The following is a 40,862-nucleotide window of genomic DNA, read 5'->3' as shown; positions in this document are numbered from 1 at the left end:
CAGAATGCTATCGCTGCATAGTTGAACAGTGATGTTCAGCAGTGTTCAGCGTAAATGTATCAGCACGACACGTGGGATCCTCGTGGCGCGGGTTGTTCACATGGGTGCTGACGGGGTAGGCGGCCATGGCCTCTGCCGGGTAGGGGCGGAGCAGGGGCAACAGCAGCTTGGGATCCCGCACCCGTGGATCCAGCGAGAGGTCGTAGTCGTTTTCCGTCAAAATGGCCGGCATCCGCTCGTGGAAAGGCTCCATCATGGCCGGCGTGTTGAGGATGGCGCAAGTTTCTATCTCCACCCCTTGTGGGCTGCGCCAGCGCTCCCAAATACCGGCAAAGGCAAACACAAGAGGATAGCTTGCTAGCCCCGCACTTGAGTGCGCGCCGGAAAAGCGCGCTAGCCACTTTAGTCGCTTACCCATGATGGGGGTCGTTGATATAGTTTCATAGCTCAAACAACCTCTTCCTGACTTCTCCTACCAACACCTTTTTCCTTCTCTTTGGCCAAAAAATAAGATAAACAACCGCTAGCCCCACACCATGGTTGTAGTGATTGTACCGTTGACTTCCCTCTCGCGCTATCGCTTACTTAGGTTGGAACAAAGAACAAAAACAAGAATGCGGTTTTAACCAAAACTTTGTTTTCATTCCAACAGGTCGGTTCAAGGAGCGTATTGCGCAATTATGTCGGCATTATGGCATGGAGTTTATTGAGGTAGAGGAGGCGTACAGCTCGCAGGCAAGCTTCCTAGATGGGGATGAGCTACCTAATTATGGCGAAAAACCCGACGGGTGGAGACCCTCTAGGCTGAGGCGAATGCTGCCGCCAACCTGCTTAAGAAAGTCAGCAGAACCTTGGGGCTTTGCCTTCAGGAACTGTCTAGAGGCGCTTTGACAACGCCGTTGCGGGTTCTTTTGTGGACTGCGTAAGCATCCCCCGCCTTTAGGCGGTGGGAGTGTCAATACTCAGGCGATACTGGAAAAGCTCTTCTCCAGGGATCCCATCATGCCTCACGCCAGTGCCTTTCTCGAGGTGATCCCCGCCATCGACCTTTTACAAGGCCGCGCCGTGCGTCTTTACCAAGGCGATTACGCCCAAGCCGAGCAGGTGGCCGCCGACCCCGTCCAGCAGGCAGAAATCTGGGCCACCCAAGGGGCGCCTCGCCTGCATGTGGTGGATCTGGACGGGGCCAAAAGCGGGGATCCGGTTAACCTGCCCATCATTGCAGACATTGTCCGCAAACTGGCCATCCCGGTACAGGTGGGGGGTGGGATCCGATCCCTGGAGCGGGCGCGGCAGTTGCTGGACTTGGGGGTGGAGCGGGTGATCGTCGGCACGGTGGCTGTAGAGGATCCCGCCCTGCTGGAGGCCATGACCCAGGCTTTGCCGGGACGCATCTGGGTGGGGATCGACGCCCGCCAAGGTCAGGTAGCCACCCGCGGCTGGCTGAGCACCACTCCCCTAGCCGCCACCGAGCTGGTGCAACGGGTCCAAGCCCAAGGGGCTGCCGGGATCATCTACACCGACATTGGCCGGGACGGCACCCTGGCCGGCCCCAACCTAGAGCAGTTGCGCCAGATCCTGGCTGTCTCCCGCCTGCCGGTTATCGCTTCCGGGGGGATTGGCTCGCTCACCGATTTGCTTGCCCTGCTGAGCTTGCCGGGTTTGGCCGGAGCCATTCTGGGCAAGGCCCTCTACTCAGGAGCTATCTCCCTGCCAGAGGCGTTGCGCGCCGTGGGGCCGGGCCGCTGGCAAGATCTGCCGCCAGAAACTGGATCCCGGTGGGCCTAGGGAGAAACAGCCCTGGCAAAACTTTTGCCATACTGGACGGAATCGACATGTAACTGATACATTTACGCTGAACACTGCTGAACATTACTGTTCAACTATGCAGCGATAGCATTCTGTTTGTTTCCAAACAGAATGGCGGTATCCCGCAAAGCTTTGAGTAGAATACCCAAAGCGCAGTTTCCGTGTCGTCTTACTACCAATTTTCTGCTTTGCTTTGGCTACCATGTTGGCAGACTCGAAAGTAAACAGAAAGATCAACTGGTAGTAATCCGTACTGAACATATTATACATTATTTTCAGTATAGTTGAGCTTATTATTGACTAGAGTCATGCTCTAAACAGCTTCTAGGAAACCAACCGGGAAGGAAGATCTTCCCCAGGCTGACTCTTGTCTAAGCGTTTTTTAGGATAGCCATGGAAGTTCCCGCCCTTCGCCCTGCCGTTCAAGCCTTACAGCCGGAGTTGGTGACCTGGCGCCGCCACCTGCACAAGTATCCAGAGCTGGGTTTCCAGGAGAAGCAAACCGCCGCCTACATCAGCCACCGCCTGAGAAGTTGGGGGATCCCGCACCAGACCGGCATCGCCCACACCGGCATTGTGGCCACCATCGCGGGAGAAGAGCCAGGGCCGGTTTTGGCGCTGCGGGCCGACATGGATGCCCTACCCATTCACGAGGCCAACGAGGTCGAATACCGTTCCGCCATCCCCAACGTTATGCACGCCTGCGGCCATGATGGCCACACGGCCATTGCCCTGGGCACCGCCAAGCTGCTGCAGCAGCACCGCCAAAGCCTCAGAGGCACCGTCAAAGTTATTTTCCAGCCTGCTGAAGAAGGCCCCGGCGGAGCCAAGCCAATGGTGGAAGCGGGGGTGCTGAAGAACCCAGATGTAGAAGCCATCCTCGGCTTACACCTGTGGAACAACCGACCTCTGGGCACCATTGGCGTCAAAAGCGGCCCCTCGATGGCCTTTGCCGATCGCTTTCAAATCGAGGTCATTGGGCGCGGTGGCCATGCCGCTCTTCCTCAGCAGACGGTGGACGCCATTGTGGTGGGATCCCACATTGTGAGCGCTTTGCAGACCATCGTCTCCCGCAACGTGGATCCGCTGCAGCCGGCGGTGGTGACGGTGGGCCGCTTCCGGGCCGGCGACACCTTCAATGTCATTGCTCCCCGGGCAGAAATTTGGGGCACCGTGCGCAGCTTTCAGCCGGAAGTGCGGGATTTGCTTGCAAGACGTATAGAAGAAATCGTGGCCGGCATTTGCCAAGCCTATGGGGCCACCTACGAGTTCCAGTACGAGCGGGGCTATCCGGCGGTTCACAATGACCCGGCCATGGCAGCCCTGGTAGAACAAGCCGCCCGCCAGCTGTTCGGTTCAGAAGCGGCGATTATTCCAGAGATGACCATGGGCGGCGAGGACGTCTCGTTTTTCCTCAACGAGGTGCCCGGCTGCTACTTTTTCCTGGGATCCGCCAACCCTGCCAAAGGGCTAGATTATCCCCATCACCATCCCCGCTTTGACTTTGACGAAGCTGCCCTCGGCATTGGGGTAGAGCTGTTCTTGCGCTGCATTGAAAACTACACTGGAAAGACTTTGGATTAAAGGGGGCACTTCCCAAAAAAGCTGTGACCATTTGAATAAGCCGTTCGCTACGTCAAATCCTAGCTCCCCTCTCCCTCAGGGAGAGGGGCTGGGGGTGAGGGATACCCTCTGGGAGAGGGGCCGGGGGTGAGGGGAGACTCCCTCTAGGGCCGAAGTAGGTCGGCGGATCCAGCGCCGGGAATCGGCAAGCGTTCCAGCGGTTTTGGGGTGGCAGGAGCGGGGACAGGATTCAAGTCGGCGGGAATGTACAGGGGCTTGGGATCGGGATCCCCGCCGAAGGCGAGCACAAGCTCCCGCAGCAGGGCCTGTCGCTGTTGCCGGCTCAGGGCTTGCACGGCTGCCTTGTCTTGGGCATAGGGGTTGACCGTCAGCCGCTCGGCACCGGGGTAGCGCTGGGCAACTATCGGCTCGTTGGCGTCCAGATAGTCTGCTAGCGTCAGTTGCCAGTCAAAGCGGTCGGTAGGAGAGCGACCGACCACCTGCAAGTGATAGACCATCATCCGCCGCACCAAGGTATCTTCCTCAGGCGCGGGGCCGCCGTCATTGGGGTTCACGGGGGTATAGGTGTTTTCCAGAGGCAGATCTGGCAAGGCCTCGTAGACCTGCCGCGCCGCCTCAGGGATCAGCCGCAACTGGGCATAGGCAGGGCCGGATCCCAGCAGGGCCACAGCGGCAATGCCCACCCAGCCTCGCCAAAGAGCTTGCTTTTTCACCACGACTTTCTTCTCCACCGGTAGCAAACCATCGCTCAAATTTTTGAGCGGCAACTCTTAGCTCTCCTGATTGGAAAGAGCTTGGGATCCCAGAGCAGTTGGGAAGCGTTGCAATCTAGACATGGACATGAACCATTCTAAGCTGCATAGATTTTTTTGGCTCAGCGTTTATAGACAGGATAGCCGGCTGCCAATTGACCCCAGCTTTTAACGATCTCTAGTCAATGCTCAATCCCTCGACCACCTGAGGCTGAGAACGTGGCCTGAGAGGGGCAGATTGGGCTACGCGATCCTGTCGTCGGTGGGGCTGAAAGTGATTTTGCCACAAGCCGAGGATATCAAGTGTTTCGCCACCATGCTGGGTGTAGCGCTGCCGTACTTTACACAGAACAGGGGTATTGACACACACGCCGGAGACAATCACCTGACCCTTGCTCAAAGCCGGCAATTCCTGTAACAAATCCCGTCCGGCAGCCTCAACACTGTGGCGCAGATTTTCTTGATCGGAAGGGTTGACAATTCGCATCAAAAATTGGCTCATGCATTGCGATAGAATGTCCGAGTCCAGCTTGCCGGGGCGTTGCGTGATTAGACCTACTCCTAAGCCAAACTTCCGCCCTTCGCTGAGAATGGTGCGCAACACCTGCTTGCAGCGGGAGGGCTCGTGGGCAGGGGCAAAGCGATGGGCCTCTTCCAACAAGATAAAAACAGGATAGGGCAGGTAATTTTCATCCCCCGGTTGGATCTTGCCTTTATGGGTGTTAATGCGGGCGTAATTGGCCTGGCGCAGGATGGCGGCGGCAATGACTTGCTGCTCTTCCTGGCTAATCTCGTGCATCTGCAAAATGGTTACCTGCCCTGGCTCAAACAAATCCTTGGGGGCCAGGTGTTCCACATTGCTAAAGTAGGGAGAGCGATCGATCTGCTCTAGCTTCCACTCCAAAGCAGCGGCTGAGGATCCCCGGGATCCGTCCTCTGCCGAATCTTCTTCGTTGACGGTGTCAATCAGATCCCGAATTGTCCAACGTAGTGGATTGAACTGGGTAACCTTGCGGAAAGCTTTCTCTAGGAAAGATTTCTGCCGGTCGGTGGTCTCTGGCAAGAGGGTAAGGATATCGAAAAAGTTGAGAGAAGACACGCGGATCTTGATTTCCTGTGGGGAGAGAACCTTAACCTTAGGGCGGTAGCCGTCTTCGCCCAAAAACTTGGGGTGGGACTGCATCTCTGCCAGTGTATGGTATTCCCCATGGGGATCAAAAATGAGAACAGCAGCCCGGTTTTTGGGCAACATCAGCTCTTCAATCAAGACCCCCGCCGTGTAGGATTTTCCGGATCCCGTCCCCGCCAAAATAGCCAGATGGGTGCTAACCATTTCCTTGACATCCAGCACCACGGGCACCGCTCCCTCGTCGCGCAACAACAGGCTGCCCAAGTGAGCGCCCCCAACGGCTGTTTCATCTCGTTTGTTCAAAATCGATTTCAGCAGACGATTGGAGGCCAAAAAGACTTTGGCACCGGGATCCGGAGGGCGACGGGGGTTAATAAAGCCCATGGCGCGGTGAAAATAGCCGATGACCTCGACGGTAACTGCGTAGATTTCCGGGTTGGGGTGGGTAAAGCCCACCAAAGCCACAATGGTGCTGGGATCGATCTCGGTGTCGGCAAAGATGCGATCGGGAATGTGATCCAAGAGCTGGACTTGCCTGATCTTGCCGAGAATTTTCAGGGTTTGGGACTGGGTATCCTGAACCTCATAGTAGACAAAATCGCCTACTCTTACAGCTTGGGTATTGGAGGTGATAAAAACATACTGGTTGGAGGTTTCACCGGGGCCCTTGACAGTGCCGATTACTTCTGGGGCCTCTTCATCGGAGGAGAAGACAGCTTTTGGATAGTGTCCATTGTCAAGAGACTGGGCGATCCCTACAGTTTTTTTGGTCATCAGCGCATCGCTCCTACGGTCATTTTCCAGGCCAGTTCTTTGCTTAGAATTTGCAGGGCCCGCCGTTGAGCCGGATCGGAAAACATGGGTATGATATCATTCAAGACTTGATAAACAAGGTGGTCGGCAAAGTTGCCGCCGCTGCTCAAGAGCAATCCATAATACGAAAATTGGGTTTGACCTTGGGGATCTTGGTGAAAACGTAGGATTTCTTCTTGGCTCATGCGAAAAACGGGCGTGTTCACAGGCACCACCACGCGCGGGATCCCTTGCCGGCCACAGCCCCGCTCTTCGTCCAAAGCTCCGATGAGAACCACCGAAAGCAGCGTGCGCACCTCGTTTTGTAAATCGGGGGAAAAATAGGGATCCGGCTGGCTGGAGAGGCGCGGGCCGGAGTTGGGAAAGAGCGGGTTTACAATTTGGGTGTTATAGACCAGACCTACAGCCCAGTGCCGTTGATCATTCTCCAGCTTAACAAAGCTGCCAAAGCCAAAGTCATCAGGAGAGGGAGGATTTTTGACTTCTAGGGCGTCATCCACCTGCACTACGTAGTCGCAGTGATTGTTGGAGCGAACCACCTTGCCCAATCTCATCGGACTCGCCTCCGCTGCAGTTTACTCACCGTTTTCCGAGATAACCTGAGGTTGAGCTTCTCGCGGCTTGCCCAATCTTGCATCAGGCGCAGGAAAAGGTTGCGATCCTCATTGCGAATAACGGCTATTTGATCGGCTGTCTCTAACACATAGGGATAGCCTCTACCAATGATGACCTCGCAGCGCACCAGATCCACGACCCAGTCCAAAAGTCCTGCCTCGTAAACCCAAACCGGTATCTCCAGCCGGGCCGGAAAGTTGTCGTTGGTGCGCAAATAAACAAATCCCACTCGCTCTCGCATTTCTTGGTAAGAGTTGAGGATCCCATCTTGAGGGTTAAGGCTGCCGCCGCGAGCACAGATAAAAAAAGGGGTGCGCTCCCCCCACTCCAGCCACGGGCTGAGGAGTTGGGCATCGTGAAGCTGAGGAGCTTCAGGAAGATCGAAGCAATGCCGCAGCAATGTCACCAGATCTGAGGTATAGGTAGTGTCGATGTAGGCCACAACAGGGATCTGGTTTTGCTCGCTGGCCCGCAGCACCTGGAGTAAACATTGTACGTAGAAATCTCGGCTTTCTGGCTCAAGGGCTTCCGCAAAGGTAGCCACCAGAGCCCCATCTAAAAAGGCCAACTTTCGGGATCCAGGCTGAGCTCCCCGGATATATTCCACCAGCTTTTCTGTTTCCATTTGGAAGCGACGCATGTTGACGACGCGCTCTTTGGGCTCGCCGCTGCTATCGGATCCCAAATCCTTTGGAGTCAGTACATCGACTTGAATATCTTTTTCGTACAGGCCTTGGGCACAGTGATGATTCTCATACCAGCCGATCTGCACCAAGGCCACCGGAATTGACAGATCCTTGCTGGGATAGATTTGGGATCCATCTACTGCAAAGGTGGAAATATTTTTAATAATCGACCTTGCCCATTCATCGCTTTCCTCATGGCTAGTCCATGCCTGTTCAAAAGGAACTGACCAACTGGAGTAAAGATCCCACTCTTGAGTAGGTAGAGCACCCGGAAAGTCCAAGGGCGCTATTTTTTCGGCAATCTCTGCGCTCGACCACTGGCACAATCTTTCCATGGCCTGCCGATATCCCTCTCTGCGCTCCGATAGCCCTTGATCAAAAGTGACGAAAGCCTCCCGCTTTTGCTGCAATACTGCCAGAACCCGGTCAGCTCTAAATACCATAGGTGGGATCCCTCCTCATCTGGCCAGAGCCAGCGTGCCTCTCCACCCGAATGATGTTCTCCGTTACTTGCTCAAAGGTATCGTCGTGGCTGATCACAAATAGCTGCTCAAAAGAGCGCAAATTGGTAATGGACTCGGCCAATCGCTGTCGGCGCTGGGCGTCCATGTTGGTGGTGGGCTCGTCGAAGAAGGCAATATCCAACTGTCCTAACACCTTGAGCAAGGCTAGGCGAACTGCCAGAGCTGCCGACATCTGCTCTCCTCCAGAAAGGCTGGCAAAACGTCGTTTGGGGCCGCCTCCCTCTTGAACGCGGATCTCGTAGTCGGCCTCCCAGGTGAGGGCAACATTGGGGCGGTTGAGGATTTCCCGGAAGAGGTGATCGGCAATGTTGTTGATCTGCTGTAGATAGTATTGGGTAATTTGAGGACCAGCCTTTTTGTAGGTATCTCGGCTAAACTTAATGAAGCGATGCAGACGCTCTTTCTCGATTCGTTGCGTCTCGACTTGTTTTAAGGTTTCTCTCACCCGCTCCAGTTGCTGTAACCTTTCCTGGATTTTCTGTAGTTGAGGGGCAAGGCTTTCCAGGCGAGCTTGAGCCTCGGCCTTTTGAATTTCGGTGGCCTGCAAAAGGGAGCGCAGACGTTGGTGCTCCTGAGGCTGATAGAGGGAAGCCAAAGGATCCCGCTGTGCCCGCAATTGGGACAGTTGGGTTTGCAATGCTTGCTGTTGCGCCTTCAGTTCACTGAGCTTCCGTTCTCGTTGGGGGAGCAGTTTGGCAATAGGCTCCAGACGTAGATATTGCTCGTGATCCGCTCGGTAGTGTTCGCGCTGTTCTTGCAGGGATCCCAGCTCTCGATCCAGGTGTTCGGTTTGCAGCAGCGCTTCCTCGAGGGGGCGGAGTGCTGCCTCCAAATCCTGGATTTGCTGTAGGCAACCTGCCTGCGTTTGCAGGTACTGTCTTTCCAGCTTGAGCTCCGCTTTCAGCCACTCAGCCCGGCTTCTCGGATCCCCCAGGGACTTCAAGGTTTCGGCGGCTTTTACAATTTGGGCTTGCAGGTAATCTTTGGATCCCTCTATTTTCTCCCAGCGATCAATTTGGGCTTGTTTTTCCTGCTTAGCTTGCTGGATCTGTTCTAGAGCCAACTGAGCTGTTTGCAGTTCATCTTTTCGTTGTGGCAAACTTTGGACAAGTGGTTGCATACGGATAACGGTTTCATAGCTGTTGCGATGGCAACTCTGCTCCTCCCGTAAAGCGGCAATTCTCTCGTCTAGATCGGCAAGGGGCTGAAGCTGCTGCTCTAGGGCTTGTATCTGTTGTTGAAGTTGCTGGATGCTGGCTACAACTTGCTGGTACTCTTGCTCAACTCTCGGCTTATTGTTGAGCTCCTTTTCCAGGCGCTGGATTTGCCCCCTGGGATCCCCCAGTGCCTGCAGCGCTTGGCCGATTTCCTGTTGTTGCCGAAGAAAGTCTGGCTCTGCCTCGAGGCTCCACTGAAGATCCTCAATTTTGCTCTGGCGTTCGTTTTGCCATTGCAGCAACTGTTGAATTTGAGCTTCTAACTCGGGAATCTGCGCCGTTAAGCCCAGCAGGGGCTGCAAAGTCTTGAGTTGCTCCTGGATATCAGCCAGTTGCTGGCGTAGCTGAGGCTCGCAAGTTTGGGGGGAAAGATCCTGTAGGATTTGTTGGATGGATTGCAGTAACTGTTGGCTGAGGGCTGAAGACTGGGCCAGAACTTGCGGGATCCGCTGCCATAGAGGTTGGAGTTGCGGATAACTCTGTTGGCAAGCGGCCAGCTCCTCCACAAGAGTTTGAATGCTGCGGTTGTGCTGGGCCAGTTGGTGAGAGCCCTGCTCGAAAAGGGCTTGGAGTTCCCGCTGAAATTGCCGCGCCGCGGCTAGGCGGCTGAGCTGAGTTTGCAGTCGCTCTTGTTGAGCCTCCAGGAGGGGAATCTTGGCTACGTGCTCTCGATCGGCCTGTCGCTGTCGAAGCTGCAGCCGCAACTGTTCCAACTGGGCCCGGCCCTGTTCCTGTTCTGTTTCTCTCTGTCTTAGCTCTAGGCGCAGGGCCTGAAAAGAGGCCAACTTCTGGCCAATTTGAGAGTACCGTTGTTCCAGGACGGTTTGCTTTTCGCAGAGCGTTTGCAGGTGTAGCTTTTCCTCCTCGATTTTCTGGAAGAGTTGGAGCTGCTGTCGATATTCAGATTCTCGCAGTTGGAGTTGGTGGAGCTGCTGCCGTAAAGTTTCCCGCTGAGCTGTCAAGGTCTGCCGTGTTCGTCGCAACGCCTCTTGCTCTGCCACCCAAGCCTCCAACTCCAGATAACGCCTGTAGGCCGATTCGTGCTGTTGACAGATGGCCTGCGCCTGTTCAGCCTCTTGGACGCGGCTTTGCAGCAGTTGACAGCGCCCGGCGTGGGCTGACCATTCTCCCTGAAGCTGCTCCCATTCGCGGTGCAGTTGGAGCAAGGTGTCGAGCTGCTGAGCCCAATGGCTTTGCCGGCGCTCTAGCTCCTCTTGGGCTTGAATTTGGGGAGCCAGCTCCTCTAGCTCCTGCTTGCAGCGCTGTTGTTGGCTGAGTTTTTCCTGCAGCCTCGCCAGTTGGTTTTCGAGGTTCTGCTTTTGCGAGAGCAGGGCCTCCCGCCGCTTCAGCCACTCCAGGCGCTGCTGCCGTTGCTTTTCCAGCTCCCGCAACCGATCTTCTATGGCCAAAAAGCGCTGAGATCCCTCTTGGTGGTGCTGTTGTTGTGCCTGCGCTCGCTGGGCCTCTGCCCACAGCTTTTCGGCTTGCTCAAGGGCTACTGCCAGCAGGGATCCCTCTTGCTCCAGTTGAGCAATTTGCCGGTCGAGCGTTTGGATTTGCTCAAGCAGCTTCTCCAGCCGCTCCAGCTCCAGCTTCACCTCGGCCAAGGTATGGGTATGGTGGCTTAAGCGCTCCTGCCAGTGGCTCAGTTCTTGCTCGATTCTCTGCTGCTCTACTTGCAGCGGATCCCAGTCTTGCATCTGTTGATGGAGCAGCTCAATTTGATGCTTGACGGCCAGAACTTGCGCCTCGCTGTATTTTTCAACTGCCAGCAGATCCTTTGCAACTTGCTGGTACTCTTCTACCTTCAAGATGCGGTCGAAAACTTCTTTCCGCTCCCGACTGGTTTTGAGAAAATCTGCTGTGAAAGTGCCCTGGGGCACCCCAATCGTTGTAGCAAAGAGCCGCGCCAAATCAGTACCGGCGGGCACACCCAAATGTTGCCTCAGCCACGCTAGCACATCTGCCTTGCGCTCGTAATCTAGGCGCTGCTTCAATTGCGGATCGAAGAGGCGATATCCCTGCCTGACACTGCGGCGAACGTCGTAGGTGCGCTGATCCCACTGGGAGATAAACTGGACAGTAGCCACCGCATCGCTGGCCCCTGTGCGGATGAGTTCTTCTTGGTTGTAGGGGCAGTAGTCAAACAAAACCCAGGCGATGGCCTCTAGAATGCTGGTTTTGCCTGCTCCATTTTCTCCACAAATGGCGTTGATACCGGGCTCAAACTCGAAGAAGGCGTCCTCATGAGACTTGAAGTTCTGCAGAGCCAAAGAGAGGATCCGCATGGTCAGTCTTCTTCCCCCAGAAAGGCGCCGCTCAGGTGAGCGTACACTTCCGCTTCGCCTTGCTCCTCTAAGATTTTCTCTTTGAGATCTAAGAGTAACCGTGCCAGCTCTTCGCTGCGCTTGCGGTAGTGGGCATGGCTGCTCAGCAGATCCCTGTAGATTTTCTCTTCAATTTGCAGCCTGCGCCCTTCTTCTTCGAGGGAAAGAGCAGCCGACCCGATCTCCAAAGTAGTGGCTTCGAAGCGGAAGAGAACCAGCAGGGCACCGGTAAGCTGCTGAATCTGCTGCTGCAGGGCGCGGCTATCCAACTCGTGCTTGGCAAAGCCCACCTGCCCCGCCAGCCGAAACTCCACCATTGGCGCTGGCCCACCTTCGGGAAGGTCGGATCCCTTGGCCAAGGCAATTGCGGCTGCAGCAATCTCTTCGGGCGTTTCCCGGCCCTTGGCCTCAAGAGAGATCCGTCGGTGAGGCCGCCGGTAGTAGTCCTGCACCAGCTCAGCCTGAGGCGGGCCCTCTCCCCAGCGGACGCGGTAGGCTCCCCGCGGAAAGTCCCACTCGGCAGTACTGTTAGCCTCCAGGGATCCCGGATTGAAGATCCAGCCTTCTTCTGTATAGCTTTTGTGGATATGTCCCAAGGCTAAATAGCCCACCCCTGCCTCCCGCAAAGGCAGCAGATCCCGGTAGCGCAAGGCGCCCTGGTAGCGAGCAATTTGGCCTTCCAGGCCGTGGTGGAACATGAGCACCACCCGCTCAGGGCCAGGGGGCAACCGGCGAATGGCCGCCGCCAACTGCTCAATCGACTTGGGGGCCGCCGACCCATACCACTGGGATCCGATCACCCGCACCCCACAGGGCAGATCCAGATAGCCCCCCCGCCCACCTGACCAGGGGCGCAGCTCTAAACCCTCCTCGCCTGCTTCCGGCTCCAGCAGGATCAGGTCGCCGTGATCGGCCAGGTAGCGCAGCCAACTGGTCTTGACACCGTAGGGGCGGCTGTCGTGGTTGCCCTCAATGGCCAAGACGGGGATCCCGGCCTGCTTCAGCTCCCGCAAGACAATCTGGGCTTGGTTGAGGACACCGGGCTGAATTTGCCGGTGCTCAAACAGATCCCCGGCAATGAGGACAAAATCCACCGGGTTCTGGATGGCATGGCGGCGCACCACATCCCGAAAGGCCAAAAAGAAATCTTTGCTCCGCTCCGGGCTGTTGTAGCGGTCGTAGCCCAGATGCACATCGGCCAGGTGCAAAAAGGTGCAGGTGGAAGTGGCCATCGCCCGAACCTGCCAGCAAATTGCCCACAGTTTAGCAGACAAACCTCAGTGCTCAACTAGATATAGGGATCCCTTCCCGGCCATTTGCGGCTTTGCTCGGGTTGCCACCCCTAGAGCTAGGCGCCGCCCCGCCGCGCTGCCTGTTGCCCAGTTCCAACCTTTCATGGGCACAGCTTGGGTTGGTGAAAGTTCGTTACATATATTTACATCTTTATTGGAGAAACGATTGCCAAGCAACCCTAACTCCGATAGGGCAAGGGATCCCTGGTTTAATTATTGTGAAGCGACGGGGGGGTTACAAAGGCTGACCTATAATGCCAGGTAAATCCCGCCTTGGGAGAGATCCCCGAGCTTCACGGCTGCAGACAGGCGGGAGCGCTTCGTTCCTTGTCGCAAGAGAGGAGTTCTTGATGACAACTACGCCAAAGGAGCGAGAGCCAAAGGTCAAGGTTTCGGTGGATATCGATCCGGTCCCCACCTCATTTGAGAAGTGGGCCAAGCCGGGGCACTTCGATCGCAGCCTGGCGCGTGGGCCCAAGACCACGACCTGGATCTGGAACCTCCATGCTCTTGCTCATGACTTCGACAGTCACACCAGCGACTTAGAAGACGTCTCTCGGAAGATCTTCTCCGCTCACTTCGGCCACCTGGCGGTGGTCTTTGTCTGGCTGAGCGGCATGTACTACCACGGAGCTCAGTTCTCCAACTATTCTGCTTGGCTGGCGGATCCGATTAACATCAAGCCCAGCGCCCAAGTGGTCTGGCCCATCTTCGGCCAGGAGATCCTCAACGGCGATGTGGGCGGCGGCTTTGAAGGGATCCGCATCACGTCGGGTCTATTCCACCTCTGGCGAGCTGCCGGCATCACCAATGAGTTTCAACTCCTCTGCACCGCTATCGGCGGTCTGGTGATGGCTGGCCTCTGCCTGTTCGCCGGCTGGTTCCACTACCACAAGCGGGCTCCCAAGCTGGAGTGGTTCCAAAACGTGGAGTCGATGCTTAACCACCACCTGGCGGGCCTGCTGGGGCTGGGCTCGCTGGCCTGGGCCGGTCACCAAATCCACGTGGCCATCCCCATCAACAAGATGTTGGATGCGGGCGTGCCGGCGGCTCAGATCCCTCTGCCCCACGAGTTCATCCTCAAGCCGGCCCTGATGAAGGAGATGTTCCCCAGCGTGGATTGGGGCCTCTTCAGCGGGGTGGTGCCTTTCTTTACGTTGGACTGGGGCAAGTACGCGGAGTTCCTCACCTTCAAGGGTGGCCTGGATCCGCAAACGGGCGCCCTCTGGCTGACGGATCAGGCCCACCACCACCTGGCCATTGCCGTGCTCTTTATCGTGGCCGGCCACATGTACCGCACCAACTGGAGCATCGGCCACTCCATCAAAGAGATCCTGGAAGCCCACAAGGGCCCCTTCACCGGCGAGGGCCACAAGGGTCTCTACGAAGTGCTGACCAGCTCCTGGCACGCCCAACTGGCCATTAACTTGGCCATGGTGGGATCCCTGAGCATCATCGTGGCGCAGCACATGTACGCCATGAACCCCTACCCCTACATGGGCATCGACTACGCCACCCAGATCTCCCTCTTTACCCACCACATGTGGATAGGCGGCATCTTCATCGTTGGCGGCGCTGCCCACGGGGCCATCTACATGGTTCGCGACTATGACCCGGCGGTGAACCGCAACAACGTCTTGGATCGGGTGATCCGCCACCGCGACGCCATCATCAGCCACCTGAACTGGGTGTGCCTGTTCCTGGGCTTCCACGCCTTCGGCTTCTACGTCCACAACGACACGATGCAGGCGCTGGGCCGTCCGCAGGACATGTTCTCGGACACCGGCATCCAACTGCAGCCCATCTTTGCCCAGTGGATTCAATCCCTGCACACTAAGGCCATCGCCAGCACCGCTCCCTATGTGGGCGCTTCGGTCAGCCCCATCTTCGGCGGCGACGTGGTGGCTGTGGGCGGCAAGGTGTCGATGATGCCGATGGTGTTGGGCACGGCGGACTTCATGGTGCACCACATCCACGCCATGACCATCCACATCACCGTGCTGATCCTGCTCAAGGGGGTGCTGTTTGCCCGCTCTTCCCGCCTGATCCCCGATAAGGCCAAGCTGGGCTTCCGCTTCCCCTGCGATGGCCCGGGCCGCGGCGGCACCTGCCAGGTCTCCGGCTGGGATCACGTGTTCCTGGGGCTGTTCTGGATGTACAACGCCATCTCGATTGTGATCTTCCACTTCAGCTGGAAGATGCAGAGCGACATCTGGGGCACCGTCAACCCCGATGGCACGATCGAGCACATCACGGGCGGCAACTTCGCAACCAGCGCCATCAACATCAACGGCTGGCTGCGGGACTTCCTGTGGGCGCAATCGGTGCAGGTGATCAACTCCTACGGCTCGGAGCTGTCGGCCTATGGGTTGCTCTTCCTGGGTGCCCACTTCGTCTGGGCCTTCAGCTTGATGTTCCTGTTCAGCGGCCGTGGCTACTGGCAGGAGCTCATTGAGTCCATCGTCTGGGCCCATAACAAACTGAAAGTCGCTCCGGCCATCCAACCCCGCGCCCTGAGCATCATCCAGGGTCGGGCGGTCGGTGTGGCCCACTACCTGCTGGGCGGGATCGTCACCACGTGGGCGTTCTTCCTGGCACGGTTTGCCGCACTCGGCTAAGGCAAGGAGGAAGAGAAAACCATGGCAACTACTGCAACTCGTTTTCCCCAATTCAGCCAAGACCTGGCCAGCGATCCCACCACTCGGCGTCTGTGGTACGGCATTGCCACCGCCCACGACTTCGAGACCCACGATGGCATGACGGAGGAGCGGCTTTACCAAAAGCTGTTTGCCACCCACTTTGGCCATCTGGCGATCATCTTCCTGTGGGCTTCTGGCAACGTCTTTCACATCGCCTGGCAAGGCAACTATGAACAATGGGTGGCCAACCCCACGGGGGTTACCCCCATCGCCCACGCCATCTGGGATCCCCAGTTCGGCAAGGCGGCGGTGGAGGCCTTTACCCAACCTGGAGGCGGCGGCCCTGTCAACGCGGCTTACTCCGGCCTCTACTACTGGTTCAACACCATCGGCCTGCGCACCAACGGCGATCTCTACGCCGGCGCCATCGGCCTGTTGTTGTTGGCGGCGGTGTTCTTGTTTGCCGGCTGGCTGCACCTGCAGCCCCGCTTCCGCCCCAGCCTGAGCTGGTTTAAGAACGCCGAGGCCCGCCTCAACCACCACCTGGCCGGCCTGTTTGGTGTCAGCTCCTTGGCCTGGGCAGGCCACCTGGTGCACGTGGCCATCCCCGAGTCGCGCGGACAGCACGTGGGCTGGGACAACTTCCTCACCACGCTGCCCCATCCGGCGGGCCTAAAGCCCTTCTTTACCCTAAACTGGGGGGCCTATGCCCAGAACCCGGATACGGCCAACCACGTCTGGGGCACGGCAGAAGGGGCGGGCACGGCCATCCTCACCTTCTTGGGCGGCTTCAACCCCAACACCCAGTCCCTGTGGCTGACGGACATGGCCCACCACCACCTGGCCATTGCCGTGATCTTCATCGTGGCTGGGCACATGTACCGCACCAACTGGGGCATCGGCCACAGCATCCGCGAGATCCTGGGCGCCCACAACCCGCCGAAGGGCACCCCCTTCGGGGGCCTGCTGGGCGAAGGGCACAGGGGCCTCTACGACACGGTCAACAACTCCCTGCACTTCCAGTTGGCGTTGGCGCTGGCCTGCTTGGGAGTGGTGACCTCGCTGGTGGCGCAGCACATGTACGCCCTCAACCCCTACGTGTTCATGTCGATGGATCACACCACGGAGGCGGCTCTCTACACCCATCACCAGTACATTGCTGGCTTCTTGATGGTGGGGGCGTTTGCCCACGGGGCCATCTTCCTGGTGCGGGACTACGATCCGGAGGCCAACAAGAACAACGTGCTGGCGCGGGTGCTGGATCACAAGGAGGCGATCATCTCCCACCTGAGCTGGGTATCGCTGTTCTTGGGCTTCCACACGCTGGGGCTGTACGTCCACAACGACGTCATGCAGGCCTTCGGCACGCCGGAGAAGCAGATCCTGATTGAGCCGGTGTTTGCCCAGTTCATACAAGCCTCCCACGGCAAGATGATCTACGGCATGGACGTGTTGTTGTCCAACCCGGATAGCATCGCCTCTACGGCTTGGCCCAACTACGGCAACGTGTGGCTGCCTGGCTGGCTGCAAGCCATCAACGATCCCAATGGGTTCCTCTTCCTGCCCATTGGCCCCGGCGACTTCCTGGTGCACCACGCCATTGCCCTGGGCCTGCACACCACCACGTTGATCCTGGTCAAAGGGGCGTTGGATGCCCGTGGCTCCAAGCTGATGCCGGACAAAAAAGACTTCGGCTACAGCTTCCCCTGCGACGGGCCGGGGCGGGGCGGCACCTGCGACATCTCCGCCTGGGATGCCTTCTACCTGGCCATGTTCTGGATGCTGAACACCATCGGCTGGGTGACCTTCTACTGGCACTGGAAGCACCTGGGGATCTGGAGCGGCAACACCGCCCAGTTCAACGAGAACTCCACCTACCTGATGGGCTGGCTGCGGGACTACCTCTGGGCCAACTCTGCCCAGTTGATCAACGGCTACAACCCTTACGGGATGAATAACCTGGCGGTTTGGGCCTGGATGTTCCTGTTTGGCCACCTGGTCTGGGCGACAGGGTTCATGTTCCTCATCTCCTGGCGCGGCTACTGGCAAGAGCTGATCGAGACGCTGGTGTGGGCGCACGAGCGCACCCCCTTGGCCAACTTGATCCGCTGGAAGGACAAGCCGGTAGCTCTGTCGATTGTTCAAGGTCGTCTGGTCGGCCTGGCTCACTTCACGGTGGGGTATGTGCTGACCTATGCGGCCTTTGTGATCGCCTCGACAGCCTCTCAGTCGGGGTAGCCAGCCCATAACCTGCTGAATAGGGATCCCTTGGCTTGTCCAGGGATCCCTTTTTTGTGAGTTGGTAGAGTGGTGATATGAAGTTTAGGGTCTGATGAGTTTGGTCGATGACTCTAGCTGCCCGATTGGATCCCTATATCAGGCGATATACCTTTGAGGAGTTTCATCGACTGATTGAGTCTGGACAGATTGAAGAGCCCAATCAGTTGGAGCTGATTGACGGGCTCCTGGTTCAAAAGATGACGAAAGGGGAGAGGCACGCCGCCTACTGTAGCCGCCTGTACCGACTGTTGGTGGGCCTTGTGCAGGAGCAAGCTATTGTGCGCACCCAGGATCCGGTGCAACTGCCCCCCAATCACGAGCCGGAGCCCGACTTTGCCATTGTGCGCTTTCAGCAGGATGAGTACCGCTCTCGGCATCCTCAGCCCGAAGACATCTATCTCATCATCGAAGTGGCTGATTCTTCCCTTACCTATGATCGGGAAGTCAAACTCGGACTCTACGCCAAAGCCGGGATCCCCAACTACTGGATCTTGAACTTGCAGGAGAACTGCCTAGAGACGTACAGCTTGCCAACAGGGTCGGGAGTTTACCAGAAAAGAGAGGCTTACACCCCCGAGGAGAAAGTTGGGATCCCAGGGATCCGGGCTGGAGAGTTGAGTCTGGATCAGGTTTTTTCCATCGGTTAAGGCAGGGATCCCTTGCCGGCAGATCGAGTCTTGGCTGGCAGGAGTATTGTGGGTGGAGAAGCGTTTGCAGAAGGATTGTTGATGAGCTACGACGCGGTGGTGATTGGGGCCGGGCACAACGGGCTGGTGAGCGCTTGCTATTTGGCCAAGGCCGGGCAAAAAGTGCTGGTGCTGGAGCGCTATCACACCGTTGGTGGTGCTGCCATTACGGAAGAAATTCACCCAGGCTTTCGCGTGTCGGTGGCTTCCTATTCCTGTAGTTTGCTGCGCCCGGAGATCATCCGCGATCTGCGCCTGCCGGACTATGGCTTTGAGGTCTACGCCAAGCAACCTTCCTACTTCATGCCCTTCCCGGATGGGCAGCACCTCTTTCTGTATGCCGATAACCGTGCCAAGAGCAAGGCGGAAATTGCCAAGTTTTCTCGCAAAGATGCGGAAGCCTACGACCGCTGGGAGGAGTTTTGGGATCGGGTGAACGAGGTGGTGGAGCCAACCTTAATGCAGCCGCCGATTTCACTGGGGCAACTGGCGGATCGCTTTGCAGCTGCTGGCTATGAAGACGATTTCCGCCGCATCATGCTCCTCTCGACCACTGATCTCCTGGATGAGTTCTTCGAGTCGGAGCAAGTCAAGGCGGCGATGGCTCCCCAATCTTTGATTGGCACCTCTGCCGGGCCGATGACTCCGGGTACGCCCTACATTTGGCTAGTCCATGCGGTAGGTCGCGCCATTGGCTCGCGTGGGGTCTGGGGCTATGTGCGCGGTGGGATGGGATCCATTACCCAAGCGATGGCCAAGGCAGCTCTGGACTTAGGGGTGGAGATCCGCACTTCTGCTCCAGTGGCGGAGATCTTGATGGAGAGTGGGCAGGCCGCTGGGGTTATCCTCGAATCGGGGGAAACCGTGCGGGCGCGGGCGGTTCTCTCCAATGCCCATCCCCAGATCACCTTTTTGCGGCTCTGCTCCTCTTTGCCCCCAGACTTGCGTGACCGGCTAGAACGGCACTACCGCACCTCAGGCCCGGTGTACAAGCTCAACTTGGCCCTGGAGGAACTGCCCCGCTACACGGCGGCCCCTGCTGAAGTACCCCCAGAAGTGGTCAGTTCCGCCACGGTAGACATTGCTCCCTCGGTGGCCTATCTGGAGCGGGCTTGGGATGATTGCAAATACGGGATCCCTTCCCGGGATCCGTTTATCGAGATCTACAGCCAATCCCCCACCGACCCGACAATGGCTCCCCCAGGCAAGCACATCCTCTCCTGTTTCTGTCAGTTTGTGCCTTACCAACCCAAAGGGCGAGACTGGAACGATGGCCTGCGGGAAGAATTTGCCGATCGGGTAATCGACAAAATTGCCCAATTTGCCCCCAACATTAAAAACGCCGTGATCGCGCGGCAGATGTTGTCGCCTGTGGATCTGGAAGCCCGCTTTGGCCTTGTGGGGGGCAGCATTTTTCACGGGGAAATGACGCCGGATCAAAGCTACAACCTGCGGCCCATCTCCGGCCTGGCCGACTATCGATCCCCCATTCCCGGCCTTTACCTCTGCGGCTCAGGGGCCCACCCAGGAGGCGGAGTGACCGGGATCCCTGGCCACAACTGCGCACAGGTGGTGCTCAGCGATCTACCCAAGCTCTGACCGACGAAAAGGCCAAGCCAGAGCGGATCCCTGCTCTGGGATCAAACGGGTTGCCTGGGTTACAGCCGCACCTGCGTGCCCTCAAAGAATCCACGAATAATGAGAATAACTCCCCCTGCATCAGGAGTACCCGTATTTCCGTCGCCAGTTGGTGGGTTCGGGCCTATAACTTGGTTGTCAGTGGGGAACTCTTGCTCAATAAAGAATTGCCCAGAGATATTCGAGCCAGAGGTGGTTGGATCGAAAACCAAATTCAAGTTGCCTCGCAGCAGAGAACCGCCAATATCTGCCCTATTAAACGGCCCGGCCAGTTGTGCCCCAGCTAAGGTGCGGAAGACAAAATCTCCCGTGGTGGGGACAATGCCCTGAAGGATAACAGGACTGAGATTAGTTCCCTCCACAGGGGATCCAGGCAACGTACCTGTGGAGCGCTCGGTGCGCAAGGAGAAGAAGTAGTCAAACGCGGTAGGGGCACCGGGACGCTCAGGGACGGGCAACTGCGGGATCGGGGTGGGGAAAGGTCGCGGTGGAGGGCTGACCTGCACAAAGTTGAGAACTGTGCTGACGTTGGCCGGATCAAACTCCGCTTGAACACGACCGTTCAGTAAGCGGCGGATGCGAACCAACTGATTGGGCAAGATGTTTGGACGAGTGGGATCCGGAGCGAACAGTACCGACTGCGTACCCACCTGGGCAGGGCGATAGACAATCTCCGCCTGGTTGGGCCGGAAGTTCAGGCGGGCAAAGAGAGCCAAGGCATCCTCAGGAGTGCCATCGCCCGCAACCCCCCGCTGCCGCACCACAAAGCTGGCGGAGAAACTACCTGTCTGGAGAATGGCAGATACTCCTTCTGTTGGGTTCACGAAGCTTCCTGCTGGCGGGTTGCCACCTGGGCCAGGATCTTCATAGAGTACCCCCGTGGTGCGGACAATGAGAGAAGAATCTCCCTCTAGGACAACTTGGTTGCCATTCCTATTCACCAAGATTCGGCGCACGGTGAGAGTCAAGACAGTACCTTCCCTGGCGGCTCTAAAGGTTGTGTTCACTCGAATGCGCTGATCATTGGGGTTTGTCGAAATTGCAACCAGCCCGGCGATATTAAATTGCGTAGATAGCCTGCCGTCATTAGGGCCGAAGGCAATAAGATTCACCAGCGGTGTGGTTTGCCCAATTTGGATGGCCAGGGTGCTGGAGCGAAGAGTTGAGTCAATCGTCAAGTCACTGGCTGGGATCTCGTTCACAGGCAAGATGCGGGCTTCAACATTGGCGATGCGAGCTTCACCGCTGCCTTGGAGGGGGTTGGTGCGCACAGGGATCCCATTGTCAAACCTCGGATTGACGTAGTCCAACCGGAGGCTGGTGGTCTCCAGCACCGAGCCGGGGGTAAAGCGGTACTCCTGCGCCGAGACAAACGCCGTGGGATCCACCTGGACGGGCCCAGGCAAGGTCGGGGACTCATTAACCTCGCCGCAGCCGCCTAGCAGCAAGACTCCACACAAAACCGCTAATGAGCGACCTTTGAAGTTCATAAGGCACTTCCTCACACACCCTAATCTGGGGAAATCCACACACAAAATGGAGGGAAAGGCACCCAACCCCAACGCTACAGGTAAGCTGGCCGCCCCTGCTCGAGGCTATGATACCCCATATCTAGGGGATGGGCCATTTCCGGAAAAATTTCTTGGATTTGCTCTGCCGGTCGCTTGACAACGCCCTGGAATGCAGTAGAACTAACAGCAGTCATCCCCCTTTCAAACGGGATACCTCGTAATCTTGCTTGTCAATGTACAGGGGTAAATTCAGTGGATCCCGGCTGGACGCTGTCGGAAAGATTTGCTGTGGTGTGAGTGAGTGGAGACTTCCCCAATGAAACGACGTTCTGGCTCAGCCCTTGGCGGCGGTGGCCTTTCCCTTCTGGTAACTTGGGCTTCGCTGGCCCTGGTCACTGGTTGTAGCAGCGAGACTACTGGTGGGCTGCCGCCCCTCTTGACTGCCGACGGAGCTACACCCCCTCCGGTGGCGGTTGCCCCTACCATTTCACCCAACCTCACGCCCATCACCTTTCGCCCCGGGCCGGACTTTGCCCCCATCACGCCGCCGCCCATTCAGCCCGACTTACCGGATCCGCCTAGCTTGCGGCCAGCTCCAGATGGGGAGTTTAATCTTTTGCTGTTCGAGCCGCCAAACCTTCCTAACATTCCGCCAGTGGGATCCGCTTTCGTAACCATCACTCTGAAAGGCTTGCTTGCTCCAGGAGTGATCAGGAGCGTAGAGGTTCAGTTTTTTAACATCAGTCGCGGCACAGATATTACCGGTATCTTTTTGCCGACGGCAATTGAGCAGTTTAGAAATACGCTGATAGGCAGAGGCAATAGCTACGACGACCGAATCAACGGGATCACGCTTACCAACGGCTTCACCTTCCCGGCGGATCCAGCCGCCTACAACACCAACGTTGCTGCGAGAGAAAGGGTTTTGGTAATCGTGGTCATTCGAGATTCATTTGGTCAAGCTCTGAGGCTGGAAGCGCGCGCCCAAGCCCCCTAAGCTGGAGCTGAGTAAGGCTGTTTGGGTTTGTGCCACGAGAGAGTTTAATGGCAGGAGGATGAGGGAATGAAAACGGGAAAAGTAGCTGGGGTTTTGGCTTGCTTGTGCTTGGGCTTGCTAACAGCTTGTCAACAAACTAAAGAGGGGAATCCAATCAGCTCGCTGCCAGGGCCAATCATCCCTGTGCAAAACCCAAACACAGAACCCGGAGGAACGGGGGTAGGGCTGCCATCCACTCCTCCGATTGGATCTGTTCCCCCAGGTCAGCCCAGCCCTCTTGTGCCCCCTCCTGTGTCGGCGCCGACGATCCCGCCCCTGCCCACTCCCAATCCCTCTCCCAGCATCGTTGGCCTGCCTCCAGGCCCCTTGGCTGCCCCGACGTTTACTAAGAGCTTCAGTCCTTCCACAACCTCAGTGGGTGTTCCCGTAACCCTAAGCTTCACAATCACCAACAACTCAGGGATCCAACTGACTGGCCTCAACTTTGCAGACAACCTGCCTGCAGGGTTAGTTGTTGACACTTCGCCTAACATCACCAATACCTGTGGTGGATCATTTGCTCCGACTCCAGGCGGGGCCCTAATCACTCTAAGCGGTGGAACACTGGCTGCCAATGCAACTTGTACAGTTACTGTTCAGGTTGTTGCTTCGGCTCCGGGTACCTATACAAATCCGCCAGTAACTCTCACCAGCGCTCAAGCTCCCGCTGTTCAAAGCGCACCTGTTAATCTGTCAGTGAACCCGGTTACTGCTCCAACGTTCACTAAGAGCTTCAGTCCTTCCACAACCTCACCAAACGCTCCCGTAACCCTAAGATTCACCATCATCAACAACTCAGGGATCCAACTGACTGGCCTCAGCTTTGCAGACAGCCTGCCTGCAGGGTTGCTTGTTGCCAATCCGCCCAACTTCACCAATACCTGTGGTGGATCATTTGCTCCGACTCCAGGCGGGGCCCTAATCACTCTAAGCGGTGGAACACTGGCTGCCAACGCAACTTGTACAGTTACTGTTCAAGTTGTTGCTGCAGGCACAGGTACCTATACTAACCCAGCCGTAACTCTGACCAGTAACCAAGCTCCTCCTGTTCAAAGCGCACCTGTTAATCTGTCAGTGAACCCGGTTACTGCTCCAACGTTCATTAAGCAGTTTAGTCCTAACTCGACTACAAACGGCAACGTCGTGGCTGTTGTCTTCACAATTACGAACACTGCAACTGTTCCCATAACCGGCCTCAGTTTCATCGACATTTTGCCCGACACTCCAGCTCAAGGGTTACGAATTACGAATCCAGCAGTTACCTCAAACACCTGCGGTGGTACGCTTACGGCACCTAACGGTGGGACCGCGATTTCTCTCACGGGCGGAAGCCTAGCCGCAGGCGCCTCCTGCGTAGTTTCTGTATCGGTCGAGCAAGTTCCGCCCCTGCCTGCACCACCAGTGCAGTACGACAACCCTCCAGTTACTCTCTTGAGCAATGGCGCGCCGCCAGTTCAATCCAATCCCGATCCAGCATCTGTGACTTTCAACTGAGCCCCCTGCAAAATCCTGGCTATTGATTGGCCGATGTCTGAACAGGGTAGTCGAACTTTTCCGGGGAATTCAAAATCTGTGGGATCTTGTGCTAGCTGAAGGATTCCGGCTGAATTTTGAGTCAAGCGATCCAGCTTTGCCAAAGAAGCCGTACTTTGTCCGACTTTGCAAGATTTTGTGAACAAGTGGGATCCTTGCCCTGCAAGGGATCTGCATCAACCTCAATCAACCTGGCTGATCAAGCCGGCTGCCCAATCCAGGAGGGCGTTCACTGCTTCTAGGTCTTTCGCTTCTGAGTACAACCTCAGCAGAGGCTCGGTGCCGCTGCCGCACCACCCCCCAACACTTGCGCAGGACTTTGGAACCAGCAGACAACAGCAGGCAGCGAGGCTAAGAGGAGGCGGCTGCCATCTCCCGTGCCAGGACCCATTCCACCAAGGTGCGCACGCCGTAGCCAGTGGCGCCTTTGTTGGTGTAGCCCGAGTCTTTTTCAGCCCAGACGGGGCCAGCTATGTCTAGGTGGGCCCAGGGGGTTTTCTCCACAAACTGCTTAAGGAAGAGGGCGGCAGTGATGGAGCCGCCGGAGCGGGGGCCGGTGTTCTTCATGTCGGCCACGCTGGAGTTGAGGCCCTCAAAGTAGCTCTCTTCCAAGGGCAGGCGCCAGATCTTTTCGCCGGAGAGGTTGGCCGCCTGCTGCAGCTCTTGAGCCAGGACCTCATTGGGGGTAAAGAGGCCGGCAATTTCTTCTCCCAGCGCAATAACACAGGCACCGGTCAGGGTTGCTAGGTCAACAATGGCGTCCACCCCCAGCTTTTCAGCAAACACCAAGGCATCGGCCAGGGTGAGACGGCCCTCGGCATCGGTGTTGTTGACCTCGATGGTCTTGCCGTTGGAAGCGGTGAGGATGTCTCCCGGGTGCAGGGCCCGACCGCTGATCATGTTTTCGGTGGCGGCCACGATAAAGTGCACCTCTACCCGCGGCTTGAGGGCGGCTAGCGCACGGGCCGCTCCCAAGACGGCTGCCGCCCCGCCCATGTCGGTTTTCATCATGGCAATGCTGCGGGAGTCGGTTTTGATGTTGAGGCCGCCGGAGTCGAAGGTGAGGCCCTTGCCCACCAGGGCCAACTTGGCAACGGGATCCCCTTCTTTGGGCTTGTAGGTGAGGTGGATGAACTGAGGCGGCAGATCCGAGGCTTGGGCCACGCCCAGGAAAGCCCCCATGCCTAGGGCTTGGCACTCTTCCCGCCCCAGGATCTCCACCTCTAGGCCGTAGTCTTGGGCCAGTTGCCGGGCAGTTTCGGCCAGGGCAGGAGGCGTGACGACGTTGGCAGGGGCGGCCACCAGCTCGCGGGCCAGGATCGTCCCGGCGGCCATCTCGGTGGCCCGTTGCAGGGCATTCTCATAGTCCTGGCGGGCCTGGGCCAGCCTCGGCACCAGGAGGGTAACTTCTTCAACGGAGAAGCCGCGCTCTTCCTCGGGCTTAGGGGGAGATTTGAAGCGGTTGTCCTGGTGGGCCACCAGGAGGCTGGCTTCGGCCACCGCCTGCACCGCCCGCACCTGATCCAGCCCAGTGTCTGGCAAGGACAGCACCACCTGCTTGGCCTTGAGGCTGTGGGCCTGGCGCAGGCCGTTGGCAGTAGCCCGTCGCAGCGCTTCCAGGGTCAGCGCGGCGGGATCCCCCAGCCCCACCAGCACCAGCTTGCGGATAGGCCCCGGCAGGCGCAGGGCGAGGCTGCTGTTGGGCTTGCCCTGGAACTTCTGTTCTTGAGCTGCTTCCGCCACCAACCCCGACCACACTTTCTCGTCCAAGGAAGCAATTTCGGCAGGCAGCGAGAAGGTGGCGTTTTCGCCGCTGGGGGCAAAGCAGTAGACCAGGGCACATTCTGCCTGCGTTAGAGGTGGCTCGCCAAGACGAAGCTGCATGGGAAACCTTTGGCCAAGCTATGGACGGCAGACTTTCAGTGTAGCCAATTTGCCGCTTCTAGGACAGGGGATCCCTCGCCTGCCCTCGACGTTGGCTTCCCCAGCCAATAGCCTTTAATCAGGAAGGGAGAAAACCAAGGTATGGCCTGGCGGCGGCGTCACGTCCTTCAGCTTGGGGTTATTGCCTGCGCAATGCTCCTGGCTCTGGCGGTAGGAGGGGTGGGATCCCTGGCCCAGGCGCAGAGGTCGCTGGAAGAGCTGCCGCAGCCGGTTCGCCTCAAGTTGCCCCCCGGCCTAGCCCGCTACACCTACGACAAATCGGCGGGAGACTACTTCGAAGAAATCGAGCCGCTGCTGCCGGGCGGAGCTTATGCCCAGTGGGCCTTCTATCCCGTCCCCGTCTACATCCAGGGGGATCACCCCCAGTGGAAAGCCTTTGTGGAGCGGGCGGTGAAGGAGTGGTCGGCCTATATTCCGCTCAAGGTGGTGGCCAAAGAAGAGGAGGCCTTCTACGGGATGAGCATCTACCGCGTTCCTCCCATTGGCGAGGGAATAGCGGGGGCAGCCCGCCCAGAGTTTTTCTTCGCCGCCGATGGTTCGCTGCAGCAGCGGGTGCGCATTGTCATCGCCGAAGGCCAGGGGCTGGCAGAGGTTACGGCAGTGGCTCGGCACGAGATTGGCCATGGGCTAGGGCTGTGGGGCCATAGTCCCAACCCGCGGGATCTGATGTACGGCGGCCACCACGCGGAGGCCACTGGCAATCGCCGCCTGCTGCGGGTGCCCACCATTACCAAGCGGGATCTCAACACCCTCAAGCGGGTCTACGAGCAGCCCACCCTGATGGGCCAGGTCTTTCCAGAGAGCTACCGCCGCCTGTTTGGCCAGGTTCGTGAGGAGATCCCCGCACCTGGCTAAAGCCGCAGCAGTTGCGACGCCCCCTTGGCCGCCATAGCCAGGAGAAAAAACAGCAACTGGGTGGCCACGATGCTGGGGCCGGAGGGCAGGTTGAAGGCGGCCGAGAGGAGGATCCCCAGCACCGCGCTCAAGCCCCCGAAACCCATGGCCAGCAACACATAGGTTGTAAAGCGGGATCCCAAAAGCCGCGCCGTCGAAGCGGGGATGACCACAAAGGCGCTTACCAGCAGCACCCCCACCGAGCGGATCGACAGGGCCACCACCAGGGCCAGCAACACCACAAAGGCTAGCCGCTGCCAGCCCACTTCCACCCCCCGCGCCCGCGCCAACGACTCATCCAGGGTCAGCAACATCTGGGCAGTCAAAGTCAGCCCAATGTACCCCAGGGCCAGCAGCAGGAGCAGGCCGCTCATCCAGAGGGCCGGCGGGCTGATGCCCAGGATGTCCCCGAGGAGCAGTTGGTTGAGGTTGCCGCGGTAGCCGGGGATCAGGCTGAGGCCGATGATGGCCAGGGCCAAGGAGGAAGAGTAGATGATGTTCAGCACCGCATCTGCCGAAAGCTGGGTGCGTTCCAGAATAAAAGTCACCCCCAGGGCAAACACCACCCCAAACACCATCAGCACCGCCGTAGGATTCAGTCCCAGAACCACTCCCAGGACAATACCCAAGAGCGCCGAATGCCCCAGGGCATCGCTAAAAAACGCCAACTGCCGAAAGATGACAAAACTGCCCAGCAGCCCCCCCGTTACCCCTGTCAGGATCCCGCCCAGCAGGGCCCGCTGCATGAAGGGCAACTGCAGCAACTCGGCCACCCGCGCCCAGGTTTCCGGCATTTTTTCTCCTCAGTGATGGTGGATGTAGCGGGCAAACTCCGGCCCATAGACCTGACTCAACACCTCGGGCAACAGCGTCACGCTGGGGGATCCCTGGCAGATCAGGGAGCGGTTGAGGCACAACACGCGGTCGCAGTGGCGAGAGACCATCTCCAGGTCGTGGGAGACCTGCAAAATGGCCCAGCCCAGGGATCGGCGCAGCTCTTCCAACAGCCGATAGAACTCCCCTTCACTGGGGCTATCCAGGCCAGCGGGGGCCTCGTCCAGCACCAGCAGCCGCCGCGGCCAAACTAGACAATAGGCCAGCAACACCCGTTTCAGCTCGCCGCCGCTCAGTTGACCCAAAGGCTTAGGGGCCAGGTGCAGGGCCTCGGCCCGTTGCAAGGCCTTCCGAACAGCTTCTTGCCGAGCAGCTTGCTGCTGCCAGGGCCAGCGGGGTCTGAGGGATCCCCAGCCCAGGGCGACAAACTCGGCCACGGTCAGGGGGATGGCGGGGTTGAACTGCAACCGCTGGGGCACGTAGGCAATCTGCTGCCGCACTTTCTGGGGCAAGTACCCCGACAGGCGCAGCGGCTCTCCCAGAATGCCAATCGAGCCACACTGCCGCGGCAGGATGCCCAGGATGGCCTGCACCAACGTGCTCTTGCCGGCACCATTGGGGCCGACAATGGCGGTATGGGATCCCGCCTCCAGCGCAAACGACACATTCTGCACAGCCAGCTGGGATCCCCGATAGACCGTCAGCCCCTCCACCCAAAGGACAACTTCGCCCAAGTGGGAGGTCATCGCCCCCTCGCCAGCAGGTGTTCGAGGGCAGCTTGGCCCACCACGGGCAACTGCAGGGGAACCCAGGCCTTTTCCTTCTCAAAGGCGGAGACCAGGTTCTCCACGTTTTGCCGCATGATGGCTAGGTAGTATTCCGGCTCGATCCCCTCCGGGCCGGCGGTTTCGATGGGATCGAACACGCGAACCTGTACCCCCAGATCTCTGGCCAAAACCTCAAAGGGGTTGTCACTCCTCACCTGAGGTTCCACTAGGATCGTCTTCAGGCCCGATTGCCGTACCGTATCCATCACCCGCCGCACATCCTCAGGGGAGGGGCTGGCTTCCGGGATCTCCACCAAGAACTCCGCTTTGAGGTTGTAGCGCTCAGCAAAATAGGGGGCAAAGTCGTGGAAGACCACAAACTTTCTGCCGGCAAAGGGCGCCAATTTCTGCTCGATTTCTTTATCCAAAGCTTCCAGTTGCTCGATAAAGGCGGCAGCATTGGCGCGGTAAATCTCTGCCCCTTCTGGATCCACAGCAATCAGGCCGTCGCGGATGTTTTCCACCTGCTGAATGGCCCGCCTGGGATCTAGCCAGATGTGGGGGTTCAACTTGCCGTGGCTGTGCCCATGAGAGTGTCCATGACCGTGAGAATGCCCATGCCCATGGCTGTGCCCATGAGAGTGCCCATGACCGTGAGAATGCCCATGCCCATGGCTGTGGGAGTGCCCATGTTCTGGCTCCTCAGTCCGCAAGGTCGGGATCCCTTGGCTGCTATCAATGATGCGCAGCTTCGGATTCCCAGCATTGGCAATCAATCCCTCCAGGAAGGTCTCCATTCCCAACCCATTGATCACCAGCACATCCGCCTGGGCCAGCAGACGCGCCTCTTCCGGTCGAGCCTGAAAGTCGTGGGGTCCCATCTGGGGCGGAATGAGAGGCGTCACCTCGGCCCGCTCCCCGGCCACCGCGCGGGTAAATTGCGTTATCGGCAGGATGGTGGTCACCACCTTCGGGGGGGTGGATCCCTGCTGCGCCTGGGACTGTTCTTGGCGCATCTGCAAGCCGCCCAGGATCCCGACCGAGAGGGCGGCCACCAGCGAGACCAGTGACCGCACAGGTCGAGCCGAACGCAGAGAGTTAGCTTTATCAGCCATGAGCCTTAGTACCTCACAAGACGACAGAGACAGCAGAGCCGGAAGCGCCTGACTTCTGAAAAGCCAAGGCCCGCTGCTGCAGCAGCGAAAACATGCTCACCAGGCCATTGCTGCGGGAAGGGCTAAGGCTAAAGTTGAGGCCCATCTCCCGCACAAACTCTAGGGAAACCTCCAGGATCTCCTCTGGGCGCAGACCGCTCAACCCCTCCGCCAAAACAGCCACCAAGCCCTTGACCAACTGGGCATCGGCATCCCCTTGGATGTAGACCTTGCCGTCTTTTAGCTCGGTGGCCAGCCACACCCGCGAGGCACAACCCCGCACCAGATTCTCCTCTGTTCGCTGCGACTCGGGGAAAGGGGGCAGCCGTTTGGCATAAGCCAACAGAAGCTCGTACTTCTGCTTAGAAGTTTTGGCTTTTTGGAAGCGCTCAATAATTTGCCGCAGAGCTTTGGGCATCCGCCAGCTCGTCTGATGAGAATGATAATCAGATCCATAATAACACCCTTCCCAGGGGAGTCAGTTGCTCAGCCGGGATCCGGAAGATTCCAAGCATGCGGCAGGGGATCCCTACTGGGCTGAGAGGGATGGCTGCTGCAGAAGGATTGGATCACTGGACGTTGTGGAAGTGGATCCCGTGCTGGATCGGCGCAATTGGCTTTTGCGCTGACAGCTCCGCCGTCGGCCAAGCCATTCTCTAGTCACCGGCTGCTTTATCCAGCGGTCTCTGCAGCGCTTGACTGGCGCGCACGACTGGGCCGGCGTTGGCCAGCGTCCAGCGCAGTGCCTCTTGGTTGATCCGCTCGGCAGCAGCTCCGTCGTGGATGGCAATTGCTTCTAGCAGCTTGCGATGAAAGTCAAGCGACTCCTGCATCTTGCCTTCAACGTTATAGGCCAGCCTTAGATACCGCTCGGCGTGCTCGCGCAGATTCCTGATCCGCTGGATCAGCTGTTCCCGACCCGTGATGGCGTAACACCTGAGACGAAAGTGCCACTCCTCGCGCAGATAGGTCCATAGATCCGTGCCATCGGCCAGCGTTGTAATGGCAGCTAAGAGTTTTCGCAATTCGGCCACGTCCGACGGAGTAGCTTGCTCGGCAGCCAGTCGTGCAGCCAACCCTTCCAGCCCAATGCGCATCGCATAGAGTTCTTCAAATTCCTCCCAACTGAGCGGCACCACCCGCACCCCATAGTTGGTAACAAACTCAACCAGGTGTTCCTGGCTCAGCATGCGCAGGGCCTCGCGAATAGGTGTGCGGCTGACGCCGAAAAGAGAGGCCAACTGCTCTTGGCGCAGCCACTCGCCCGGTTGCAGCTTGCTGTTCAGGATCATCTCCCGTAGCTTTGTGTACACCAATTGCTGCGGCGTTTGGCCAGACTTAGCAGGTCGGAGTTTGAGCTTTCCTTGCGCGAGCAGGTCGGCTGATTTTGCCCAGCGTCTGCCAGGTCGAGATTTGGCTGGGGTGCCGTCGTTCGCTGTAGCCATCCGTGCTCCTGCTGGTTTGCCCATAGTAAGTGCGTGGGCTTGCTGCTACGAAGTGCTTGAGCAGCAAGAGATAGCTAGCCTTCTGAGAACCTGTAGGTCAGCGTCTGTTGAAGTCGTGATTGTATAGGTACCCTTTGCCCCCGACAAGACACTGACAAGGTAGGAGATCAAGGTAGGAGAGGCTGCAAAGTTACTCACCGTCCGGCAGGGCTCCCTTGGCAGTATCAACCTGCTTCAACTCTGGAAAGCATACGGCAAAAGGAGGCGCGAGTTGAAGTTGGAGAACTGCCTTCACGGCCAAGCCGACAACAGCAGATAGCTGATTATCCCAGGTGTTCAGGGTAAACCAATCCTTCGGTGTCTTCGCAGGCCAGCTCGATAACTCAGTTGTCTCTGGCAAAAGTTATCCGCTTTGACTGGGATCCCTAGCTTGGTTGCAGTAGGGACACTGGCCAACGGTAGAAAGGATGTGGCCCGGCTTGGCGCGAACAGGATATCTCTGCCCTGGGATAACCGGTCGGTTGTGCAGAAGCGTGACTCTACCTGCGCCTATCAGTTCTCCAGTGATCCTAAAGGCATCGCCTGCAAACTCAACGGTCATGGGGATGAACTGCCCTGCTTCCGTCGATGGGCTAACCTCGGGCAGAAGCTCCAGATCGCCGCTGCGAACTGCCACTTGTACCACTTGGTCGTCACAATGCAAAGGAACGTCGGCTTCTAGTCCGGGTGCGAGACGCACGCGGCCTGGGCCGATGCGCCGAGCTGTAAGCACAGTTGCGCCGCCAAAGAACTGGGCAACAAACGAGTTGGCTGGTGACTGCCAGATCTGCTGCGGTGTCCCGAATTGTTCTACTTGACCAGCCTGCAGCACAGCTACTCGGTCGGCAATGGCCAGGGCTTCCTCCTGATCGTGGGTGACGAAGAGGGTTGTCACGCCACTGGCGCGCAGCAGAACTTGCAAGTCAGCCCGGATAGCTGCCCGCAGTTGGGGATCCAGGGCAGCCAGAGGCTCGTCCAGCAATAGCACGCGCGGCGACACAGCTAGGGCCCGGGCAATAGCCACGCGCTGGCGCTGACCTCCAGAGAGTTGGGTAACTGGTCGGTCGGCCAGCTCAGCGATGCGGCAAAGTTCCAGCATCTCGCTGATGCGCCGGCTCATTGCTTCTTTTGCCACCCGGCGCATGCGCAGTCCGAAAGCCACGTTATCCCGAACATTTAGATGCTCAAACAGGGCATAACTCTGGGGAACCCAACCCACAAGTCGCTTCTCCGGTGCTAACGTACTTGTGTTGATCCCATCGAGCAAAAGACGGCCCTGGGTAGGGATCAGCAAACCGGCTACCAAGCGCAGCAGAGTGCTCTTGCCACAGCCACTGGGGCCGACCAACACCACGATCTCCCCAGGTTGCACCTCCAGGCAAATGTCCTGAACCACCCAACGTCCAGGGGTGTAGGCATAGAAGATGTGATCGAATACCACAGAGGCTGGGCTGGTCATGCTTGTCCTATCTTGCTACCGCCTAGCCACTCAATGGCGATGGCAGCAGGCACGACGAAGAAGAGAAAAATGGCTGTAATCGCCGCCGCCACTTCCACCCGGTTGGTGATGTATGCCGAGTACAACTCGATGGGCAGCGTTTTGTTCAGAGGGGTGAACAAGAAGAACGAGACATTGAACTCCCCCATGGACAGCGTGAACACCAAAATCAAAGCAGCCAGCAACGCGCTGCGGATCGAGGGGAGCGTCACATACCACAGCCGCTGCATGGCCGATGCGCCCAGGGTGCAGGCCACAGCTTCGCGCTCGATCAATGCCGCTTGGGCCAGCGCCGGCACCAAGGTTGCCACCAGAAACGGTAGGGTGTAGATCACTTGACCGAGCAGAAGCAGTAGCCCGCTGGCTCGAGCTGCTGGGTAAGCCAAGATTAAAGCCAAGGCAATGGCAATGCCGGGGATGGCCAGCGGCAGATTGATCAAGGCCATCAGCGCCTGCCGGCCAATGAAGTTATGCCGCGCAATAAGCCATGCGGCGGGTAAACCAACAGCCAGGTCAATTGCTAGCACCGTGCAGGCTAGGCGCAGGCTAAAGAGGGCGTAGGGTCGCACAGTTTCCCATCCCTGCCACAGCCAGTTGGTGGTGACCCCGCCAGCCCAAAAACCAAGCGGCCAGTTAACAGTGGTCGCCACAACAATCAGCAAGGGCACTGGTGCCAGGCACAGGATCACTGCAGCCAAGGTGAACCCCTGCCCAATCGCTGTGACGGGATCCGCTGCGTGCTGGCGCTTGCAAGCTAGTGGCTTCACTTCACCAGCTCCCTCTGCAACATATCTGGCGGGCGATGAGGCTGTAGGCCACGTTCAGCAACCTGACCCAGACCCAGTAGAATGGCCGTAGTCAGCAGAGTGAGAGCAATGCTCAGGCTGGCCGCGCGTTCTGGTTGAAAGCTTTCTGTGAATGACGAAGCGATCTCAAGGGGTAGCACGCGAAAGCCACGGCTTAGGGTGGCTGCCGTGCCAAAAGCCCCGAGGGCTGTTGCCAGACTGACGCTGGCAGCGCTGAGCAAAGCCGGGAGAAGCGTTGGTATCAGCACGTTGAGGTAAACCTGCAAAGGGGTGGCACCTAGCGTGCGGCTGACGTCGATCACGTCCTGCGATAGCGCTGAGACTGCACCACGCAACACCAACACAACACGGGGGATTTGAAAATACAAGTAGCCCAGCAACATCCCCCCAAAGGTATAGGCAAGGCTTAGCTGGCGTTCACCTGTCAGCAGCAGAAAAAGCTGCGGCACAACGCCGGTCGTTCCGAAGAACAAGATGACGAAGAAACCTATGACAATTCCAGGCAGGCTAAGCGGTACGGTCAAGGCTATTGCCAACGCATTTCGGTAAGGGCCGTTGGATCGCTCGATGTAAATGGCCACCGGAAAACACAAGATCAGCGCCAGCAGCGTAGAGGCGACAGCAATCAACACGCTGTTGAGCAAAGCGCGGCGATAAGCCAGTGAAGTGACAACTGCCGCGTAGTTCTGCAGCGTTAGGCGACCGCTGCTCCCGTCCAGCAGACTCTGGCGAAGCAACACAACTAGAGGTACCAGCAGCCCCAGGGCGAACAGTAGAACAACGGGTGCCGCGAGCAATACTTGTCTTGTTGCCCGCGACCCCCCGAGAGAGCAAAAGTTTGTGCTCAAGATCACCGGATTACCTCGGCCTTCCAACGCTCATTGAATCGCTCTTGCACAGCGCGCATTTGCCCGTAGTCCGGCACAGCTACTTTTTCGTAGGCGCTGGCCGGGAGCATCTTGGCAGCAATTCCGGGATCCACAGTTACTTGCCGCACGGGCCGCAGATAGCTCTTGGCAAACAACACCTGACCCTCGTTCGACAGCGTGAAGTCTATCAACCTCTTGCCACCCTCAGAATTGGGTGCGCCCTTGACCAAGCCAATCACATAGGGAATAGCGATTGAGCCCTCGCAGGGGATCACGACTTCAACCGGGGCATTCTCGTTGTTCTTGAGCTGATATCCGTTGAAGTCAGCATCGATCAGGATAGGAATCTCTCCCTGCTGAACCAGGGCAGTGGCTGTCTGGGCTGGGAGCTGCAAGTCGTTGGCCTTAAGCTGAGCCAAGTATCGAATGCCGGGATCCCAGTTCTCCAGCGTACCGCCTAGCGCCAGGTTAGCAGCTGTAGCTACCGAGTACCCAATTGCTGCTTGGGTGGGATCCAGAAAACCCACCTTGCCCTTGTATTCATTCTTGGTCAGGTCAGCCCAGCACTGAGGGACAGGCGCGTTGCCCAGTACCTTGGTGTTGACCAAGAAGGCTACTGCTCCTTGATGAATCGTCATCCAGCGGCCCTCGGGATCTTTCAGCCCCTCTGGGATCTCATCAAACCCAGCTGGCTTGTAGGGCTCCAGCAAACCTGCCTCAGCGGCCTGAATGCCGAAGACAATTCCGAAGTAGGCAGTATCCGCTTGTGGGGCAGCGGCTTCAGCTTTGAGGGCAGCCAGTGTCTGGCCCGAATTCTTGGGATCCGAGGGGGCTTGCAGGCCAGTTTTGGCAGTGAAGGACTTGAGCACCTCGCCCCAGTTCGCCCATTTCTCCGGACTGTTGTAGGCCACCACCAAGGCAGCACGCCCGCCAGCCGGAACCCCTGTTGCTGGAGGAGCCGAGGTTGCCACTGCCCATGCTGTCAACAAAGCGGCGACCGGGAGACTAATTAGGGGAAGCTCAGCCAGCTTTTTCATCTTGACACCCTCCTTGCGCCAATAAGTGTATGCGCTTATTAGCAGGCTACACGACTGAATTTAAGCTGACGTTAAGAGCTGGCTCCCTCTTGGGGTTTGCAGAGATCCTTGAGCTCGTGGATTGAAACAGGATTTGACAAGGGATCCCTACCGGGCCGGCGGTTTCTCTGTGGCGGCCTGTTCTGGACAGAGTTCGTTGTTCTTCGTGGGGGAAGCCTATTCTGCGTGACAGGGATCCGGCTCGATCTGTGAACCCCTTGTGCAGTTGGGAAAAGCCGTGTGGGTAGGGCTATTCCGACTTCTCGCTACCGCACCGAGCGATAGCCGTCCCTTACTCCCCTGGGCGAGAGGACCAGTTGCCAAAGCTGGCTGGCACGGGCCTTGAAGCTGCCGGCGCTCATCAGCAAATAAAGCCGCCACAGGCGGCGAAAGCGCTCGCCGTAGCGGCCGGCCAGTTGTGGCCATGCCCGCTCAAAATTGGCGTGCCAAGCTTTTAGGGTGGCCACGTAGTTGATCCCAAAGTTGTGCCAGTCTTCCAGTACAAACAGACCCTCAAAAGCCGCTGTTATCAGACGAGGCGAGGGCAGCATCGAGTTGGGGAAAATGTAGCGTTCAATCCACGGATCCCGACCCTGGTAGGCAACGTTGGCGCCGATGGTGTGGAGAAGAAACAAGCCATCGTCTTTGAGGAGGCGACGGGCTACCTGCATAAATGTTCGGTAGTTGCGGTAGCCCACATGCTCAAACATGCCCACAGAAAGGATCCGATCAAACTTTCCCTGCGTCTGGCGATAGTCTTCTAACCGAATCTCGACCGGCAGGCCGCGGCAGCGTTCGCTGGCCAGTTTGGCTTGCTCTTTGGAAACAGTAATCCCCACAACCTGCACCCCGTAGCGTTCGGCCAGGTACTGGGCTGTGCCGCCCCAGCCACAGCCGATGTCGAGCACCCGCATGCCGGGTTGGAGTTCCAGCTTGCGGGCAATGAGGTCAAGCTTAGCTTCTTGGGCTTCATCCAGAGTTTGCGCGCCCCCATCCCAATAGGCACAGCTGTAGATCATGCGGCGATCCAGCATGGCCTCATAGAGATCGTTGCCAATGTCATAGTGGCGCCGGCCAATGACAAATGCCCCCTTGCCCCGCTGGCGGTTGATGAGGCGACTGTCCAGCCCAAGTAGGGGCTGAATTAGCCAACCCACCTGCTGCGGTGCCTGGGCAGTTAGGAGACGACAAACTAACTCATCAATGGCCTCGCAATCCCACCAGCCCTCCATGTAGGCCTCGCCAAAGCCCAGGGATCCATAGAGCAGGCAGCGCAGGTAGAGCCGCTCGTCGTGGATTTGCAGATCCCAGGGCCGCGAGCCATTGACGGCTATATCGGCAGCACTCAAGAGCCTAAGCCCATATCGGCGGGCCAGCCGATGCCAGATGCTAAGGCTTTTTTCCACTTCCAGGAACCCCCTGCTGAGGGCTAATCGCAACATGTATTGTAAAATGCGGTCTCTCCAGTTTGTTACTCGGCAGCGGCTCAAGCCATTGCTTCTTCTCGGCTCCCCAGCTTCTGTTGTTAATGCCAACCACTGCAGCTCTGGAGGAAGTTGAAGAGATAGTGCTAGCAAGCCCAAAGGAGAAATCGATGCTCAAACTGAACCTGCCAACACTGCAAGTTGGTGGTGCTATTCAGTAGGGCGGCTTTCAGATTTTCCCGCTGTTTTCTCCAGAGGATACAGAGAGAGGCTGCCTATCGCCTTCCAGATCATGGAGCTCAGGAAGCAACGATTAGTGAAATCAATCAGAACGGCGTTGTGCCGTATCTAGTTGTGGAAAACTACAGCGGTTTTCTCTTGCTTTTGGTGGAAGGGCAGGAGCTAGTCGGGGCTAAACAGAACCGCATCTTGAACACCGCTGTTTTGAACAAGCCAAAAAGCAAGATCACGATTCTGGCTTCTTGTGTGGAAGCTTTCAGGCGCCACTTCCGCTCCCACCAAATGGAGGATGCCAATGCCTTGTTCCCAGCAGCTTGTGCTACGAGCTAAAAAGAGGAGTTTATCAGTCGCTCAAAAATAAAGCTGGTTACCGCTCAGACCAGGGAAGAGTGTGGCAAGCCGTTGCTGCTATCCAAAACTTTCTCAGGGTCAGCTCCCTCACCAACCCGTTCTCTGAAGTTTGACACTCCCACCGTCTAAAGGCGGGGGATTCTTACACGGTCGTCGCAAAGGCTTTGTCAAAGCGCCTCTAGACAGTTCCTGAAGGCAAAGCCCCAAGGTTCTGCTGACTTTCTTAAGCAGGTTGGCGGCAGCATTTGCCTCAGCGTTGACCAACCACCCCTTTGCCGTTTGGTACAGGCCCCGCTTGACACGCTTTCCAGCGGGTCTCCACCCGTCGGGTTTTTCACCATAACTAGGTAGCTCATCTCTATCTAGGAAGCTTGCCTGCGAGCTGTACGCCTCCTCTACCTCAATAAACTCCATGCCATAATGCCGACATAATTGCGCAATACGCTCCTTGAACCGACCTGTTGGGACGAAAACAAAGTTTTGGTTAAAACCGCATTCTTGTTTTTGTTCTTTGTTCCAACCTAAGTAAGCGATAGTGCGAGAGGGAAGTCAACGGTACAATCACTACAACCATGGTGTGGGGCTAGCGGTTGTTTATCTTATTTTTTGGCCAAAGAGAAGGAAAGAGGTCTTGGTAGGAGAAGTCAGGAAGAGGTTGTTTGAGCTATGAAACTATATCAACGACCCCCATCATGGGTAAGCAACTAAAGTGGCTAGCGGGCTTTTCCGCCCCCCACTCAAGTGCGGGGCTACCAAGCTATCCTTTTGTGTGGTATGAGTCTTACGAGGATGAGATTGAGGAGTTTCGCAAAAACTTTTGGTAGTCGGCTTTGCGTTGGAGTCCATCCGCCACAAAGATTCTCCACAGGCTGAGGCTACTCCTCAGGATGTTCTCCACTACTGCCTGAACCAATGGCCTTGGGAGGCGGTACAAACGGTAGTGGAAGGCCGGGCATACCACGCCAAATCTCAAAGCGGTGACCAAGGTGCCGCTTTGTTCTATAACGATAAACTGGTCTACCCGTTAGTCGTCACACCAGCAGCTTCTCTCTTCTGGGAAGCTCCCCTAGACAAGGAGGGCCTGATGGCGAAACCATTGGGCCTTTTCACTCTTTCTTTATCTTGTGGGAGGATCCCCCCAGCCTAAGGAACTTTCGGCAGGATAAGAGACGAATACAATGGTAGTATCATGGCTGCTTTTATTCCCAATCTGCAGGGATCCCGCGGTAAGCTGCAGTGCCGCGCCTTAGCCTGGGCGGTATTTGTCTTTGGCCTGCACTGAGGACTGCACAAAACAAGGAGACGACCGTGGCGCGGGCAAGATGGGATCATTTCGAACACATGGCCGATGTCGGCGTCCGCGGCTATGGGGCGACCCTGGAGGAAGCTTTTGCCCAGGCAGCTTTGGCCCTGACTGCGGTGATCACCAGCGTGGATGAAGTAGCTCCCAGGGAGCGGCTAGAGATTGAGCTAGAAAATTCAGGCGATCTGGAACTGTTGTTGGTGGATTTCCTGAACGCAGTGATCTACGAGATGGCAGTCAGAGGAATGCTCTTTGGGAAAGTTGAAGTGCATCTTGCAAAAGACCATCTCAAGGCCAGCCTGTGGGGGGAAAGAGTTGACCGCGCCAAGCACCGACCGGCAGTAGAAGTTAAAGGGGCAACTTACACGCAACTCAAGGTAGCCCAAGAGGGTGAGCTTTGGGTGGCACAGTGTGTGGTGGATGTGTAAAGGAGGCAGTCTATGGATATCAAGAAACTTGAGCGTGTAGATGAGACTGTCTGGCGCATTCCTCCTAAAGGCAAAATGCGTGCCCCAGTCTTGATCTTTGCCGATGAGGAGTTAATCCGGGAGATGGACGACAAAGTGGCCGAGCAGGCCAGCAACGTGACCACCTTGCCAGGGATCGTGGGAGCCTGCTACGTGATGCCAGATGCCCACTGGGGCTATGGTTTTCCCATCGGTGGGGTGGCTGCTTTCGATGCGGAAGAAGGGGGGGTGATTTCCGCCGGCGGCGTGGGCTTTGACATCTCCTGCGGCGTGAGAACCTTGCGGACGGGGCTGACGCGCGAAGAAGTGGAGGAAGCGGCAGAACCCTTAGCCAATGCCTTGTATGCGAGCGTACCGGTAGGGCTTGGCAGCCGCAGCAAGATCTCCTTGAGCGACAAAGAGATGGAAGCCATGCTGGAAGGCGGAGCAGAATGGGCTGTGGCTCAAGGCTACGGCAAGAAAACAGATCTAGAGCGCATCGAAGAACATGGCCGCATGCGGGGAGCAATGCCGAGCGAAGTCTCCGCCTATGCGCGTGAGCGCCAGCGGCGGGAGATGGGGACTCTAGGCTCAGGTAACCACTACCTCGAAGTCCAGGTTGTTGACGAGATCTACGATCCCAAGGCTGCCGAGAGCTTCGGCCTCAAGCAGGGGGAAGTGGTCATTACTATTCACTGCGGCTCCCGGGGCTTGGGTCACCAGATTGGCACGGAGTATTTGAAGAAGATGCAACAGGCGGCTAAAGAGCACGGCATAGAGCTGCCTGACCGCGAGCTGGCGTGTGCGCCCTTGAAGTCCAAAGTGGGGCAAAGCTACCTGGGAGCAATGCGGGCAGCTATCAACTGCGCCTTGGCCAACCGCCAGATCATCACCCACTGGGTGCGCCAGGTATTCGCCGAGCTTTTTCCCAAGGCTGAACTCGACCTTATCTACGACGTCTCCCACAACACCTGTAAGGAGGAGACGCACGTGATAGAGGGGAAAAAACGTCGCCTGTTCGTCCACCGCAAGGGGGCAACGCGCGCTTTTGGGCCTGGCCACCCAGAGATCCCTCAGGCTTTCCGCTCTATCGGTCAGCCGGTCATCATCGGCGGCTCCATGGGCACGGCCTCCTACATTCTGGTCGGCACGGAGCAAAGTGAGGCCCTTTCCCTCTCCTCGGCCTGCCACGGCGCCGGAAGGGCGATGAGTCGCAACCAAGCTCTCAAAGCCTGGACAGGGCAGGAGATCGTCGAACAACTGAGGCGGCGCGGCGTCATCGTCCGCAGCCCTTCTTTGCGGGGGGTAGCCGAAGAAGCGCCCCAGGCCTACAAAAACGTAGATAAAGTTGTGCGCGCTGCCGACCAAGCCAAGATCGCGAAACTCGTAGCGCGCCTAAGACCCATTCTGTGTATCAAGGGCTAGTTTTTTCTTTCTGACTTCTCAAGATCCCCCCGAAGGGAAAACACTGCTAAAACCTTTGCCGCTCTCGGAATGCCGGGAGCGGTTTCCAATTTCTAGGGATCCCTCTGAAGGGATAACTTCAGGGGATCCAGATCATCCCTGGAACACAGCAGGGGGAGTTTCCAAAGTTTCCAATTCCTAGGGATCCCCCCGAAGGGGGAACTCGGAAGGAGAAGCCTTGTCGGCAGGCTTCTCCTCGTTTCCAATTTCTAGGGATCCCCCCGAAGGGGGAACGTA

At 57.7% G+C, this 40,862-nt stretch carries 29 protein-coding genes and 3 pseudogenes; 11 read left to right on the top strand and 21 right to left on the bottom strand.

Translation table 11 applies throughout. From position 1 onward, the window contains the following. Positions 1-7: 7 nt before the first annotated feature. Positions 8-343 (bottom strand): SOS response-associated peptidase family protein, encoded by a 336-nt coding sequence (locus SYN60AY4M2_RS09645; protein WP_240527810.1) that lies wholly within the window; start codon positions 341-343, stop codon positions 8-10. A gap of 100 nt (positions 344-443) precedes the next feature. Then, a pseudogene (locus SYN60AY4M2_RS09640) lies at positions 444-578 on the bottom strand (IS200/IS605 family transposase); the annotation flags it as partial. A gap of 424 nt (positions 579-1,002) precedes the next feature. Between SYN60AY4M2_RS09640 and hisA the strand changes: the two are divergent. Beyond that, positions 1,003-1,788, top strand: coding sequence for a 1-(5-phosphoribosyl)-5-[(5-phosphoribosylamino)methylideneamino]imidazole-4-carboxamide isomerase (gene hisA, locus SYN60AY4M2_RS09630; RefSeq protein WP_011431306.1), 786 nt, complete (start codon positions 1,003-1,005; stop codon positions 1,786-1,788). A gap of 95 nt (positions 1,789-1,883) precedes the next feature. On the opposite strand, the pseudogene SYN60AY4M2_RS14785 reads toward hisA, so the two are convergent. Continuing rightward, positions 1,884-2,067: pseudogene (locus SYN60AY4M2_RS14785) on the bottom strand (hypothetical protein); the annotation flags it as partial. A gap of 135 nt (positions 2,068-2,202) precedes the next feature. Between SYN60AY4M2_RS14785 and SYN60AY4M2_RS09620 the strand changes: the two are divergent. Beyond that, entirely contained in the window at positions 2,203-3,393 is a 1,191-nt protein-coding gene (locus tag SYN60AY4M2_RS09620) for a M20 family metallopeptidase (RefSeq protein ID WP_011431307.1), read from the top strand. A 143-nt stretch (positions 3,394-3,536) separates the two neighbouring features. On the opposite strand, the gene SYN60AY4M2_RS09615 is transcribed toward SYN60AY4M2_RS09620, so the two are convergent. The 6 genes from SYN60AY4M2_RS09615 to SYN60AY4M2_RS09590 form a co-directional block, all read right to left on the bottom strand. After that, positions 3,537-4,160, bottom strand: a complete 624-nt coding sequence (locus tag SYN60AY4M2_RS09615; protein ID WP_228375336.1) for a hypothetical protein — start codon at positions 4,158-4,160, stop codon at positions 3,537-3,539. 163 nt (positions 4,161-4,323) lie between these two features. Next, on the bottom strand, positions 4,324-6,048 hold the full coding sequence (locus SYN60AY4M2_RS09610) for an ATP-binding protein (protein ID WP_011431309.1): 1,725 nt from the start codon (positions 6,046-6,048) through the stop codon (positions 4,324-4,326). Next, the gene (locus SYN60AY4M2_RS09605) at positions 6,048-6,641 is read right to left on the bottom strand and encodes a hypothetical protein (RefSeq protein ID WP_099812803.1); all 594 of its coding nucleotides are present in this window, start codon (positions 6,639-6,641) and stop codon (positions 6,048-6,050) included. Before SYN60AY4M2_RS09605 ends, SYN60AY4M2_RS09610 begins: the two co-directional genes overlap by 1 nt. Continuing rightward, positions 6,638-7,723, bottom strand: coding sequence for a DNA double-strand break repair nuclease NurA (locus tag SYN60AY4M2_RS09600; RefSeq protein WP_228375337.1), 1,086 nt, complete (start codon positions 7,721-7,723; stop codon positions 6,638-6,640). Before SYN60AY4M2_RS09600 ends, SYN60AY4M2_RS09605 begins: the two co-directional genes overlap by 4 nt. Positions 7,724-7,820: 97 nt before the next feature. After that, a complete protein-coding gene (locus SYN60AY4M2_RS09595; protein ID WP_099812802.1) occupies positions 7,821-11,417 on the bottom strand; it encodes an AAA family ATPase in 3,597 nt (1,198 codons plus the stop codon). A gap of 2 nt (positions 11,418-11,419) precedes the next feature. Further along, a complete protein-coding gene (locus SYN60AY4M2_RS09590) occupies positions 11,420-12,688 on the bottom strand; it encodes a DNA repair exonuclease (protein WP_099812801.1) in 1,269 nt (422 codons plus the stop codon). Between the two features lie 410 nt (positions 12,689-13,098). Here SYN60AY4M2_RS09590 and psaA point away from each other — a divergent pair, with 410 nt between their 5' ends. From psaA to SYN60AY4M2_RS09570, 4 genes are all read left to right on the top strand, one after another. Next, complete coding sequence (gene psaA, locus SYN60AY4M2_RS09585) at positions 13,099-15,366, top strand: photosystem I core protein PsaA (protein WP_099812800.1); 2,268 nt, start codon at positions 13,099-13,101, stop codon at positions 15,364-15,366. 21 nt (positions 15,367-15,387) lie between these two features. Further along, entirely contained in the window at positions 15,388-17,625 is a 2,238-nt protein-coding gene (gene psaB / locus SYN60AY4M2_RS09580; protein ID WP_099812799.1) for a photosystem I core protein PsaB, read from the top strand. A 107-nt stretch (positions 17,626-17,732) separates the two neighbouring features. After that, a complete protein-coding gene (locus SYN60AY4M2_RS09575; protein WP_011431692.1) occupies positions 17,733-18,314 on the top strand; it encodes a Uma2 family endonuclease in 582 nt (193 codons plus the stop codon). Between the two features lie 81 nt (positions 18,315-18,395). Beyond that, positions 18,396-19,952, top strand: a complete 1,557-nt coding sequence (locus SYN60AY4M2_RS09570; protein ID WP_099812798.1) for an NAD(P)/FAD-dependent oxidoreductase — start codon at positions 18,396-18,398, stop codon at positions 19,950-19,952. 59 nt (positions 19,953-20,011) lie between these two features. On the opposite strand, the gene SYN60AY4M2_RS09565 is transcribed toward SYN60AY4M2_RS09570, so the two are convergent. Next, positions 20,012-21,397 (bottom strand): hypothetical protein, encoded by a 1,386-nt coding sequence (locus tag SYN60AY4M2_RS09565; protein ID WP_240527808.1) that lies wholly within the window; start codon positions 21,395-21,397, stop codon positions 20,012-20,014. 421 nt (positions 21,398-21,818) lie between these two features. Between SYN60AY4M2_RS09565 and SYN60AY4M2_RS09560 the strand changes: the two genes are divergently transcribed. Then, complete coding sequence (locus SYN60AY4M2_RS09560) at positions 21,819-22,499, top strand: hypothetical protein (protein ID WP_143596982.1); 681 nt, start codon at positions 21,819-21,821, stop codon at positions 22,497-22,499. Positions 22,500-24,422: 1,923 nt separating this feature from the next. On the opposite strand, the gene SYN60AY4M2_RS09550 is transcribed toward SYN60AY4M2_RS09560, so the two are convergent. Further along, positions 24,423-25,955, bottom strand: a complete 1,533-nt coding sequence (locus SYN60AY4M2_RS09550) for a leucyl aminopeptidase (RefSeq protein ID WP_099812795.1) — start codon at positions 25,953-25,955, stop codon at positions 24,423-24,425. 141 nt (positions 25,956-26,096) lie between these two features. Between SYN60AY4M2_RS09550 and SYN60AY4M2_RS09545 the strand changes: the two genes are divergently transcribed. Beyond that, positions 26,097-26,870, top strand: coding sequence for a hypothetical protein (locus tag SYN60AY4M2_RS09545; protein ID WP_099812794.1), 774 nt, complete (start codon positions 26,097-26,099; stop codon positions 26,868-26,870). Here the strand turns inward: SYN60AY4M2_RS09545 and SYN60AY4M2_RS09540 are convergent. From SYN60AY4M2_RS09540 to cfa, 10 genes are all read right to left on the bottom strand, one after another. Next, positions 26,867-27,703: a metal ABC transporter permease gene (locus SYN60AY4M2_RS09540; RefSeq protein ID WP_099812793.1), complete on the bottom strand. Its 837-nt coding sequence runs from the start codon at positions 27,701-27,703 to the stop codon at positions 26,867-26,869. The two genes, SYN60AY4M2_RS09545 and SYN60AY4M2_RS09540, sit on opposite strands and share 4 nt — an antisense overlap. Before the next feature lie 9 nt (positions 27,704-27,712). Beyond that, positions 27,713-28,489, bottom strand: coding sequence for a metal ABC transporter ATP-binding protein (locus tag SYN60AY4M2_RS09535; protein WP_206336826.1), 777 nt, complete (start codon positions 28,487-28,489; stop codon positions 27,713-27,715). Next, positions 28,486-29,586: a zinc ABC transporter substrate-binding protein gene (locus SYN60AY4M2_RS09530; RefSeq protein ID WP_240527807.1), complete on the bottom strand. Its 1,101-nt coding sequence runs from the start codon at positions 29,584-29,586 to the stop codon at positions 28,486-28,488. The genes SYN60AY4M2_RS09535 and SYN60AY4M2_RS09530 overlap by 4 nt, the downstream gene beginning before the upstream one ends. A gap of 52 nt (positions 29,587-29,638) precedes the next feature. Then, positions 29,639-30,082 (bottom strand): SufE family protein, encoded by a 444-nt coding sequence (locus SYN60AY4M2_RS09525; protein WP_099812791.1) that lies wholly within the window; start codon positions 30,080-30,082, stop codon positions 29,639-29,641. 238 nt (positions 30,083-30,320) lie between these two features. Continuing rightward, on the bottom strand, positions 30,321-30,977 hold the full coding sequence (locus SYN60AY4M2_RS09520) for a GntR family transcriptional regulator (RefSeq protein ID WP_168173332.1): 657 nt from the start codon (positions 30,975-30,977) through the stop codon (positions 30,321-30,323). A 535-nt stretch (positions 30,978-31,512) separates the two neighbouring features. Next, complete coding sequence (locus tag SYN60AY4M2_RS09510; protein ID WP_099812788.1) at positions 31,513-32,607, bottom strand: ABC transporter ATP-binding protein; 1,095 nt, start codon at positions 32,605-32,607, stop codon at positions 31,513-31,515. Continuing rightward, the gene (locus SYN60AY4M2_RS09505; RefSeq protein ID WP_099812787.1) at positions 32,604-33,413 is read right to left on the bottom strand and encodes an ABC transporter permease subunit; all 810 of its coding nucleotides are present in this window, start codon (positions 33,411-33,413) and stop codon (positions 32,604-32,606) included. The genes SYN60AY4M2_RS09510 and SYN60AY4M2_RS09505 overlap by 4 nt, the downstream gene beginning before the upstream one ends. Continuing rightward, positions 33,410-34,249, bottom strand: a complete 840-nt coding sequence (locus SYN60AY4M2_RS09500; RefSeq protein ID WP_168173331.1) for an ABC transporter permease subunit — start codon at positions 34,247-34,249, stop codon at positions 33,410-33,412. Before SYN60AY4M2_RS09500 ends, SYN60AY4M2_RS09505 begins: the two co-directional genes overlap by 4 nt. A gap of 53 nt (positions 34,250-34,302) precedes the next feature. Next, complete coding sequence (locus SYN60AY4M2_RS09495) at positions 34,303-35,358, bottom strand: extracellular solute-binding protein (protein ID WP_099812785.1); 1,056 nt, start codon at positions 35,356-35,358, stop codon at positions 34,303-34,305. 305 nt (positions 35,359-35,663) lie between these two features. Next, complete coding sequence (cfa, locus tag SYN60AY4M2_RS09490) at positions 35,664-36,839, bottom strand: cyclopropane fatty acyl phospholipid synthase (protein WP_240527806.1); 1,176 nt, start codon at positions 36,837-36,839, stop codon at positions 35,664-35,666. 1,108 nt (positions 36,840-37,947) lie between these two features. On the opposite strand from cfa, the pseudogene SYN60AY4M2_RS09475 reads away from it, so the two are divergent. From SYN60AY4M2_RS09475 to SYN60AY4M2_RS09460, 3 genes and pseudogenes are all read left to right on the top strand, one after another. Beyond that, positions 37,948-38,079 (top strand): annotated as a pseudogene (locus tag SYN60AY4M2_RS09475) (IS200/IS605 family transposase); the annotation flags it as partial. A gap of 641 nt (positions 38,080-38,720) precedes the next feature. Continuing rightward, positions 38,721-39,143, top strand: a complete 423-nt coding sequence (locus SYN60AY4M2_RS09465) for an archease (RefSeq protein WP_099812784.1) — start codon at positions 38,721-38,723, stop codon at positions 39,141-39,143. A gap of 75 nt (positions 39,144-39,218) precedes the next feature. Next, entirely contained in the window at positions 39,219-40,586 is a 1,368-nt protein-coding gene (locus SYN60AY4M2_RS09460; RefSeq protein WP_276307365.1) for an RtcB family protein, read from the top strand. The last annotated feature ends 276 nt before the right edge of the window (positions 40,587-40,862 follow it).

The organism is Synechococcus sp. 60AY4M2 (genome assembly GCF_002760375.1).
In the GTDB taxonomy this organism is placed as follows: Bacteria; Cyanobacteriota; Cyanobacteriia; order Thermostichales; family Thermostichaceae; genus Thermostichus.
Note: the sequence above shows the minus strand (reverse complement) of the source record. Positions and strands in the feature narration are given on the sequence as shown.

What these genes read in the sequence shown, in the direction of transcription:
- hisA (WP_011431306.1), top strand. Translation starts at nt 1,003, where the DNA reads ATGCCTCACGCCAGTGCCTTTCTCGAGGTGATCCCCGCCATCGACCTT.
- SYN60AY4M2_RS09620 (WP_011431307.1), top strand. Translation starts at nt 2,203, where the DNA reads ATGGAAGTTCCCGCCCTTCGCCCTGCCGTTCAAGCCTTACAGCCGGAG.
- SYN60AY4M2_RS09610 (WP_011431309.1), bottom strand. Translation starts at nt 6,048, where the DNA reads ATGACCAAAAAAACTGTAGGGATCGCCCAGTCTCTTGACAATGGACAC.
- SYN60AY4M2_RS09605 (WP_099812803.1), bottom strand. Translation starts at nt 6,641, where the DNA reads ATGAGATTGGGCAAGGTGGTTCGCTCCAACAATCACTGCGACTACGTA.
- SYN60AY4M2_RS09600 (WP_228375337.1), bottom strand. Translation starts at nt 7,723, where the DNA reads ATGGAAAGATTGTGCCAGTGGTCGAGCGCAGAGATTGCCGAAAAAATA.
- SYN60AY4M2_RS09595 (WP_099812802.1), bottom strand. Translation starts at nt 11,417, where the DNA reads ATGCGGATCCTCTCTTTGGCTCTGCAGAACTTCAAGTCTCATGAGGAC.
- SYN60AY4M2_RS09590 (WP_099812801.1), bottom strand. Translation starts at nt 12,688, where the DNA reads ATGGCCACTTCCACCTGCACCTTTTTGCACCTGGCCGATGTGCATCTG.
- psaA (WP_099812800.1), top strand. Translation starts at nt 13,099, where the DNA reads ATGACAACTACGCCAAAGGAGCGAGAGCCAAAGGTCAAGGTTTCGGTG.
- psaB (WP_099812799.1), top strand. Translation starts at nt 15,388, where the DNA reads ATGGCAACTACTGCAACTCGTTTTCCCCAATTCAGCCAAGACCTGGCC.
- SYN60AY4M2_RS09575 (WP_011431692.1), top strand. Translation starts at nt 17,733, where the DNA reads ATGACTCTAGCTGCCCGATTGGATCCCTATATCAGGCGATATACCTTT.
- SYN60AY4M2_RS09570 (WP_099812798.1), top strand. Translation starts at nt 18,396, where the DNA reads ATGAGCTACGACGCGGTGGTGATTGGGGCCGGGCACAACGGGCTGGTG.
- SYN60AY4M2_RS09560 (WP_143596982.1), top strand. Translation starts at nt 21,819, where the DNA reads ATGAAACGACGTTCTGGCTCAGCCCTTGGCGGCGGTGGCCTTTCCCTT.
- SYN60AY4M2_RS09550 (WP_099812795.1), bottom strand. Translation starts at nt 25,955, where the DNA reads ATGCAGCTTCGTCTTGGCGAGCCACCTCTAACGCAGGCAGAATGTGCC.
- SYN60AY4M2_RS09545 (WP_099812794.1), top strand. Translation starts at nt 26,097, where the DNA reads ATGGCCTGGCGGCGGCGTCACGTCCTTCAGCTTGGGGTTATTGCCTGC.
- SYN60AY4M2_RS09540 (WP_099812793.1), bottom strand. Translation starts at nt 27,703, where the DNA reads ATGCCGGAAACCTGGGCGCGGGTGGCCGAGTTGCTGCAGTTGCCCTTC.
- SYN60AY4M2_RS09535 (WP_206336826.1), bottom strand. Translation starts at nt 28,489, where the DNA reads ATGACCTCCCACTTGGGCGAAGTTGTCCTTTGGGTGGAGGGGCTGACG.
- SYN60AY4M2_RS09525 (WP_099812791.1), bottom strand. Translation starts at nt 30,082, where the DNA reads ATGCCCAAAGCTCTGCGGCAAATTATTGAGCGCTTCCAAAAAGCCAAA.
- SYN60AY4M2_RS09510 (WP_099812788.1), bottom strand. Translation starts at nt 32,607, where the DNA reads ATGACCAGCCCAGCCTCTGTGGTATTCGATCACATCTTCTATGCCTAC.
- SYN60AY4M2_RS09495 (WP_099812785.1), bottom strand. Translation starts at nt 35,358, where the DNA reads ATGAAAAAGCTGGCTGAGCTTCCCCTAATTAGTCTCCCGGTCGCCGCT.
- cfa (WP_240527806.1), bottom strand. Translation starts at nt 36,839, where the DNA reads ATGTTGCGATTAGCCCTCAGCAGGGGGTTCCTGGAAGTGGAAAAAAGC.
- SYN60AY4M2_RS09460 (WP_276307365.1), top strand. Translation starts at nt 39,219, where the DNA reads ATGCGTGCCCCAGTCTTGATCTTTGCCGATGAGGAGTTAATCCGGGAG.